The sequence below is a fragment of the Streptomyces sp. NRRL F-6676 genome (assembly GCF_000725625.1).
Lineage (GTDB): Bacteria > Actinomycetota > Actinomycetes > Streptomycetales > Streptomycetaceae > Streptomyces.
This window is the reverse complement of sequence record NZ_JOHS01000017.1, coordinates 1-57671: the sequence shown is the minus strand read 5'-3', so window position 1 is coordinate 57671 and position 57671 is coordinate 1. Positions and strand designations below refer to the sequence as shown.

General features: G+C 72.5%; 48 protein-coding genes and 1 riboswitch (1 of these 49 running past the window's edge). Of the genes, 16 read left to right on the top strand and 32 right to left on the bottom strand.

Going from position 1 to position 57671, the window contains the following annotated elements; genetic code table 11:
* From IO29_RS14205 to IO29_RS14155, 11 genes are all read right to left on the bottom strand, one after another.
* Positions 1-153: the beginning of a thioesterase family protein gene (locus tag IO29_RS14205; RefSeq protein WP_030380168.1), read on the bottom strand. 747 nt of this gene lie to the left of the window's left edge; only the first 153 of its 900 coding nucleotides appear in the window; its start codon is at positions 151-153; its stop codon lies off the left edge, out of view.
* 25 nt (positions 154-178) lie between these two features.
* Positions 179-871 carry a trimeric intracellular cation channel family protein gene (locus tag IO29_RS14200; RefSeq protein ID WP_030380167.1) on the bottom strand — a complete coding sequence of 231 codons (693 nt, stop codon included), beginning with the start codon at positions 869-871 and terminating at the stop codon, positions 179-181.
* Positions 872-950: 79 nt separating this feature from the next.
* Positions 951-2345 carry a M1 family metallopeptidase gene (locus IO29_RS14195; protein ID WP_030380166.1) on the bottom strand — a complete coding sequence of 465 codons (1395 nt, stop codon included), beginning with the start codon at positions 2343-2345 and terminating at the stop codon, positions 951-953.
* Positions 2346-2453: 108 nt separating this feature from the next.
* Positions 2454-3830: an ABC transporter ATP-binding protein gene (locus IO29_RS14190; protein ID WP_051707633.1), complete on the bottom strand. Its 1377-nt coding sequence runs from the start codon at positions 3828-3830 to the stop codon at positions 2454-2456.
* Between the two features lie 14 nt (positions 3831-3844).
* Positions 3845-4948, bottom strand: a complete 1104-nt coding sequence (locus IO29_RS14185) for an ABC transporter ATP-binding protein (RefSeq protein WP_030380164.1) — start codon at positions 4946-4948, stop codon at positions 3845-3847.
* Positions 4945-5943 (bottom strand): ABC transporter permease, encoded by a 999-nt coding sequence (locus IO29_RS14180; RefSeq protein ID WP_030380163.1) that lies wholly within the window; start codon positions 5941-5943, stop codon positions 4945-4947. The genes IO29_RS14185 and IO29_RS14180 overlap by 4 nt, the downstream gene beginning before the upstream one ends.
* Positions 5944-6054: 111 nt before the next feature.
* Entirely contained in the window at positions 6055-7848 is a 1794-nt protein-coding gene (locus IO29_RS14175) for an ABC transporter substrate-binding protein (protein ID WP_030380162.1), read from the bottom strand.
* Between the two features lie 69 nt (positions 7849-7917).
* On the bottom strand, positions 7918-8916 hold the full coding sequence (locus IO29_RS14170) for an ABC transporter permease (protein WP_030380161.1): 999 nt from the start codon (positions 8914-8916) through the stop codon (positions 7918-7920).
* A 346-nt stretch (positions 8917-9262) separates the two neighbouring features.
* Positions 9263-10054: an enhanced serine sensitivity protein SseB C-terminal domain-containing protein gene (locus IO29_RS14165; protein WP_030380160.1), complete on the bottom strand. Its 792-nt coding sequence runs from the start codon at positions 10052-10054 to the stop codon at positions 9263-9265.
* 100 nt (positions 10055-10154) lie between these two features.
* Complete coding sequence (locus IO29_RS14160) at positions 10155-10928, bottom strand: enhanced serine sensitivity protein SseB (RefSeq protein ID WP_030380159.1); 774 nt, start codon at positions 10926-10928, stop codon at positions 10155-10157.
* A 65-nt stretch (positions 10929-10993) separates the two neighbouring features.
* Positions 10994-11659 carry an AAA family ATPase gene (locus IO29_RS14155; protein WP_030380158.1) on the bottom strand — a complete coding sequence of 222 codons (666 nt, stop codon included), beginning with the start codon at positions 11657-11659 and terminating at the stop codon, positions 10994-10996.
* 373 nt (positions 11660-12032) lie between these two features.
* Positions 12033-12134, top strand: a riboswitch (glycine riboswitch).
* 194 nt (positions 12135-12328) lie between these two features.
* Here IO29_RS14155 and gcvT point away from each other — a divergent pair.
* From gcvT to IO29_RS14135, 4 genes are all read left to right on the top strand, one after another.
* A complete protein-coding gene (gene gcvT / locus IO29_RS14150; RefSeq protein WP_030380157.1) occupies positions 12329-13471 on the top strand; it encodes a glycine cleavage system aminomethyltransferase GcvT in 1143 nt (380 codons plus the stop codon).
* A 238-nt stretch (positions 13472-13709) separates the two neighbouring features.
* Positions 13710-14090: a glycine cleavage system protein GcvH gene (gene gcvH, locus IO29_RS14145; protein ID WP_030380156.1), complete on the top strand. Its 381-nt coding sequence runs from the start codon at positions 13710-13712 to the stop codon at positions 14088-14090.
* Between the two features lie 11 nt (positions 14091-14101).
* The gene (glyA, locus tag IO29_RS14140) at positions 14102-15403 is read left to right on the top strand and encodes a serine hydroxymethyltransferase (RefSeq protein ID WP_051707632.1); all 1302 of its coding nucleotides are present in this window, start codon (positions 14102-14104) and stop codon (positions 15401-15403) included.
* Between the two features lie 180 nt (positions 15404-15583).
* Positions 15584-16951 (top strand): L-serine ammonia-lyase, encoded by a 1368-nt coding sequence (locus tag IO29_RS14135; protein WP_030380154.1) that lies wholly within the window; start codon positions 15584-15586, stop codon positions 16949-16951.
* Between the two features lie 117 nt (positions 16952-17068).
* Here IO29_RS14135 and IO29_RS14130 read toward each other — a convergent pair whose 3' ends face one another.
* The 3 genes from IO29_RS14130 to IO29_RS14120 all read right to left on the bottom strand — a co-directional run bounded on the left by IO29_RS14130 (position 17069) and on the right by IO29_RS14120 (position 21057).
* Positions 17069-18007: an NADP-dependent oxidoreductase gene (locus IO29_RS14130; RefSeq protein WP_030380153.1), complete on the bottom strand. Its 939-nt coding sequence runs from the start codon at positions 18005-18007 to the stop codon at positions 17069-17071.
* Between the two features lie 299 nt (positions 18008-18306).
* Positions 18307-18876, bottom strand: a complete 570-nt coding sequence (locus tag IO29_RS14125) for a TetR/AcrR family transcriptional regulator (protein WP_030380152.1) — start codon at positions 18874-18876, stop codon at positions 18307-18309.
* Between the two features lie 207 nt (positions 18877-19083).
* Positions 19084-21057, bottom strand: a complete 1974-nt coding sequence (locus IO29_RS14120) for a heavy metal translocating P-type ATPase (protein WP_030380151.1) — start codon at positions 21055-21057, stop codon at positions 19084-19086.
* Between the two features lie 94 nt (positions 21058-21151).
* Here IO29_RS14120 and IO29_RS14115 point away from each other — a divergent pair, with 94 nt between their 5' ends.
* The 4 genes from IO29_RS14115 (at position 21152) to IO29_RS39430 (ending at position 23621) form a co-directional block, all read left to right on the top strand.
* Entirely contained in the window at positions 21152-21541 is a 390-nt protein-coding gene (locus IO29_RS14115; RefSeq protein WP_030380150.1) for an ArsR/SmtB family transcription factor, read from the top strand.
* A 258-nt stretch (positions 21542-21799) separates the two neighbouring features.
* A complete protein-coding gene (locus tag IO29_RS14110) occupies positions 21800-22357 on the top strand; it encodes a glycoside hydrolase family 25 protein (RefSeq protein ID WP_030380149.1) in 558 nt (185 codons plus the stop codon).
* A gap of 89 nt (positions 22358-22446) precedes the next feature.
* Complete coding sequence (locus tag IO29_RS39435) at positions 22447-22938, top strand: Pycsar system effector family protein (protein ID WP_030380148.1); 492 nt, start codon at positions 22447-22449, stop codon at positions 22936-22938.
* A 5-nt stretch (positions 22939-22943) separates the two neighbouring features.
* Complete coding sequence (locus tag IO29_RS39430; RefSeq protein WP_051707631.1) at positions 22944-23621, top strand: Crp/Fnr family transcriptional regulator; 678 nt, start codon at positions 22944-22946, stop codon at positions 23619-23621.
* 73 nt (positions 23622-23694) lie between these two features.
* Here the strand turns inward: IO29_RS39430 and IO29_RS14095 are convergent, their stop codons facing one another.
* The 8 genes from IO29_RS14095 to IO29_RS14060 all read right to left on the bottom strand — a co-directional run bounded on the left by IO29_RS14095 (position 23695) and on the right by IO29_RS14060 (position 35099).
* Complete coding sequence (locus IO29_RS14095) at positions 23695-25254, bottom strand: protein kinase family protein (RefSeq protein WP_030380146.1); 1560 nt, start codon at positions 25252-25254, stop codon at positions 23695-23697.
* Complete coding sequence (locus IO29_RS14090; RefSeq protein ID WP_030380145.1) at positions 25241-26944, bottom strand: hypothetical protein; 1704 nt, start codon at positions 26942-26944, stop codon at positions 25241-25243. Before IO29_RS14090 ends, IO29_RS14095 begins: the two co-directional genes overlap by 14 nt.
* Before the next feature lie 39 nt (positions 26945-26983).
* On the bottom strand, positions 26984-28156 hold the full coding sequence (locus IO29_RS14085; protein ID WP_030380144.1) for a protein phosphatase 2C domain-containing protein: 1173 nt from the start codon (positions 28154-28156) through the stop codon (positions 26984-26986).
* Position 28157: 1 nt separating this feature from the next.
* On the bottom strand, positions 28158-28838 hold the full coding sequence (locus tag IO29_RS14080) for a vWA domain-containing protein (protein ID WP_030380143.1): 681 nt from the start codon (positions 28836-28838) through the stop codon (positions 28158-28160).
* Positions 28839-28948: 110 nt separating this feature from the next.
* Positions 28949-30802, bottom strand: a complete 1854-nt coding sequence (locus tag IO29_RS14075; RefSeq protein WP_030380142.1) for a hypothetical protein — start codon at positions 30800-30802, stop codon at positions 28949-28951.
* Positions 30803-30846: 44 nt separating this feature from the next.
* Positions 30847-33186 carry a hypothetical protein gene (locus IO29_RS14070; protein ID WP_030380141.1) on the bottom strand — a complete coding sequence of 780 codons (2340 nt, stop codon included), beginning with the start codon at positions 33184-33186 and terminating at the stop codon, positions 30847-30849.
* Positions 33183-34106 (bottom strand): hypothetical protein, encoded by a 924-nt coding sequence (locus tag IO29_RS14065; protein ID WP_030380140.1) that lies wholly within the window; start codon positions 34104-34106, stop codon positions 33183-33185. Before IO29_RS14065 ends, IO29_RS14070 begins: the two co-directional genes overlap by 4 nt.
* A gap of 300 nt (positions 34107-34406) precedes the next feature.
* Complete coding sequence (locus tag IO29_RS14060) at positions 34407-35099, bottom strand: FadR/GntR family transcriptional regulator (protein WP_030380139.1); 693 nt, start codon at positions 35097-35099, stop codon at positions 34407-34409.
* A gap of 222 nt (positions 35100-35321) precedes the next feature.
* On the opposite strand from IO29_RS14060, the gene leuA reads away from it, so the two are divergent.
* Together leuA and IO29_RS14050 are read left to right on the top strand one after the other, a co-directional pair.
* The gene (leuA, locus tag IO29_RS14055) at positions 35322-37073 is read left to right on the top strand and encodes a 2-isopropylmalate synthase (protein ID WP_033225608.1); all 1752 of its coding nucleotides are present in this window, start codon (positions 35322-35324) and stop codon (positions 37071-37073) included.
* Positions 37073-37900, top strand: a complete 828-nt coding sequence (locus IO29_RS14050; protein WP_030380137.1) for an ABC transporter ATP-binding protein — start codon at positions 37073-37075, stop codon at positions 37898-37900. The genes leuA and IO29_RS14050 overlap by 1 nt, the downstream gene beginning before the upstream one ends.
* Positions 37901-37960: 60 nt before the next feature.
* Here IO29_RS14050 and IO29_RS14045 read toward each other — a convergent pair whose 3' ends face one another.
* From IO29_RS14045 to IO29_RS14025, 5 genes are all read right to left on the bottom strand, one after another.
* The gene (locus IO29_RS14045) at positions 37961-38173 is read right to left on the bottom strand and encodes an EF-hand domain-containing protein (protein ID WP_030380136.1); all 213 of its coding nucleotides are present in this window, start codon (positions 38171-38173) and stop codon (positions 37961-37963) included.
* A gap of 86 nt (positions 38174-38259) precedes the next feature.
* A complete protein-coding gene (locus IO29_RS14040) occupies positions 38260-39174 on the bottom strand; it encodes a MerR family transcriptional regulator (protein WP_030380135.1) in 915 nt (304 codons plus the stop codon).
* Between the two features lie 78 nt (positions 39175-39252).
* Positions 39253-40527 carry a YncE family protein gene (locus IO29_RS14035; protein ID WP_051742676.1) on the bottom strand — a complete coding sequence of 425 codons (1275 nt, stop codon included), beginning with the start codon at positions 40525-40527 and terminating at the stop codon, positions 39253-39255.
* Positions 40524-41351: a polysaccharide deacetylase family protein gene (locus tag IO29_RS14030; protein ID WP_037840545.1), complete on the bottom strand. Its 828-nt coding sequence runs from the start codon at positions 41349-41351 to the stop codon at positions 40524-40526. The genes IO29_RS14035 and IO29_RS14030 overlap by 4 nt, the downstream gene beginning before the upstream one ends.
* A 95-nt stretch (positions 41352-41446) precedes the next feature.
* Positions 41447-41944: an ATP-binding protein gene (locus tag IO29_RS14025; protein WP_030383223.1), complete on the bottom strand. Its 498-nt coding sequence runs from the start codon at positions 41942-41944 to the stop codon at positions 41447-41449.
* A 182-nt stretch (positions 41945-42126) separates the two neighbouring features.
* Between IO29_RS14025 and IO29_RS14020 the strand changes: the two genes are divergently transcribed.
* A complete protein-coding gene (locus tag IO29_RS14020; RefSeq protein ID WP_030383224.1) occupies positions 42127-42894 on the top strand; it encodes an enoyl-CoA hydratase/isomerase family protein in 768 nt (255 codons plus the stop codon).
* 166 nt (positions 42895-43060) lie between these two features.
* On the opposite strand, the gene IO29_RS14015 is transcribed toward IO29_RS14020, so the two are convergent.
* Positions 43061-44302: a L,D-transpeptidase gene (locus IO29_RS14015; protein ID WP_030383225.1), complete on the bottom strand. Its 1242-nt coding sequence runs from the start codon at positions 44300-44302 to the stop codon at positions 43061-43063.
* 339 nt (positions 44303-44641) lie between these two features.
* Here IO29_RS14015 and glgX point away from each other — a divergent pair, with 339 nt between their 5' ends.
* Entirely contained in the window at positions 44642-46885 is a 2244-nt protein-coding gene (gene glgX, locus IO29_RS14010) for a glycogen debranching protein GlgX (protein ID WP_030383226.1), read from the top strand.
* 210 nt (positions 46886-47095) lie between these two features.
* On the opposite strand, the gene IO29_RS14005 is transcribed toward glgX, so the two are convergent.
* Genes IO29_RS14005 through IO29_RS13990 form a run of 4 tightly spaced genes read right to left on the bottom strand, consistent with a single transcriptional unit; the run spans position 47096 to position 50724 of the window.
* Positions 47096-47749, bottom strand: coding sequence for a response regulator (locus IO29_RS14005; protein WP_030383227.1), 654 nt, complete (start codon positions 47747-47749; stop codon positions 47096-47098).
* On the bottom strand, positions 47739-48989 hold the full coding sequence (locus tag IO29_RS14000) for a sensor histidine kinase (protein WP_030383228.1): 1251 nt from the start codon (positions 48987-48989) through the stop codon (positions 47739-47741). Before IO29_RS14000 ends, IO29_RS14005 begins: the two co-directional genes overlap by 11 nt.
* Positions 48990-49027: 38 nt before the next feature.
* On the bottom strand, positions 49028-49777 hold the full coding sequence (locus IO29_RS13995) for an ABC transporter permease (RefSeq protein ID WP_030383229.1): 750 nt from the start codon (positions 49775-49777) through the stop codon (positions 49028-49030).
* Entirely contained in the window at positions 49774-50724 is a 951-nt protein-coding gene (locus IO29_RS13990) for an ABC transporter ATP-binding protein (RefSeq protein WP_051708015.1), read from the bottom strand. Before IO29_RS13990 ends, IO29_RS13995 begins: the two co-directional genes overlap by 4 nt.
* A 304-nt stretch (positions 50725-51028) precedes the next feature.
* On the opposite strand from IO29_RS13990, the gene IO29_RS13985 reads away from it, so the two are divergent.
* From IO29_RS13985 to IO29_RS13970, 4 genes are all read left to right on the top strand, one after another.
* The gene (locus tag IO29_RS13985) at positions 51029-52936 is read left to right on the top strand and encodes an ABC transporter ATP-binding protein (RefSeq protein WP_033226875.1); all 1908 of its coding nucleotides are present in this window, start codon (positions 51029-51031) and stop codon (positions 52934-52936) included.
* The gene (locus IO29_RS13980; RefSeq protein ID WP_030383232.1) at positions 52933-54822 is read left to right on the top strand and encodes an ABC transporter ATP-binding protein; all 1890 of its coding nucleotides are present in this window, start codon (positions 52933-52935) and stop codon (positions 54820-54822) included. The genes IO29_RS13985 and IO29_RS13980 overlap by 4 nt, the downstream gene beginning before the upstream one ends.
* 509 nt (positions 54823-55331) lie before the next feature.
* Positions 55332-56987, top strand: coding sequence for a M4 family metallopeptidase (locus IO29_RS13975; RefSeq protein ID WP_030383233.1), 1656 nt, complete (start codon positions 55332-55334; stop codon positions 56985-56987).
* Positions 56988-57057: 70 nt separating this feature from the next.
* A complete protein-coding gene (locus IO29_RS13970) occupies positions 57058-57576 on the top strand; it encodes a DUF1990 domain-containing protein (RefSeq protein ID WP_030383234.1) in 519 nt (172 codons plus the stop codon).
* Positions 57577-57671 lie beyond the last annotated feature (95 nt).

Sequence of the window (57671 nt, the reverse complement as noted above, 5' to 3'; positions counted from 1 at the left end):
CAGGATGGTCCAGCCGGCGGAGAGGTCGATGTCGTAGACACCGGGGACGTCGGGGTCGCGTCGGGTGACCCGGGTGTCCCGGTCGAACTCGCTGTCGCCGATCGTGGCCCGGGCGGCGGGGGCGAGGGGCGGTGCGGTGGGTGCGTCTGACATGGGAGAACCGTACAACAGGCAAATACTAAGCGGTAGCTTTTTCCGGTTCGGCGACCTCGTCCGGCACCTCCCGCACCGTCGAGCGCCGGTTCCACGCCCGCGGGGCCCGCCAGTGGAAGCGCAGGGCGAGCAGCCGCAGGACGAAGGCCGTGGCCACCGCGAACGCCGTGGTGAACGCGGTCAGCACGTCATAGTGGAGGAAGACGGCGACCATGCACGCGCCGACGATCGCCGGCACCGCGTACAGATCGCGGTCCCAGCGCAGCAGCGAGGGCACCTCGTTGGCGAGGACGTCCCGCAGCACTCCCCCGCCCACCGCGGTGGCCAGCCCGAGCGCGGCCGAGGCGGTGAGGTTCAGCCCGTACGCGTACGCCTTCGTCGTGCCGGCGACGCAGAACAGACCGAGGCCGGCCGCGTCGAAGACGTTGACCGCGCCCTGGATCCGCTCCACCTGCGGATGGAGGAAGAACACGAGCAGCGCGGCGCAGAGCGGGGTGACGAAGTACCCCTTGTCGGTGAAGGCGGCCGGCGGCACGGCACCGATGATCAGGTCACGGAAGAGGCCGCCGCCGAGCGCGGTGACCTCCGCGAGCACGGCGATGCCGAAGACGTCGAAGTTCTTGCGCACGGCCAGCAGCGCACCGGAGATCGCGAAGACGAAGATGCCGACGAGGTCCAGCGTGTGCTGGACGGACGGGCTGAACAGTTGCTGGAGCACCCTTCCATTCTTACTCGCCCCCAGCCGTGGGCCTTCCAAAACAAGGCCCACGGCTGGAATCGTCTTACATAGTGGGCGTCTAGGGGAGTTCGGGCCTGCCCGTGGAGTAGAGCCAGGTGTCGAAGAGGTCGCCGAGCCGCTGCCCGGAGATCTTCTCCGCGAGGCGGACGAAGTCGGCCGTGTCCGCGTTGCCGTAGCGGTGCAGCCGGGTCCAGGCGGGCAGCAGCCGGAAGAAGGCCCGGTCGCCGATGCGCTCGCGCAGCACCTGGAGGGTCATCGCGCCCCGGTCGTAGACGGCGGAGGCGAACATGGTGTCGCGCTGCGGGTCGGCCACCTTCACCTGCCAGAACGCGCTGTCCGCCGGGCGGGAGTCGTAGTCGGCGAGGAACGAGTCGTGCGCCGAGCGGGTGCCCTGGTGCTCGGCCCACAGCCACTGGGCGTAGGTGGCGAAGCCCTCGTTGAGCCAGATGTCCTTCCAGTGCTTCACGGAGACGGAGTCGCCGAACCACTGGTGGGCCAGCTCGTGCACGATGGTCGACGCGCTGCGGACGGCGGAGTAGGCGGGCTTGGACTGCACCTCCAGCGAGAAGCCGGCCTGGGGCATGTCGTCGACGATCGCGCCGGTCTCCTCGAAGGGGTACGGGCCGAAGATCTGGGACCAGTAGTCCGTCGCCTCGGCGGTGACGGCGTACACGTCCACGTTGTTGCTGTCCTTCAGCACCGGGTCGACGGCGACGTAGATCGGGGTGCCGCCGGGGGTGCGGCCCGTCCTGACGTCGAACTTCCCGATGGTGGCGGTGGCCAGGTAGGAGGCCATGGGCCGGCTCTCGCGCCAGTGCGTGTAGGTGGAGTCGCCGCGGTCCCGGGTGGAGACCAGCCGTCCGTTGGAGACACCGGTCAGGCCGCGCGGCGCCTTGATGCGGATGTCGTAGGTGGCCTTGTCGGAGGGGTGGTCGCTGGAGGGGAACCAGGTGGAGGCGGCGTTGGGCTCGCAGGCCACGAAGACGCCGTCGTCGGTCTTCATCCACCCGTAGGAGGAGCCGAAGACGATGGGCCCGCCCAGCGGCTCGGGTATGCCGCCGTAGGTGACGGAGACGGTGAAGGTGCGGCCCCGGGAGAGGGGGGAGCGCGGGGTGATGCGGAGCTCGTCCCCTTCGCGGGTGAACGTCGCGCGTCTGCCGTCGACGTCGACGCGGGTGACCTCGAGCTTTTGCAGGTCGAGGTCGAAGGAGGAGAGGTTCTGGGTGGCCCGGGCCGTGAGGGTGGTCCGTCCGTCGAGGCGGTCGGTGTCCGGGTCGTAGGCGACGCTCAGGTCGTAGTGGCGGGCGTCGAAGCCGCCGTTGCCGAGCCGGGGGAAGTAGCTGTCGCCGATGCCGGGGGCGCCGGGGGCGGGGTGCGAACCGGCGGCGACGACGAGGAAGGAGGCCGCCGCGGTGGCGAGGGTCAGCAGACGTGCCGAACGGGAGAGTGCCATGGGTCGTCCCTTTCGCGCGTGGGCCGATCGATCGTTCGATCGGGCGTGCGGGACGACTCTGCGCTCTCCCGTTCAGGCATGTACATGACTTTGCCAACTCGTCATGCGTTACTTCGGAGTTGACTCCTGACCCTCGGCACCGGCCTCGCCCTCGGCGTCACCGTCGGCGGCCGCGTCACCGTCGGCGGCCGCGGTGCCGGAGGCGTCCTCCGTGTCGGCGACCTCCTCCGCGCGGACGTTGTCCAGGGCGGGTGAGAGTTCCTTGCCGGGGGCCGACTTCTCGGAGACCGGCGCGTCCTTCGACACCGGCACCAGTCCCCCGTCCGTCTCGCCCACCTCGGCCGCCACCGCCGCCGACGTGGCCGCGGACTCCGCGAGCGCCTCGTCGGAGACCGTCTCGGCCGCCTTCTTCGCGTCCCGCAGCAGCACGGTGTCCTGCGGCGCCTGGTCGGCGAAGTTCTCCGGGTGGTGACAGGCCACCTGCTGGCCCGGCCGCAGCTGGAGCAGCGGCGGCTCGGTGGTGCGGCAGATCTCCGTCGCCTTCCAGCACCGGGTGTGGAACCGGCAGCCGCTCGGCGGCGCGATCGGCGAGGGCACGTCGCCCTGGAGCAGGATGCGCTCGCTCTTGGCCGACTTGCGCGACGGGTCCGGGATCGGCACCGCCGACATCAGCGCCTTGGTGTACGGGTGCATCGGCGTCTTGTAGAGCAGGTCGCGGTCGGCCAGCTCCACGATCTTGCCGAGGTACATCACGGCGATGCGGTCGGAGACGTGCCGGACGACGGACAGGTCGTGCGCGATGATCACGTACGTCAGGCCCAGCTCCTGCTGGAGGTCGTCGAGCAGGTTGACGACCTGGGCCTGGATCGACACGTCGAGGGCGGAGACCGGCTCGTCCGCCACGACCAGCTTGGGGCTGAGCGCGAGGGCGCGGGCGATGCCGATGCGCTGCCGCTGGCCGCCGGAGAACTCGTGCGGGTAGCGGTTGTAGTGCTCGGGGCTGAGCCCCACGACCGACAGCAGCCGCTGCACTTCCTTCTTGATGCCGCCCTCGGGCGAGACGCCCTGGAGCTTGAAGGGAGCGCCGACGATCGTGCCGATGGTGTGGCGCGGGTTCAGCGACGAGTACGGGTCCTGGAAGATCATCTGCACGTCGCGGCGGAGCGGGCGCATGCCGCCGACACCGAGGTGCGTGATGTCCTTGCCCTCGAACTCGACCTTTCCGGCGGTCGGTTCGAGCAGCCGGGTGATGAGCCGGCCCATCGTGGACTTGCCGCAGCCGGACTCGCCGACGACGCCCAGGGTCTCGCCCCGGCGCACCTCGAAGTCGAGTCCGTCGACCGCCCGGACCGCGCCGACCTGCCGCTGGAGCAGGCCCTTGCGGATCGGGAAGTGCTTTTGCAGACCGGTCACCTTCAGCAGCGTCTCGCCACTGGCGGCGTCCTTGGTGAGGGTCGCGCCTTCGCTCTTGGCGGGAGTGGTCACAGCTTTGTCCTCGCTCACAGCTTCGGGGCGATCTCTTCGGTCCAGATGCGCTCCCGCTGCTCCGTGCTCATGTGGCAGGCGGCCCAGTGCCGGCTGCCCACCTCGGCCAGCTCGGGGCGGACCGTGCGGGTCAGATCGTCCTTGGGGACGTCCGCGTACGGGCAGCGCGGGTTGAAGGCGCAGCCGGACGGCACGTTGATCAGGGAGGGCGGGGAGCCCTTGACCGGGATGAGGCGTTCCTGCTGTTCGCGGTCGAGCCGCGGCATCGAGCCGAGCAGGCCCCAGGTGTAGGGGTGGCGGGGCTCGTAGAACACCTTCTCGGCCGGTCCGCGCTCCACGCAGCGGCCCGCGTACATCACCAGCAGGTCGTCGGCGAGCTCGGCGACGACGCCCAGGTCGTGGGTGATGATGATGACCGCGGAGCCGAACTCCGTCTGGAGGTCGCGGATGAGGTCGAGGATCTGCGCCTGGACGGTGACGTCCAGGGCGGTCGTCGGCTCGTCCGCGATGAGCAGCTCGGGGTTGTTGACCAGCGACATCGCGATCATCGCGCGCTGGCGCATGCCGCCGGAGAACTCGTGCGGGTAGCTGTCGACGCGCTTGTCGGGCTGCGGGATGCCGACCCGGTCGAGCATCTCCACCGCGCGCCGCTTGGCGGTCTTCTTGTCGACGTCGTGGTGGACCCGGTACGCCTCCACGATCTGCTGCCCGATCGTGTAGTACGGGTGCATCGCGGACAGCGGGTCCTGGAAGATCATCGACATCTGCCGGCCGCGCAGCTTGCGCACGTGGTCGGGGTCGGCGGACAGCAGCTCGGTGCCGTCCAGCCAGATCTCGCCGGAGATCTGGGCCTTGCGCTTGCCGTACTGGCCGGCGGTGTGCAGGCCCATGATGCCGAGCGAGGTCACCGACTTGCCGGAACCGGACTCGCCCACGATGCCGAGGGTCTTGCCCTTCTCCAGCTGGAAGCTGAGCCCGTCGACGGACTTGACCAGGCCGTCGTCGGTCGGGAAGTGCACCTTCAGGTCGCGCACTTCCAGGAAGGCGGAGGGCGCCGGCGAGTCCTTGACGGCCCGCGGCTCGCCGACCGCCGCTCCGCTCTTGCCGATGTCGGTCATGCCAGCCTCACTCGGGGGTCGATGACGGCGTACAGGATGTCCACGACGAGGTTGGCGACGAGCACCGCGAGCGAGGTGATCAGGGTGACGCCCAGGATGAAGGGCAGGTCCTGGTTCTTGATCGCGTCGAGCACCTTCTGCCCGAGGCCGGGCAGGCTGAACGTGGTCTCGGTGAGGATCGCGCCGCCGATGAGGGCGCCGAGGTCCATGCCGAGCATGGTGAGGATGGGCGTCATCGTGGAGCGCATGGCGTGCTTGCGGATGACGACGGTCTCGCGCAGGCCCTTGGCGCGGGCGGTGCGGATGTAGTCCTCGCCGAGGATCTCCAGCATGGTGGCGCGGGTGATCCGGGCGTACATCGCCGCGTAGAGGAAGGCGAGGGTGATCCAGGGCAGGATCATGCCGCCGAGCCAGCCGCCGAAGCCGTCCTTGAGGGGCACGTACTGCCCGTCGATCCAGCCCAGTCCGTAGCTGAAGATGGCGAGCGAGAGCAGACCGGTGAAGTAGATGGGGAGCGAGACACCACTGAGCGCGACGACCATCGCGCCGCGGTCCCAGATGCTGCCGCGCTTGAGCGCGGAGAGGACACCCGCCGCGACACCGAAGACCAGCCACAGCACGGCGGCACCGAGCGCCAGGCCCAGGGTCACCGGGAAGCGGTCGGTCAGCACCGGCCAGACGGACTGCTCGCTGCGGAACGAGTAGCCGAAGCAGGGGGCGGCGCAGTTCGTGACGTCGCCACCGCCCGAGTAGGTGCGGCCGACGAAGATGCCCTTGAAGAACTCCCAGACCTGGGAGTAGATCGGGTCGGCCAGGCCGAGCTTCTCCCGTACGGCCTCGACCGCGGCGGGGTCCGCCTGCTTGCCCACGAAGCTCGTGGCGATGTCGACGCCCGCCCATTTGGGGACGAGGAAGAAGATGCTGAAGACCACCACGATGATGACCACCAGCATCACTGCGGCGGCGAGCAGCCGCCTGATGAGGTAAGCGAGCACAGCTTACGGCCCGCCGCGGACCGCGGGCCGCCGGAGGTCTTCCGGCGGCCCGCGGTCACGCCGCGCCGGCCTTCACCTGCCTTTCGTGCCGTTCGGCGGGTGTGCCGGGATTTACTTCGTGGACTTCAGGCCCATGTTGACGAAGTCGTACATACCGCTGTACGCGCCCGTCGTGTACACGTTGGCCACGTTGGAACCGCGCCAGTTGATGAACTTCTCGAAGACGAAGGGCAGGTAGTAGCCGCCCTCCATGACCTTGTGGTTGATCTCCTTGGCGATCTCGGCCTTCTTGGAGTCCTCGAGCGTGTTGTTGTAGTCGTCGAAGAGGCCGTCGATCGCCTTGTCCTTGATCAGCGCGTAGTTGTTGTTACCGCTGTCGAGGATGTAGCTGCTGTCCCACAGGGGCAGACCGAAGCCCTGGACGGACGGGAAGTCCGGGCCCCAGCCCATGATGATGATGCCGTAGCCCTTCTTCTTCACGTTCGAGGGGCTGCCGATGATGCCGGTGGTCTGCGAGCCGTCGTACTGGTCGATGTCGACGGTGATGCCGACCTTCTTCAGCGAGGCCTGCATCGACGTGGCGGTGGCCACCTCGACCGGCTTGTTGTTGCGGACCGCGATGGTGGTCTTGAAGCCGTTCGGCTTGCCGCAGGCCTTCAGCTCTTCCTTGGCCTTCTCGACGTTGCCGTTCTTGTTGTCCGTGGCCAGCTTGTACGGGTCGTACTTCTGGCCCTCGGCGCCCGGCACCGACGGCGGGAGCATGTTGGTGCCGATGTCACCGCCGGCCTGCGGGCCGCCACGCGCGGTCTGGAGGGAGACGTGGTCGGCACCGTAGATCACGGCCTTGCGGCAGTGCTCGTTGTCGAACGGCTTCACGCTCTGCGGGAAGACCGCGTAACGGATGTACCCGGAGACCGGGTTGTCCACGTTGGCCTTGTGCTGCTTCAGGGCGGTGGAGCGGCCCTGCGGGGACAGACCGGTCTGGGCCAGGTCGATGTCGTAGTCGCCGTTGATCAGACGCGAGTCCAGGTCGTTGGCGTTGGTGAAGAACTTGATGCTGACCTTGTCCGGGTAGGCCTTGCGGACCGGGTCCGAGGCGGCCTTCCAGTTGCTGTTGCGCACCAGCATCAGGTTCTTGCCGGGGGCGTAGGACTGGAACTTGTACGGGCCCGAGGAGAACGGGTGCAGACCGTACTTGGACTTGGTGTCCTTGTCCTGGCGGACCGGCGAGGACGAGGTCAGCGCCAGCATCTGGAGGAAGTCCGAGTTGGCCTTCGGCAGGTGGAAGACGATGGTCTTCTCGTCCGGCGTGTCGATCGCCTTCAGACCCAGGTGGTCCTTGGAGCTGTCCTTGTAGGGGCCCTTGTACTCGCCCTTGGGGTCGAGGACGTCCTTCATGTAGACCGGACCGCCGGACAGCACGTCCTGCGCCCACTGGCGCTCGATGCCGTACTTGACGTCCTGGGCGGTGATGGCCTTGCCGTCCTCCCACGTGACGCCGTCACGGAGGGTGAAGGTGTAGGTCTTGCCGTCGTCCGAGACCTTGCCCATGTCGGCGGCGAGGTCCGGGGTCAGCTCGGCGCCCGTGGTGCCCGGCTCCGTCTTGTACGTCAGCAGCTGACGGCTGTAGTAGCGGGAGAAGTTCCACATGAAGCCGTAGTAGCCACGGGTGGTGTCCCACGAGTCGGCGTCCTGGACGCTGGCGAACTTGAGCTCGCCACCCTTCTTGGCCAGCGAGGCCTGGGCGACCTTGTTGTTGGCCGCGTTGAAACCGGCCGCGCCGCTCTTCGAACCGCCGTCGCTGTCGTCGTTGCCGCCGCACGCCGCCGTGCTCAGCAGCGCGGCGACCGCGATCGCGGCGGCCGCCGCCTGCTTGCGCCGCCCTGTGGTGCGTTGGGTAGTCACGATCTCGGATCCTCCGGATGTCAATCGGTCCGCGGACAATTCGCGAACCTCAGTAGGGGGTACGGCAGTTCAGCGGGAGCCCTTCGGGTCGAGCGCGTCACGCACGCCGTCGCCGAAGAGGTTGAAGGCCAGAACGGTGATGAAGATCGCCACGCCGGGGACCACCATGAACATGGGGTCCGACTCGTAGTAGTCGATCGCGGTGGAGAGCATCTGCCCCCAGGAGGAGGTGGGCGGCTTGACGCCCACGCCCAGGAAGCTCAGCGCCGCCTCGGTGAGGATGTTGGTCGGGATCATCATCGTCGTGTACACGATGATGGGCGCGACCAGGTTGGGCAGCAGCTCCTTGAACAGGATGTAGAAGCGGCCGGCGCCCAGCGAGCGGGCCGCCTCGACGTACTCGCGCTCGCGCATGGACAGCGTCTGGCCGCGCACCACACGGCCGATGTACGGCCAGCCGAAGAAGCCGATGACGAGGATCATCACGAAGACGCGCACGCCGGTGCCGGACAGGCCCAGCATGTTGTTCGGCATCACCGAGACCAGGGCGATGATGAACAGCAGCTGCGGGAAGGCGAGCAGACCGTCCATGACGCGGCTGACGACGGCGTCGACCCAGCCGCCGAAGAAGCCGGCGAGGATGCCGAGGACGGTGCCGAGGACCACGGCCACCAGGGCCGACAGGAAGCCGACCAGGAGCGAGATCCGGGAGCCGTAGATGATGCGGGCGAAGATGTCGCGGCCGTTGACGGGCTCGACGCCGAGGAGATGGTCGCCGCTGACGCCGCCCAGGGACCCGGTGGGGGTGCCGAACAGCGGGTCGATCAGGTTCTCGTGGTAGGCGTCGGGGTCCTGCCCGGCCAGGAGCGGAGCGAGGATCGCGACCAGGATCAGCAGGAGTACGACGATGCCGCCCGTCAGGGCGAGCTTGTCCCGCTTCAGGCGCTCCCAGGCGATCCGGCCCAGGGAACGCCCCTGTACGGCCTTCGTACCGGCGCCTTGAACCGCCGCTTCCTCGGCCGCACTCGGAGCCGCTTCCGCGGTCGGCTCGTGCAATGGTGCCGTCATCTGGCAGGGACCCCTCTCAACCGGCGGTAGCCGGCCCGCACTTGCCGCTCGTAGCGGCGTGATCAGTCCGTCGTACACGGGAGCGAACGCTCCCCTGGTGCGGGAGTCTTCAACGCTCCGGCGATCTGTTGCCAGACTTGACGGTGAATGGATGCGCAACCGTGATGCTCTTTGAGGTGTTCCGTTATGCGGACAGTGGGTAACGGGAGCCGGACGAGGGGCAATTGGGGCATGGGGCCCGATAGCCGAACGGAACCGATCCTTCCGTTGCCATCTACGCGCGAAGAAACACGGAGTTAACGTGAAGGTACGATGAGCAGCCTTCACGCGGCAGCGTACGCGTGTCTCAGTATCCGGGCGTGTGCGGGTAGCCGTAGCCGGTGGCGGGCGCGGCGGCCGGGGCGTGGGCCTCGCGGTCGTAGAACGGCCTGGTGCGGGCCCGCAGCCACATCGCGACCGGGTCGTGCGGGTCGGAGAGCGCGACGGTGGAGACGGGCAGTCCGTCCGGCACGGCGACGACCGACTGCCGCATCATCGTGCGTACCGCGTCCACGGCGGGCGGCGAGGCCTCGTAGACGTCCAGGCCGATGGCGAGGTACGGCGCGCCGAGCGCCGGCTGCACCCAGGCGCGGCGCAGCGCGCGCACCGCGGGGGTGCGGTGCGCGTTCTGCGTGAGCAGGGCGTAGAACTGCGGGATCTCGATGGCCGGTTCACTCATCCGCAGCGGTCCGGCCGGCTGTCGGTCCAGACCCGTGGCGATGCGGCGCAGATCCAGCCAGGGGATGCCGACGCCGCCGCCGGGGGCGTGCGGATTGAGCCACAGGCCGTAGTGGTCGGGGTAGAGGGCGCGGGCCGCCTCGAGGCCGTCGACCACCTCGTAGGACCGGTTCCAGCCGCTGGCCGACAGCTCCTGCGCGGAGGTCACACAGGGGGCGTACGGGAAGCCGCCGACCTCCATCGTGCCGTACTGGGCGTCGGGCGAACCGGTGCGGCCCTGCCAGAGCAGCATCCAGAGGGGGCCGGAAGAGGGCGACGCGAGCGCACGGAGCAGCGCCTCGTAGGCGTCGTAACGCCCGGGCGTGACTTGGCGCAGCATGTGCTCGACCTGCCCGGCCGCGGCCGTGCCCGACGCGCTCACCTTCTACCGCCCCTTCGCGAGACATTGGCTGGGGACAGCTTAAGGTCTGCCGACGGCCGGGGGGTGGGCCGGGGAGCGTGGCCCTTCCCGGGGGTCGCCGTCAGTACCCGAGTTGGTAGAAGGGGCGGACGTTCTCCCGCAGCCAGTCGCAGACGGGGTCCTGGGCGGCGTCCAGGAAGACCATGTTGACGGGGGTGGCGAGGGGGGCCTTGGCCAGGGCGCGACCGAGGGCGTCCAGGGGGACCGTGTGCGCCTCGGGGTCGCGGGAGGCGAGTTCGACGCCGACGAACATGACGGGGTCGGCCGTCTCGATCGCGGCGAGGCAGCGGCGGGCGGAGAGCACGAGGCCGGTCGCGGCGAACTCGGCGGAGGCGGCGGCGAGGAGGTCCACCGGGTCGTCCTGCCAGTCCGGTTCGAACAGCCGGACGCGACCGCCGGAGGCGGGGCCGTCCAGCGGCGTACGGCCGCCCCGGCACAGTTCGGCCACGGCGTCGGGCGGCAGCGGGATGCCGAGCACGCCGTCCGGGTTGACGGCGAGGCCCACCTGCGGGGGCAGTCCGCGCGCGAACTCCACGGCCGGAGCGATGGTGAACCCCATGTGCGCGCCGGCGACCTGGCGGAACTGTTCCTCGGAGCTGAAGACGGGGACGTAGACCTGGCCGTCCAGTTCCAGGGTGGGCAGGTCGAGCGGACCGCCGTGCGCGCCGCGGCCGCCCGGGAGCGGGACCCAGAGGAAGCTGCGGGTGAGCACCTCGACGATGCGGGCGCCGGCGGAGGGGACACCGAGGGAGGCGGAGAGCACCTCCTCCAGCTCGTTGCCGGGCCAGCCGCCGTGGGGGTGGGGTTGCGGGTGCGCCTGTGCCGGGATGTCCATGTGTCTCTACCGCCCTGCCCTGCCGGTGTGTGCCGTTCCGGCACGAGACTTTATCGCCCGGTGCGCTACCGGTCGCCCCCGAATTCGATCCTGCGCAGGGCGTCCGCGGCGGGACGGTCCAGGAGCGTGGCGGAGGCGCAGCCCTCGGGGAGGGTGCCGCGCTCGACCGCGCGCAACAGCCGTCGCGTGGCCCTGCGATGCCGGAGGAAGGCGTACGGCGAGACGCCCCGGCCGCGCTCGCGCTGGCCCGCACGGGCCCGGTCGGCGCCGACGTCGAGGATCAGCAGGTGCAGGGCGCCGCCGCGGCGGCGGGCCTCGCGGGCGAGCCAGCCGCGCACCCAGCCCTGCGTGCCGCAGTCGTGCACGACCACGCCGCCGCCGGCGCGGACCGCGCGCCGCAGTCCGGCGTAGTGGGCTAGCCGGACGAGGGGGCGGTAGACGGCGTACGGGAGGAGGCGGGGGGTGCGGGCGTCCCAGCGGTCGCGGGTGTCCTGCGAGTCGACGCGGGGGCCGCGTACGGCGCGGTGCATCAGCGTGGACTTGCCGCTGCCGGGGAGGCCGGTGACGACGACGACGTCGTGGGCGGCGAAGGTCAGGCCGTGGGGGGTGCGGCCGGCGCGGTCGCGGAGGTCGCGGACGACGGGGGCGGTCGGTTGTGGTGGCAGCGCGACCGTTGTCCGGTCGGGCAGTGCGAGGGCCGGTGTCGTGCCGTACGCCGTGGACCTGTCCACCCTGATCGTCTCCCTCCGGGACATGCGAGTCCCTTCCCCGCCGAGCGTAAAGAAAAGGTAATGCACGGTGTCTCTCCAACAGGTCCGCCTCGTGCAACAGGGCTGCTACAGAGCGGGGGTGGGGCGCGGCGAGCTTTCCTGGGGCGCAGCCCCGTCTCAGGGGCGCGGGGAACTGCGCGAGCGGCCACGGACCCAGCCGCACCCGCCCACGCGCCGCACCCACCCGAGTTCTCCCCGCGCCCCTCTCCCACCCAGCCCCGCTCCCCCCCCCGGGGGCCCCGGGGCGGAGGCCCCGGGTGAGGGAGGGGAAGGGCAGGGGCGGTGGGGGCGCGGAGGCATGCGATGATGGCGGCCCAACCGCATACCGGCCGTTTGAATCCGCGCGGGAGAGTCCCCGGCCCTAGGGCTGTGACCGGGGCGCCGAAGGAGCAAGCACTCCCTTGAATCTCTCAGGCCCAGTTACCGCGCGGGCGAGGCACATCTGAAAAGCGGACCGCCGACGACACGACCACGGCGGTCCCACCCAAGGTGCAAGCCACGACCCCGTCACCGGGTCACGGCGAAGCTCTCAGGTTCCGATGACAGAGGGGGAGGACAGGGAATCGCACGCGCACTCCGCGATGCCCGTCCGCACCCGTCTCGCCACCCCTCCACCCGGGAGAACGACCGATGAGCAGCACCACCCCCGGCACCACCCCGGACGCCACCCCCCGCCGCACCGCCCTGGACTCCCTGCACCGCTCCCTCGGCGCCACCATGACCGACTTCGCCGGCTGGGACATGCCCCTGCGCTACGGCTCGGAACGCGAGGAGCATCTCGCCGTCCGCACCCGCGCCGGTCTGTTCGACCTCTCCCACATGGGCGAGATCGCCGTCACCGGCCCGGAGGCCGCCGCCGTCCTGAACCACGCGCTGGTCGGCGACCTCCGCTCGGTCGCCGTCGGCCGTGCCCGCTACACCATGATCTGCCGCGCGGACGGCGGCATCCTCGACGACCTGATCGTCTACCGGCTCGCCGACACGGAGTACCTGGTCGTCGCCAACGCCTCCAACGCCCGGACCGTCCTCGACGCGCTCACCGAGCGGGCGGCCGGCTTCGACGCCGAGGTGCGCGACGACCGGGACGCCTACGCGCTCCTCGCCGTCCAGGGCCCCGCCTCCCCCGGCATCCTCGCCGCCGTGACCGACGCGGACCTGGACGGACTGAAGTACTACGCCGGCCTCCCCGGCACCGTCGCCGGCGTGCCCGCGCTGATCGCCCGCACCGGCTACACCGGCGAGGACGGCTTCGAGCTGTTCGTCGACCCCGCCGACGCCGAGAAGCTGTGGCAGGCGCTGACCGAGGCCGGCGCGTCCGCGGGGCTCGTCCCGTGCGGGCTGTCCTGCCGGGACACGCTGCGCCTGGAGGCCGGCATGCCGCTGTACGGGCACGAGCTGACCACCGGGCTCACCCCCTTCGACGCCGGACTCGGCCGGGTGGTGAAGTTCGGCAAGGAGGGCGACTTCGTCGGCCGCGAGGCGCTGGCCGCCGCCGCCGAGCGGGCCGGACAGAACCCGCCGCGGGTGCTCGTCGGGCTGGTCGCCGAGGGCCGCCGGGTGCCGCGCGCCGGCTACCCGGTCGTCGCGGACGGCACGGTGGTCGGCGAGGTCACCTCCGGCGCGCCCTCCCCCACACTGGGCAAGCCGATCGCCATGGCCTACGTCGACGCCGCGCACGCCGCGCCGGGCGCCCCCGGTGTCGCGGTGGACATCCGCGGCAGCCACGAGCCGTTCGAGGTCGTGGCGCTGCCCTTCTACAAGCGCCGCAAGTAACGACGCGGCCCGGCGGCAGGGCCGCCGGGAGCGCCCCGAGGACACCCGGCACCCCGGCACGGACCGAAACCAACCGAAACGCCCCGGAACGGCCCGGCGCACGATTCTGCGCGCGCCGGGCGCCCGGGACATGGAGACTGGGCGCACGTCCGGGCGCCCCCACCCCCGTACCCTCACCGCACGTCCGCCCCACACCCCCCTTTCCCACCCCATTCCCCGCGTACAGGAGAATCCAGCCATGAGCGACAACCCCCAGCAGCTGCGCTACAGCAAGGAGCACGAGTGGCTGTCGGACGCCGTGGACGGCGTCTCGACGGTCGGCATCACCGAGCACGCGGCCAACGCGCTCGGCGACGTCGTCTTCGTCCAGCTCCCCGACGTCGGCGCCACCGTCACCGCGGGCGAGACCTGCGGCGAACTGGAGTCCACCAAGTCGGTCAGCGACCTGTACTCCCCGGTCACCGGTGAGGTCACCGAGGTCAACGACGACGTGGTCGGCGACCCGTCGCTGGTGAACTCCGCGCCCTTCGAGGGCGGCTGGCTGTTCAAGGTGCGGATCACCGGCACCCCGGACGACCTGCTCTCCGCGGACGAGTACACCGTCTTCATCGCCGGCTGAGGATTCCACCCATGTCACCCTTGTCCCCCCAGTTCCCCCAGTCTTCGGCGTCCCTGCTCAACGTCCCGCTGCACGAGCTGGACCCCGACGTGGCCGCCGCGGTCGACGCCGAGCTGGACCGCCAGCAGTCCACCCTCGAGATGATCGCCTCGGAGAACTTCGCCCCGGTCGCGGTCATGGAGGCCCAGGGCTCGGTCCTCACCAACAAGTACGCCGAGGGCTACCCGGGCCGCCGCTACTACGGCGGCTGCGAGCACGTCGACGTCGTCGAGCAGATCGCGATCGACCGGGTGAAGGCGCTGTTCGGCGCCGAGCACGCCAATGTGCAGCCGCACTCCGGCGCACAGGCCAACGCCGCCGCGATGTTCGCGCTGCTCAAGCCCGGCGACACGATCATGGGCCTCGACCTCGCGCACGGCGGGCACCTGACCCACGGCATGCGGATCAACTTCTCCGGCAAGCTCTACGACGTGGTCGCGTACCACGTCGACGGCGAGACCGGGCAGGTCGACATGGCCGAGGTCGAGCGGCTCGCCAAGGAGTCCCGGCCGAAGCTGATCGTGGCCGGCTGGTCGGCGTACCCCCGGCAGCTGGACTTCGCCGCGTTCCGCCGGATCGCGGACGAGGTCGGCGCGTATCTGATGGTCGACATGGCGCACTTCGCCGGGCTTGTCGCGGCCGGGCTGCACCCCAGCCCCGTCCCGCACGCCCATGTCGTCACCACGACCACGCACAAGACGCTGGGCGGCCCGCGCGGCGGTGTGATCCTCTCCACGGCCGAGCTGGCCAAGAAGATCAACTCGGCTGTCTTCCCCGGTCAGCAGGGTGGTCCGCTGGAGCATGTGATCGCCGCGAAGGCCGTCGCGTTCAAGGTCGCGGCTTCGGAGGAGTTCGCCGACCGCCAGCGTCGTACGCTGGAGGGCGCCCGCGTCCTGGCCGAACGGCTGGTGCGGGACGACGTCCGGGAGCACGGTGTGTCCGTGCTGTCCGGCGGGACCGACGTCCACCTGGTCCTGGTCGACCTGCGCGACTCCGCGCTGGACGGGCAGCAGGCGGAGGACCGGCTGCACGAGATCGGCATCACGGTCAACCGCAACGCCGTCCCCAACGACCCGCGTCCGCCGATGGTCACCTCCGGGCTGCGCATCGGCACGCCCGCGCTCGCCACGCGCGGGTTCGAGGCGCGGGACTTCGCGGAGGTCGCGGACGTCATCGCCGAGGCGCTGAAGCCGTCGTTCGACGCGGAGGCGTTGAAGGCGCGCGTCGCGGCACTCGTGGCGACGCACCCGCTGTACCCGGGCGTGCGCACGTAGTACGTCCGAGGGCGCACGCGCCGTCGTACGCCCTGCGGGGGCGCACGCGCCGCCGTACGCCCCCACCCCCGGGGCGCGCCGCAACCCGCGCGCCCCGGATCCCGGCCGCCGTGCCCGCGCCCACACCGCGCGGGAGCGGCGGCCCCACCTCGCACCACCCCCGCCCAGAGGAGTCCGCCCGTGGCCATCTCGGTCTTCGACCTGTTCTCGATCGGCATCGGCCCGTCCAGCTCCCACACGGTCGGCCCGATGCGCGCGGCCCGTATGTTCGCGCGCCGGCTGCGCAACGAGGGCCTGCTGGACCCCGCCGCCTCGGTCCGCGCCGAGCTGTACGGCTCCCTCGGCGCCACCGGCCACGGCCACGGCACCCCCAAGGCGGTACTGCTCGGTCTGGAGGGCGCCTCCCCACGCACGGTGGACGTGGAGCGCGCCGACGACCGGGTCGAGGCGATCAAGGAGTCCGGACGCCTGAACCTCCTGGGCGACCACGAGATCCCCTTCTCCTACGACGACGACCTCGTCCTGCACCGCCGCAAGGCCCTCCCCTACCACGCCAACGGCATGACCCTGTGGGCGTACGACGCCTCGGGGGCCGAGCTGCTGAGCAGGACGTACTACTCGGTGGGCGGCGGCTTCGTCGTCGACGAGGAGGCGGTGGGCGCCGACCGCATCAAGCTCGACGACACCGTCCTGAAGTACCCCTTCCGCACGGGCGACGAGCTGCTGCGCCTGACGAAGGAGACGGGTCTGTCCATCTCCGCGCTGATGCTGGAGAACGAGCTGTCCTGGCGCACCGAGGAGGAGATCCGCGCCGGGCTCCTTGAGATCTGGCGGGTGATGAAGGCGTGCGTGGCGCGCGGCATGTCCCGCGAGGGCATCCTGCCCGGCGGTCTGAAGGTGCGCCGCCGCGCCGCGAACACCGCGCGCAAGCTGCGCTCGGAGGGCGACCCGGCGACCCTGGCGATGGAGTGGATCACCCTCTACGCGATGGCCGTCAACGAGGAGAACGCGGCCGGCGGCCGGGTGGTGACCGCCCCGACCAACGGCGCGGCCGGCATCATCCCGGCGGTGCTCCACTACTACATGGACTTCGTGCCGGGCGCCGACGAGGAGGGCGTCGTCCGCTTCCTGCTCGCGGCCGGCGCGATCGGCATGCTCTTCAAGGAGAACGCCTCGATCTCCGGCGCCGAGGTCGGCTGCCAGGGCGAGGTCGGCTCCGCCTGCTCGATGGCGGCCGGCGCCCTCGCCGAGGTGCTCGGCGGCTCCCCGGAGCAGGTGGAGAACGCCGCCGAGATCGGCATGGAACACAACCTGGGCCTCACCTGCGACCCGGTCGGCGGTCTCGTCCAGATCCCGTGCATCGAGCGCAACGGCATGGCCGCGGTGAAGGCGGTCACCGCCGCCCGCATGGCGATGCGGGGCGACGGCTCCCACAAGGTCTCCCTGGACAAGGTCATCAAGACGATGAAGGAAACGGGCGCGGACATGTCCGTCAAGTACAAGGAGACGGCCCGGGGCGGGCTCGCGGTGAACATCATCGAGTGCTAGGGAAACGGGCCCCGACCAGCGCGTACGTCTCTTTCCGCGCGGTCAGGGCCTTCCCCGCTCACGCGGCGGAAAGCCCGGCGCCCTCGCCGAGGAAGACGCCATGGGAGCCGTCATGAGTCACGACATCATGGTGAAGACGAGTTTTCCGGTTCCGGGCTTGCGGTTGCGTTCGAGTTCCGTCAGTGCCGGTATCGCCTCGTCGAGCGGTACCGTCTGGCTGATCAGCGGACGCAGCACGCCCTCCCCGGCGAGCCGCGCGATCTCTTCGGTGTCCTGCTGGTTGGACTTGCCCATCACCACCTGGTACGAGCGGCTCAGAGCACTGCGGACGAATTTCGCGGGCGCCGGCACGATGTCGATGATCCGGCCGCCGGACTTCAACAACGTGCGGGACGTCGCGATCGGTAGCTTGCCGGACGTGTCGAAGACGATGTCGAATCGTCCGCGTAGTTCCTGCGCATCGAAGTCGAAGTCGAAGCCGACGACCGGCGAGACACCGAGGTCATACGCGTCCTGCCACGCACTCTCACGGCAGCTGCCGCTCACGGTGGCACCGGCGGCCATGGCGATCTGCGCCACCGACCGGCCGACCGCACCGAGCACGCCGGTGACGAAGACCGCCTGCCCCGATCGCAGCTTGGCCCTCTTCAGGCCCTGATAGGCAGTTCCGCCCGCGATACCGAGCGTGGCGGCGTGCTCCCAGGACACGTTCGCCGGCTTGTGCACGACGTCCGTCTCTTTGGCGACCACCATGTCGGCGAACGCTCCGGCCGCTTTGAGGCTCGTCACCCCCAGCACCTCGTCGCCGGGACGCAGCCGGGTGACGCCGTCGCCGGCCGCCTCGACCACGCCCGAGAAATCGTGTCCCAGCCCGCGCGGGAACTTCCGGCCCGTCAGGGATTTCACCCGGCCGAGGTGTATCCCGATGTCCATCGGGTTCACCCCTGCCGCCCCTACGCGGACCAGAACCTCCCCGGGCCCCGGCCGCGCCGGCTGCACTTCCTCCAGTCGCAGCACTTCGGGGCCGCCGTACCGGTGGTACTGAATGCGCCTCATCAAATCCTCCACGCCGTGATGTCCCTGAGAGCCATCACACTAGCGGGTGATGTCTCTCAGTGCCATCCCTTGGGTGCTGAGGGAGGGCTGAGGGAGAGGGGAGAGGCAACGCACAGACCGTCCTTCTGGCCGGGACTCGGCCGAAGAGCGCTTCCCACGACGGGAGGGGTGCGAACGGAGCCTCGCCGCGAGGAAGCGGCCGCCTCATCGCGAAATGGCCGACCGGCCCGCCGCGACGGGGGTATACGGAGAGCTGATCACGTCACGGCGCACAGACGCCGGCACCGGCACCGGCAAGCTCAGCGACGAACATCCAGCGCACGCAGCTCCGCGAGCACCTCCGCGGCGATGACCGACAACGGTCGCGACTCGCCGTCCGCCAACCACTGCGCGAGCGCGAGGGTGAAGACGACCGAGCCGCATTCGGCCGCCAAGGTCGCCGCGGGCTCGCCGATCCCTCTGCGCCGCAAGGCCGCGCCCATCGCGCGGGCCAGGGCAGCGTATTTTTCACGCTGGCGCTCGAGCAATGTCGCGTCCGAGTCGATGATCGCCTGACGCGCCCGCACCCGGTCCCGCGGCATATCCGCGAAGACGTCACTCGCCCGATCCAGGGCCAACCCGATCAGCGACAGCAGCGAAAGCCCTTCCGGCGCCTCATCGACGGCGTCGGCCAGCGCCCGCTCCAAGGCCGCCTCCCCGGCGAACAACACGTCACGCTTGTCAGGGAAATACCGGAAGAACGTGCGCCGGGTCAGCCCCGCGGCTGCCGCGATCTCCGCCGCCGTCGTCTGGTCGTACCCCTGGCGGGCGAACAGCTCGACCGCGGCCTCCCGGAGCCGCCCGGCCGCTCCAGGTTCCCAGCGCGCCATGTCTCTCCTGCACCTCGGCCGAAACGTCACCCGGAGACATCGTACGTCGATGCTTTGAAGTCAACCGTTTCCGGCCTCCTACGACCGCCGAACGGCAGGGCGGACGCGAGGGGCTACGGCTTCAGGCGGTGACGGTGGGCCATGCCGCCTCCGGCCCCGGCCCCGGCCCAGGGGCGGAGGCGGAGGCGGCACGGCGGGGGCGCCTGCTCACTCGGTGTCCGCCGTCAGGCGCCGCCAAGCGGCTTCGCGCAGCAGGCGCAGGCCGTTGAGGCCGACGATGACGGTGGACCCCTCGTGCCCGGCGACACCGAGCGGCAGCGGCAGATTCCCGATCAGGTCCCAGGCGACGAGCACCGTGATGAACGCCCCGGCGATGACCAGGTTCTGGACGACCAGGCGGCGAGCGGTGCGCGAGAGCCGCACGAGGGAGGGGATGGTGGCGAGTTCGTCGCGTACCACGACGGCGTCGGCGGTCTCCAGGGCGAGGTCGGAGCCGGCCTTGCCCATCGCGATCCCGGAGTGCGCGGCGGCCAGGGCGGGGGCGTCGTTGACGCCGTCGCCGACCACCAGCACCCGGCGCCCTTCCGTTTCCCACGCCTTGACCGCGGCGGCCTTGTCCTGCGGCAGCAGCCCGGCGCGGACGTCGGTGATACCGACCTCGGCGGCCAGACGCACCGCCGCGCGCTCGTTGTCACCGGTCAGCAGGACGGGGGTGCGGCCGGTCAGCTCGGTGAGCGCGGCCACCGTCGCCGCGGCGTCCGGCCGCAGCCGGTCGGCGATCCCGAGGACGCCCAGCACCTGGCCGTCCCGCAGGACGGCGACCGCGGTGCGCCCGGCGTCCTCCAACTCGGCCACCGCCTCGTGAAGCCCCGCGGGGATGTCGGCGGGCAGCCGGGAGGGGGAGCCGACCTGGATCACGTGGCCGTCGATGGTGGCGGTGACGCCCTGGCCGGGCACGGAGGAGAAGTCCGTGGCCTCAGGCAGGGTGAGACCTGCCTCGCGGGCGGCGTCGACGACCGCCCGCGCCAGGGGATGCTCGCTGGGGTGCTCGGCGGCTGCCGCCACGCTGAGCAGCGTGTGCCCGTCCGGTCCGGTCCCGGAAAGGGGGCGGACGTCGGTGACGCGGGGGGTGCCCTCGGTGAGGGTGCCGGTCTTGTCCAGGGCCACGAGGTCGATCTGGCCGAGGCGTTCCATGACGACGGCGGACTTGGCGAGCACGCCGCGCCGTCCGGCGTTCGCGATGGCCGACAGCAGCGGCGGCATGGTGGAGAGCACCACCGCGCACGGGGAAGCGACGATCATGAAGGTCATGGCGCGCAGCAGCGCCGAGCGCAGTCCGTCACCGAGGGCGAACGGGACGAGGAAGACGGCGAGGGTCGCGAGGACCATGCCGAGGGAGTAGCGCTGCTCGATCTTCTCGATGAACAACTGGGTCGGGGCTTTGGTCTCGGAGGCCTCCTCGACCATCTTCACGATCCGGGCGATCACCGAGTCCGACGGGTCCCGCTCCACCCGTACGCGCAGGGCGCCGGTGCCGTTGACGGTGCCGGCGAAGACCTCGTCCCCCACCTGCTTGGCGACCGGGAGGGGTTCGCCGGTGATGGTGGCCTGGTCGACGTCGCTGGTGCCGTCGAGGACCTGGCCGTCGGCGCCGACCCGCTCACCGGGCCGGACCAGGATGGTGTCGCCGATACCGAGCGATGCCGCGTCCACACTCTCTCCGGACCCGTCGGGCAGCAGGCGGGTCGCGGTGGCGGGGGCGAGGTCGAGCAGCCCGCGCACCGAGTCGGCGGTCCGCGCGGTCGCGATCGCTTCCAGGGCGCCGGAGGTGGCGAAGATGACGATCAGCAGCGCCCCGTCGAGGACCTGGCCGATCGCCGCCGCGCCGAGCGCCGCGACGACCATCAGCAGATCCACGTCCAAGGTCTTGTCCTTGAGGGCCTTCAGCCCCTCCCAGCCGGGCTCCCACCCGCCTGTGACGTAGGTCGCGGCGAACAGCGTGCCCCACAGCCACGCCGGGCCGCCCAGCAGGTACACGGGCAGGGCGAGGAGGAACAGCACCAGGGCCGCGAGTGCCCAGCGGGCCTCGGGCAGTGCCAGCAGCCGCGTGCGGCGGCGCGGAGCCACCGAGCGCCGGACGCCGGCGGGCGGCGCGGGCCGCTGATCCAGGACAGAAGACATGACAAAACAACCCTTCACGGGCGATCCGGGTGACGGCACCACCATACAGGAACATGTGAACAAGTCTTCAGGTGTAATCGTTATGATGACGTGCATGGGTCACGGAACCGGCACCGCCAGCAGCGCCACCACCCGCGAGCGCCTCGACGCGGTCGGCACCGCCGACGTCGCCGCCACCCTCCAGGCCCTCGCCACCCCGTCCCGGCTCTACATCCTGGCCCGCCTCCAGGAAGGCCCCTGCTCGGTGAGCGACCTGGCCGAAGCGGTCGGGATGGAGTCCTCCGCCTGCTCCCACCAGCTGCGCCTGCTGCGCAACCTGGGCCTCGTCACCGGCGAACGTCACGGTCGGTCGATCGTCTACGCCCTCTACGACAACCACGTCGCCGAACTTCTCGACCAGGCGCTCTATCACGTCGAGCACCTGCGCCTGGGCGTGCACGACACCCCGGCCCGCGCGGCCGGACCGGACACCGCCGGGCAGTAGCGGATGCCGGGTCGATGACCCGCGGCGGGTGCTCCGTCCTGTCGCGCGCCTCGGGGACCAGCAGTGCGACCACCGAGGTGGGCAGAGGCCCGTCACACACAAGGAGACGGCCCGGGGCGGGCTCGCTGTCAACATCATCGAGTGTTAGTACGGCCACCTCGGCGTGTGAGGGTTCCGCGTACACGGGGCACCACCCTCGTGTCAGGGTGGACGGGCGGCAACTCCCGTACCCCACCGCACACTTCGAGGAGTCCCCCCATGCTGCGAGGCATCGACGTCAGCGCCTACCAGTCCTCTTCCTTCGGCACGGACGGTCTCTCCTTCGCCTTCATCAAGGCGACCGAGGGCCGCTCGTACGTCAACCCCCGGCTGTCCGCCCAGACCAAGCACGCCCGCGACGCCGGACTCGTCGTCGGCTTCTACCACTTCCTCTGGCCGGGCAACCTCACCGCCCAGGCCGAGTACTTCGTCGAACACGCCCCCGAGAAGGGCAGCGACCTCCTCGCCGTCGACTGGGAGACCACCGGCGAGGGCACCCACGCGAGCAACGCGGAGAAGGACAGCTTCATCCGCAAGGTGAAGGCACTGCGGCCGAACCACCGGGTCCTCCTCTACTGCAACCGGCATTTCTGGCTCAACGTCGACACCACCTCCTACGCGGGCGACGGTCTCTGGATCGCCGACTACGTGACGGCCGGCGAACCCCGTATCAAGGCCAAGTGGCGCTTCCACCAGTACACGTCCGACCCGCACGACAAGGACGTCGCCGACTTCGGCAGCAAGGCCGCGCTGAAGAAGTGGGCGGACGACGCCTGAGAAACACGGTCCGCCCAGAGGTTTCACCGCTCGTCCACGGGGCCACACTGACCCCGTCCCGATGCGGTCGACGACGGGGGTTGACGAACATGGCGCAGACGGATCCCGTGGACACCGCCTGGCGGATCCACGCGGCGCTCGCCGACTGGACCGGCAAGGTGGACGCGAAAGCCGGTTTCGCGCTCACTCTGGAGTCCGCGGTCCTCGGAGCCGTCATCGCGGTCTCCGGCTCCCGGCACCGGCCGGAACTCGACGGCACGCTGCCCGTGATCCTCCTCTGGCTGGGAGCCGGCCTTCTCGCACTCGCCGCCCTCGCGTCCGTGTCGGTGGTCGGTCCACGGTTGCGGACCCCGGCCGGGCACGACTGGCGGGAGCACTTCGTCTACTTCGGCGACCTGCGCCACTGGGCTCCCGAGCACCTTGCCGAGAAGCTGGCCGACACCTCCCCGCTGGAGTCGCTGTCACGGCAGATCGTCTCCATGAGCAGGATCGCCTGGACCAAGCACCAGCGGGTACAGCAGTCACTGCTGCTGGCCGTCACCGGGGTGGCGGCCATCGCACTCGCGTGGCTGCTGGGCTGACCGGCGTGGATCACCGTCCGGCACCCTTCTGGGACGCGCTGGAGGACGGCGACCGCGCCGCGCTGCGCGGGGTCGCGACCGCCGTACGGCTGCCCCCGGGCGAGATGTTCCTGGCCCAGGGCGAGGACTCCGACCACCTGATCGTCGTGTTGCGCGGCTGGGTCAAGGTCGTCGCCGAGTCCCCCGCCGGCTACCGGGCGCTGCTGGCGCTGCGCGGTCCCGGTGAACTCCTCGGCGAGCAGGCCGGGGTGGAACGGCGTCGCCGCTCGGCGTCCCTCCTCACGGCCGGCCCGGCCCAGCTGCTGCGGGTGCCCGGCGCCCGCTTCCACGCCCTGGCCCGGACCCGCCCCGGCATCGGCGCGGCGCTTCAGCAGACCCTGTCCCAGCGGCTGCGCGAGGCCGACCTGCAACGCGCCGGCATCACCGAGCCGGTGCCCGCCCGGCTCGCCGCCCTCCTCCTCGACCTCGTCGAACGATGCGGCCGCCCCGAGCCCGACGGCACCGGCCACCGCATCGCCCTCCCGCTCTCCCAGGACGATCTGGCCGGTCTGCTGCTCACCTCCCGCCGTACGGTGAGCCGGGTCCTGACACGGTGGCGCACGGACGGCTGGGTCGTGACGGGCCGCCAGTACCTGCTTGTCCGCTCCGCCGACCAGTTGAAACGGCAGGCCTTCGGCGACTGACCGGGGCACGGATCACGGGCCCGGACCATCGGGACGCGGGGCCGCCCGGCCGGAGAGCCGCCCGGCCGGAGGGTCAGACCTCGTCGACGTCGATCCAGGTGGTGTCCGACTTGCCCTCCCCGGCGGCCCGCTCCAGTTTGGGCAGCCATTCGGACAGGGGCGGCCGGTGCCGCGGCCGGTCCGCGAGACTGCGCTCGGCCATCCACGCCAGCTCGGCCGAACGGCCGCTCAGCGGACCGCTGTCCGTACTTTCCTGGTCCCGATTGAACAACCGCAACGCCATCAGCCCCAGCTTGTACACGTCCGACGCCCGTGTCGCCTTGCGCGGTTCCGGCGCCGCCCACCCCGGCGTCTCCACCTGATCCAGCGCGTCACGGCCCCGCAGCCGCATCGAGTCGCAGTCGATGAGCAGGCAGCTGGGCCACACGTCCACCCGGAACAGGATGTTCTTCGGGGACAAGTCCCCCACCGTGATGCCGTGCCGGTGGAGCGTGGCCACGATCCCAACCAGGTCCTTCAGCAGCAGCAGACGCAGCTCGTCGCCGACCTCCAGCCCGATCCGGCGGAGGTACGCGTCCGGATTCAGCAGGAGGTCGAGGCTGCGTGGCCGGTCGTGCAGGGCCGGACTCCGCAGGACGTAGTCCGCGGAGGCCTGCCGCATCAGGACGCCGCTCGGCACCCCCAGTCGCCGCCCCACCATCAGCGGCCATGCCAGCCGGGAGTCCAGGAAGGCGTGTTCGTCCGGACTGTCGCGGGCGAGGGCCCGGAAGAACCCGACCATGTTCTGCAACACCTCCGGATCGCGCAGCACACCCGGGCGGTACTCCTTGTAGGCGAGCGGACCGCTCAGTCCGGGGACGTCGCGCACCACCGGGTACACCGTGGCCTGGCCGCCTTCTCCCAGCCGGAGGTTCGGATGCAGAAGCGGCCCGGAGATGCCGGGCACCGCCTGTGCGCCGGGTTCGCCGGCCGGCCCGGCGGCGCCGGTGCGCGGCCACTCCGCCTCCGGCGTGTCCACGGGAGCGGCGGGGGCCCACGACGGGGGCCCGGCCCGTCCGGCGACGGACACCCAGCTCTCGCACGGCCCGCCGTCGGCTCCGGCCGGCACCTCGAAGGGCGCGTAGTCGGTCGGCCGGATGCCCGGGTCCGCGGCCATGACGACGAGCTTGTGGAACACGTCCGACAGCACGAGCACCAGCGTGGGAGGGTCGGACGCCGGTCCCGTGGGCGTGAGTTCCATCAGCCGGACCAGGTGGGAGACCGCCCGGGTCGACCAGTGCTCCGCGCCCGGCGCGATCGTGCCCATGTGCAGGCCCAGGCGCACGGACAGCCTGTGGTCGCCACGGCAGCGGTCGTTGTGCCCGGCCAGGTGGTCGTCGAGGGAACGCACGAAGTCCCGCAGCAGCCCGGCCCCCCTGACATCCATGGAGACGCGGACGCCGAGGCCGGCGTCCCGGGCCTGCATCCGGAATTCCTGGGGTCGCACCCGCGCCTCGGTGAGCGCCTGGCGGGTGCATTTCTCCAGGACGTCGCGCAGGAACGCCTGAGCGGTCTCGGCGCGCTCGCCGATACCCGCCACGTGCAGCAGGAGGAACCAGCAGGCGGTCGAGTCCCCCGAGTCAGCAGGCCGCATGGCTCACGCCGCCTTGCGGTGCCTTGTAGATGCGGTAGCCGTCGGTGTGGGTCAGCTGGTAGGTCACCCGCCAGTCCTCGCAGGTGGAGTCCGGGGCGTCACCCGGGCCGAGGCCCGCGGACTGGTGGCTGCGGAAGCTCAGCGTGGCAAGCGTGTAGTCGCCCGAGGTGTCCAGGGAGCGCAGCACCAGGCGGCTGTCCTTCGTGGTGGACATGAGGCGCTTCCACTCCCGGCGGCCTCGGGCGGAGCCGAGGTCGACGGCGGTGGTCGCGGGGTCGTAGTGGCGCAGCGCGGTGTCGTACTTCCCGGCGTTGATGGCGCCGTAGAAGCCGGCGAACATGTCGGCCACCTTCTCGGCCTCCGGTTCGTCGGCGACCCGTGAGTAGTCGACGGCGGTGCCGAAGGCGCGGGCGCGGGCCGGGGCGGACTTCCCGCCCGAGCCGGGGGCGGCGGAGTCGTCGGCGCGGTCGAGGGTGGTGCCGGACGAGCCGCCGGACGTCGCCGCCGGGGAGCCGCCGGAGCCGCCGGAGCCCTCGGAGTCGTGCCCGTGCTCCATGAGGGAGTAGCCGACCGCGGCGCCGAGCACCACCAGGACCAGCACCAGCACGGTGAGCGCCTGCCTCACCCACGACGACGACGTGGCCCGGGGCGGCACCGGTCGCGGCAGGGTGCCGGCGGCGGGTGAGGGTGTCGTACGGGCCAAAGGCGGCTTGGGCCCCGGGGCCGCGGCCGGCCGCGGTTCCGGGGCGGGCTGCGGCGTCGGAGCGGTGGGGTGGGAGGGGCGGCCGGCGGCGGGGCGGCTCTTCAGCCGGTTGTCCGCCATCTCCAGATCGGTCAGCCAGTCGCCGGGCGACGGCCGGCGGTGCGGCTCGCCGCTTCGGCTGCGTGTGGCCAGATTGGCCAACTGCGTCGATATTCCCCGCAGCGGTCCGACATCCGTGTCGTCCTGGCTGCGGTTGAAGACCCGCGCGGCGAGCAGCCCGAACTTCAGGGAGTCGGAGGCGACCGTGGCCTTCTCCGGTTCCGGCACCGTCCAGCCCGGGGTCTCCAGCTGGGGCGTCACGTCCCTGCCCCGGTACCGCATCGAGTCGCAGTCGATCAGCAGGCATCTGCCCTGCCCGGCCAGCGTGAACATGACGTTCTTGGGAGAGAGGTCGCCCACCACCACATGCTGCTCGTGCAGCCGTACCAGGGTTCTGGCCAGGTCGATCAGCAGTCGCAGCCGCTGTCGGTCGTCGACGTGCAGTCCGATCTTCGCCGTGTAGGCGTCCTCGTTGAGCAGGAACTCCAGACCCTGCGCCTTGGTCTGTCCCAGTTGGCTGCTGTACAGCTCGAACTCGCCGGGCACCCGCGGCATCAGGAAGCCGCGCACACGGGTGCCCGGGTTCGCCGACGGCAACGGGGCGGTGGGCGGCCGGCCGTCGTAGACCATGACGGCCGGCCAGGCCAGCCGGGCCCGGAGGAAGGAGCGCTCGCGGAGTGCGAGCGGCTCGAGGAAACAGCACATGTCGTGCAGCACGTCGGCGTTCACGGGCTCCCGGTACTCCTTGTAGACCCAGGAGCTCCCGTCCAGCCGGTCCGGCGGGTCGGGCACGGCGTAGACGACGCCCTGACCGCCGTCGCCCAGCCGGTTCGACCGGTACTCACCCAGCTGGTCGGGGCGGACCCAGCGCACCTTTATCTCCGGCATCCGGCCACCTCTCTCAAGCGCGGCATCCGGCCGCCTTCGTCAGCCGCGGCACTCGCGCACCTCGCTCCGGGGCCACAGGGCCAGCAGGGTCCGGTCGTCGTCGAACGTCTCCCGCGAAAAGTCGAGCAGGTGCGCGAAGCCCAACGGCGGCACGGGGCCCACCAGCGCGTCGGCGAAGAGCCGGGCGACGGCGCCCCGGCCGTCGCCGACGGGGTCCCCGAAGCCGTCGGTGCCGATCAGCAGGACGGTGCCCGGGTCCAGTTCGAAGGCGAACGGGCGGATCTCGGCGGGGAGGTACGGCAGTGGCCGGACCGCCGAGGAGAGCAGCCCGTCGGCTCCCGTCCGCTTGCCGCCGGCCAGCGGGTAGAGCTCTCCGTGCTTGATCGCCCAGACCCCCGAGTCGCCCACCCACACCAGCTCCACCCGCACCCCGCCCGGGCCCGGAGTGGCCACGCCGGCGACCAGGGTGGTGGCCAGCAGGTCGGCCGTGGCCTCGACGCCCGTGTCCGGGGCGCGCAGGAGGCGACGGGCCTGCTCCAGCAGTTGCCAGTGGACCGTGGACAGCAGTTTCCGCCAGTCGGTGGCCCGGCCGGCGCCCGCCCGGACCTGGGCGAGGAGTTCGTCGACCGCGCTGCGGCAGGCCAGTTGCGAACCGATGTGCGGCTGCCGCGCGTCGGACACGCCGTCCGCGACGGCGAACACCACCGCACCGGTCGCCGGGTCCCAGCCCGCTGCCGCGTCGTCCTCGCGCGGACGGCCGTCGTAGCGGTGCTGGTGACCGCGAACGGAGGCGAGCCGCAGGTCGAGGGCGTCGGTGGACCAGCCGTCGCACACCGTGTCGGGGCGGTACGACAGCCCCCCGGTCGGCGGTCGGGGGGCGAACAGCGGACCGGGCGTGCCCACGACGAGCGGGCGCCAGCGGTCACCGGGTGATGCCTCGCCGCCGGCGGCGTGGCCGGACGCCTGGACGAGAGCGCCGGGTGTGCGGTGGGCCGACGGGGCGGGCGCACCCGTTTCCGACCAGTCCTCCCGCTGCCAGTCGTACACCTCGCCGGGGCCGGGCTCCTGCCCTCCGCCCTGGCCCAGCGGCTCCAGGGGCTCCAGGGGCTCCTGCGGTTCCGGCACGTACAGGGCCGGCGCCGGACGGGGCGGGGGCGGGACGGGCCGGTCCGGACCCCACTGCTCCTCGGGGCTCTGGCGGTGCTTGCCCACGTCAGATCACGTCGATGGCGACGGTGAAGCCTTCCGGCTTGTCCACCACCAGTTGCGGCGACTGGGACGTCAGTGACCGCCCCGAGGCGATCACGCTCTTGGTGAGCGAGGTGCAGAACTTGGCGATCGCCGCGCCGACGTCGACGCCCTTGTTGGCGACGAACCCGAACTCGGGGCGGGTGGCGACCTGGTTGATGGTCGGCGCGTCGGCGTCCACGATGCCGCAGGCGATGATGTTCGGCGCGCCCAGGGTGGTGGCGTGGTCGGTGAGCCGGCGGTGCGCGTCCTGCCAGTCCTCCCCGTGGTTGGGCAGGCCGTCGCTGAGGAAGAACACGGCGGGCCGGTGCACCAGGTAGCCCTCGGACTTGAGGGAGCCGACGTCGCCGGGAATGCGGGCGATGAGGTCCTCGAAGGCGGCACGGTAGCTGGTCATGCCGCGCGTCCACAGGCGCGGGAACTCGTTCGCGCTGCGCAGGTCCACCAGGTGGACCCGTTCCACCACGTCGTCCGAGAAGCCCAGCACCGAGAAGCGCACCTTGGCCGCGGCCATCGGTTCGCCGAGCAGGGCCTGGTGCAGTGATCTGAGGCCGTCGTTGAGATCGTCGATGTGCTCGCTCATCGAGCCCGACTCGTCGGCCAGAACGTAGATGGGGAGCAAGTGCCCCCGATTGCTTTCCCTCATTGTCGTTCCGTCTCCGTCGTTCTCGTCCCGTTGGTGTCACATGGGTGGTGGTGCTTCCCGGTCCCCCTTCCGGCGCCGTATGACGGGCCGTCAGATGGCGGGAGAATACGTCAGAGTGCGTCCTGTGCGGGCCGGAAACCGTCCGGTGCGGTGACCGAGAACTGGGGGTCGCCGGCGGCGAGACGCTCCCCGTAGCCGACGACCCCGTCGCGCAGCAGGGCGGCGCAGCTGTGTGCGGCGGAGGCGGTGTCCTGGTGCGGGGCCGCCGTGAAGCCGAACTCCGGCCTGGTCGCCAGGGTGCGCACCGCCCGGGGTTCGGCCCGGCCGATGCCCAGGGCGATCAGATGCGGTGCCGCGGGGTGGGTGGCGGCGTCGGTCAGCTCCCGGTGGGCGGCCTCCCAACCTGTGGCGTCCTCGGGCACGCCGCCGGTGAGGAAGTACACGACGGGCCTGAGCACCTGTACGCCCTCCGCCCTGACGACGGTGACGTCCTGCCCGATCAGCGACTTCAGGGTGCGGAAGGCGTGGGTGTACGACAGTCCCGGCCGCTCGACGAGGATCGGCGTGCGGGTGCCGGGCACCACCTGCTCCAGGTGCAGCCGGGGTTCGGTGGTGGCGGCCATGCCGAGGACGCACAGGCGCAGTGCGGCGGAGACCCGCGGCGCGGCGGAGAGCGCGGAGTGCAGGGCGGCCAGGCCGCGGTTGAGTTCGTCCACGGACGCGCGGTCGAGGGACTCGTCCAGCACCAGATAGATCAGCGCGGCACCGGCGAAGGCGGCGGACGGAGTCCGGAGGGTGTCCGCGCCGGACGGCTCGACCAGGGTGGGGGCGGGCTCCCCGGCCGCCGGAAAGGCGGACCCGGCGGCCGGACGCGTCCCCGGGCCGGGGGCCGGGATGCCGGGCGCCGGCGTGCCGGAAGTCGGCGTGCCGGGAGTCGGGGACCCGGGGGCCGAGGCGCCCGGGACCAGGCTGCCCGGGACCGGCGCAGGCGCGGCCGCCGTGAGCCGGGCCGGGGGCGCGTCCCAGGGCCGGGTGCCGAGCGCCGGCAGGGGCGCGGCGACGGGCGGCAGGGCTCCGTCGCCGCCGGTGGCGCGGCCCACCGTGCCGGTGAGCTGCCGGCGCATCAGGTCCAGGTCGCCGGACTGGATCAGCCCCTTGTCGGCCATCACCTCGAACAGGCCGAGGGCGCGCTGGTTCTGCAACTCGGCGGTGGCGGCCCGGGAGTCCTCCATCTGGCGCAGCATGGCGAAGGCACCGGCCGCGTCGTGCGGGTGGGTCACCAGGTACTGCTTGATCAGGTCCTCGGCGGTCACCAGCATCCCGGCCAGGGCGCGGGCCTGCCGGGCGGTGGCCGCGAGCTCCTGGGCCTGCTTCAGGGCGTCGATCTCGCCCTGGCGCCGTGTCTCGCCGAGGTCCGGCGTGTGCTCGGCGGCCCCCTGTTCCTCCCGCCAGGCGGCCCGGATGAGGGTCTCCTCGTGGGTGCGGGCCGCCTCCGCGGCGGAGACCCACACCCGGCAGCCGTGGAGGCGCAGCCCGGCCGGGAGGGCCGTCGGCCGGGCGCACAGCTGATTGAGGTGGTGCTCCAGGCCGGAGGCGTCGCGGATGTCGAAGCGCCGGCCGGCCCCGTGGAAGAGGGTGATCAGGTGTTGGTGCACCGGCGTCAGGGCGTCTTCCAGACCGGCCCGCACCCAGTTCTTGGCGCCGTCCCAGCCGTCGATGCCGAAGGTGAAGGAGACCGTCACCTCGAAGGTGTGGACGCCGTCCCGGGAGACCAGCGGATTACGTCCGAGGACGGCGGTGCGGGTGTGGGCGCGCAGGTCGACCTCGTACCGGGTGCGGTAGCGGGAGAACACCTGCTGCGAGGGCTTCATCGGGCGGCCCTCGAAGCACTCGACGTCGCCGAACGCGTCGGCGTAGACGACCGCGAGGTGCGGCTGGGTCGCTCTGGTGGGTCCCAGTGCCATGCGCGGCACCGGTGACTGGCTGACTGTCAAAGAGACCGGTTCGGTCACCGGGCACCCCCTGGCTGGGCTGGCGGAACGGGCTGTGCTGTCGGGCGGGGCGTCGGCCGGGTGCCGGAACGGCCCGGAGGCCGCGGCTCCGGGCGCAGGGCGCCGCCGAGGACCGCCGCGGAGCGGGGCAGTGGCCGGAAGCGGTCGCGCTCGGTCCAGCCGCGGGCGTAGCGCCCCAGCAGCAGCCCGACGCGCGGCGAGCGGGCGGCCACGTCGTCGACGAGGAGGCGGACCAGGTCGTCGAGGAGCAGCGGGTCGGACTCGGCCCGGGCGGCCCACCCCTCGAGCACGGTCGCCGCCTCGTCGGCGAAGAGTTCGCCGCCGATCGTCTCCGACCACAGATAGCCGAGCAGCCGGCGCACTTCGCCGCCCGGCGGGGCCTCGGCGGCGAGCCGCAGCAGGGTCGGCCGGTCGCGTGCCGGGGCGTCGGCGCCGTCCGTCCCCTTGGTGACCAGGGAGTCGGCGAGGATGAGGAAGACCAGGTGACCGCAGGCGCGGCTGCGCGGCTCGTGCACCATCTCGGCGACGGCGCGCAGCACCGTCGGTGCGTGCGCGGCCACGTCCTCCTCCACCAGATCGGCGAAGGCGTCACCGATCGCGATCGCCACCGGCATGCGGTCGACGGTGCCGAGCCGGGTGAGGGCCTGTACGGCGCCGGCGAGGTCGCCCCCGCCCAGGCACAGGCCGAAGGCGCGGGCCGCCGCGGCCTGGAAGGGCCATCCGCCGTCGAGGTACCAGCTCTGGACGAGGGCGTGCACGCCGGGCCGCAGTACCGGGTCGCGGGCGCACACCCGCAGCGCGTAGGCGATGGCCTCCCGGCGCAGGGAGCCGGCCGTCTCGTCCTGGATCCACCGGGGGAACACCTGGGTGGCCATGTGGTCGAAGGCCTCGGTGGCGATGACGCCGAGCGCGGTTCCGGCGAAACCGCGCACCTGCTGGGAGGGCGAGTCGACCAGTCCGGCCAGCCAGTCCACGAGTTCGCGCTGGATGCCGTACTCGGACCAGACGTGCCGGATGACGCGGGCCGGGTAGTCGGGGTCGCGGTACTCGGCGACCGTGCACGGCAGCCGGCCGTAGGTGCCCTCGGTGACCGCGGAGACGGTGCGGGCGCGCAGTTGCTCCGCGAACAGGCGGCGGGGCTGGGCGAACGGGTCGCGGCGCAGCGGTACGGGACCGTGCTGGAGGCTGGCGGTGAGGACGCCGCGATCACTGCGGAACCGGTCCAGCAGGGTGGTGGCGGCGTGGGCCACGTCCTCCTGGGGCAGGCCGCCGAGGACGGCGAGCGCGATGGCCTGGGTGCGCAGCGCCGTGTCGCCGAGCCCTTCGAACCAGTCCTCCGGTCCTTCGCCGCCGGTGTGGTCCATGCGGGCGCGGACCCGGTCGGGGTCGAGGTCGCCGCCGTGGTGCTCGTGCGCGAGCACGTCGGCGAGCCGGGCGGCGTCGCGGCAGGCGGCGGAGTCGTCCAGGAGGTCCGCGACGAGTTCGGCGACGCCGTCCCGGGCGAGGACCCGCTCGGCGTCCTCCTCGCCGAGCCGGTGGGCGAGGTGGGCGGCGAGAACGGGGCGCAGGGTGCCGGGGCGGGCGACGCGCTGCACGTACTCGGCGGCGCCGGCACCCGGTCCGCTCCCGGGGCCGGCGATCAGCACCAGGCGGGCGTCGGCCCGCCTCAGCAGGTCCTCCAGGCCCGCGAGCAGGGAGCCGGTGAGTTCGCCCAGGTCGCCGGGGCGGTCGAGCAGCAGGCCCACGCCGGTGCCGAGCCGGAGCGGGCCGGTCAGGCGGGACAGTTCGGCCACCGAGTCCAGCAGGTACCAGGTGCTGACGCCGGCGGACAGCAGCAGTCGCACGGCCGCCGCGGTCTTGCCCGCGCCCGCGGGGCCGCGCAGCACCACGGAGCGGCGCTGCCAGGCGTCGGCCTGGATCTCCTCCCAGCGGGGCGGCGGCTGGAAGGCGTGGCGTACGGCCTCCACCGTGCCGGCGTCCAGGGTGCGCAGCACGACGCCGCGTTCTCCCGCGGCCTGGACGACGATCTTGTCGCCCTGTACCCGGTCGCCGCCGATGTGTGTCCACGCCTCGCGCAGCAGGCCCGCGCGCAGGCTGCCCTGGCCGGTGCGGGCGGTGGCCCGGCTGGCGCTGGTGCCCGTCCCGACGTTGTCGCCCTCCGCCGCCGGCGTCGGCGGGGCAGTGGGCGGTGCCGCTTGCCCGCCGGCGTCCGCGGGCGGTGCCTGGCCACCGCCGGGCGCGGGACCGGCGCCCGGCGGCGGGGCCGGGCGGCCGGGCGGGGCGGCGGGCGGCGGGGCGGGGGCCGGGGCGGGACCGGCAGCCGGAGGAGTGCTCATGATCCGTCCACGGCGGTGGCGCGGCCGTCCACGCCGTGCGGATCGGCCGGTCCGCCGGGCCGCCCCGGCGCGGCGGGAGCGGCCGACGGCGACGTGGCGGTGCGGTCGTGGACGATCTTGTCGCCGTTCACGTAGTCGCCGTTGATCGCGATCGCGCCCTCGCCGACGGCGACCTGGCTGTGCGCCAGGTCGCCGAAGCGGAGTGCGGGCGGCGGGACCGGGCTCCCCCGGTCGGCCCCGCCGCCCGTTCCCGCGGCGTCGCCCGTGCCGGAGGACTCCCCGTCGTGTCCTGCGGCGCGTGGCGGCTCCCCCGAGTCCGCGGGAGGTACGGGCGGCGCCGGATAGCCGGGTACGGTGACCCAGCCGCGGCGCGGCTCGCCGTGTTTGGTGACGAAGTCGACGGCCGCGTAGGCCGCCGGGTCGATGCCCGGGTAGCGCTGCGCCACCACCGACGTGTACATGTGGTCGGAGACCACGAACACCAGGTGGGCGCGGCGCGCCCGGGCGAGCGTCGCCTTGACCGGCCCGGCGTCGACCAGCCGGGCCAGGTCGTTGATGGCGGTGCCCGCCCACCGCTCGCCCCGCCGGATGACCAGGCCCTGGTTGGCACCCACCCGCAGTCGCATGCGGTGGTCCTCGTTGTACTTGCCGTGGTGGTCCGCCAGGGCGTCCTCCAGCCCGCGCACGAGTTCGCGCAGCAGGGTGGTCGGGCTGGTCGCGGCCGGGAGCAGGATCAGCACGCCGTCGCCCCGGTCCTGCACGGAGCACTGGTCGAGGTCCAGCCCCGCCCGGGCCAGCGCGAACTCGACCACCTGGTACATCTCGTCGCTCAAGGTCGCCTGATAGGTCTCGGGACGCAGGCTGAAGTCCTCGATGTCGAGCAGAACGATCCAGTGGTTGATCGGGTCCGGCGCCACCATGAACGACCTCCTGTGCCCGGGGCAACGCTCGCCCCTCGCATACTGAATAGGACCTGTCGCGAGCAGCGTCTACGCCAACTGGCGCACAACGGGGCATGTTCGCCGTTCCCGTCGCGCGCTCCCCCACGGGTCCCCCCGGAGCCGTACAATGCCCCGCGCGGTCGACGGCCAATCCCGTGGACCGGTATGACGTGCCGTCAATTACGGTTAGTCGACGGCGGGTTGCCGGACATGCGCGTGCGGCGGACGTCCGTCCGCCGGGGCCCGACGCCTCCGGGCCGGCTCGCGTCCGCCGGACCGTTACGCCCTGCCCCGCAGCAGCGCGAGCGTCCCTTCCAGTTCCTCGCGCAGGACCGTCGACGCCGCCTCGGCGTCGCCGCGCGTGATCGCCTCGACCAGGGCCTCGTGGGTGTCGTCGCCCGTGTTGGGGTCCGCCGTGCGCAGGCCCACCAGGTCGAGCATCTCGATCAGGCCGCGGCGGAGGGTGGGGGTGAACTCGGTGAAGAGGTCGGCGAGTACGGGGTTGTGCGCGGCGGTGACGACGGCCGCGTGCAGGGCGATGTCGGCGTCGACGAAGGCCGCGTCGTCCCCGGCGGCGGCCGTGCGGCGGCCCGCCAGGGCGGTCCGGAGCGCGGCGGTGTCCTCGGGGGTGCGGCGGGCGGCGGCGAGGGCGGCGGCGTGGACCTCGACGCCGAGGCGGACCTCGTAGACGTCGGTGACGGCGGCGCGGCGCAGCCGGGCGGGCCAGTCCTCGGCGGGCTCGGTGGCGGTGACGAAGACACCGGCGCCCTGCCGGGCCCGAACCAGTCCGGCGCCGGCGAGGGCGCGCAGCGCCTCGCGGACCGTGGAGCGGCCGACGCCGAGCTCCTTGGCCAGCGTGGTCTCCCCGGGGAGCTTGGTGCCGACCGGCCACTGTCCGCCGGTGATCTGTGCGCGCAGCCGGTCCGCGGCCTGTTCGACGAGCGGGCTGGGGCGGACGGCGTCTAGCGGCATGGGGGCACCTTACGTGGACGGACGAGGGGAGGAGGCGGGGGCGGCTCGCGGCGGTAACTTGTCTGAGGAGCTGAGGTGTGGGTAGCGTACCGGCATGGCGTACCGCGGTCTGCTTCTTCTCGGCTGCCGCGGCGGGGTTTGACCACGACCGGCACCCCGCCGCGGGGTTCGGCCGTGCCGCCGGTCGCCGTCCGACCGAGCCGAAGGCAGTCGCAGACCAGCATGAGCAGCACCTACGAGGGCCGTCCGCCCGCCCAGGAGCCCTGGAATTCGCAGCGGCCCAGCCCCATGCCGTACCACCGCTATCGCCCGTTCGAGGAGCGGGTGCGCGTCCCCGTCGAGGAGCGGCGGTGGCCCGCCGCCCGGTTCGCGCGCGCCCCGCTGTGGGTGCCGGTCGATCTGCGCGACGGCAACCAGGCGCTCGCCGAGCCGATGGACACCCCGCGCAAGCGACGCTTCTTCGACCTGCTGACCGGCATGGGCTTCAAGGAGATCGAGGTCGGCTATCCCTCCGCGAGCCGTACCGACTTCGACTTCGTGCGGCACCTGGTGGCGGACGGGGCCGTGCCCGACGACGTCACGCCCGTCGTGTTCACGCCCGCCCGGCCGGAGCTGATCGACACCACCTTCGACGCGATCGAGGGGATGGACCGGGCCGTCGTCCATCTGTACATCGCCACCTCGCCGGTGTGGCGGGAGGTCGTGCTCGGGCGGGACCGGGACGGGGTGCGGCGGACCGTGCGGGAGGCGGCCGAGCGCATGGCCCGCCGCGCGGACGGGCTGCGCGGGCAGGTGCGCTTCCAGTTCTCGCCGGAGACCTTCAACCTGACCGAGCCCGACTATGTGCTGGAACTCTGCGACGAACTGACCGAGTTCTGGGACGCGAGCCCCGACCGCCCGGTCACCCACAACCTCCCCGCCACGGTGGAGATCGCCACGCCCAACGTCTACGCCGACCAGATCGAGTACGTCCACCGCCGGCTGGCCCGCCGGGACTCCGTCATCCTCTCCGTCCATCCGCACAACGACCGCGGTACGGGCGTCGCCTGCGCCGAACTCGCGGTGCTGGCCGGGGCGCAGCGCGTGGAGGGCTGTCTGTTCGGCAACGGGGAGCGCACCGGCAACGTCGATCTGGTGACGCTGGCGCTCAACCTGTTCGCGCAGGGCGTCGACCCCATGGTCGACCTGAGCGACATCGACGCGGTGCGGGCGACGGTGGAGCACTGCAACCGGCTGCCGGTGCACCCGCGCCATCCGTACGCCGGTGAGCTGGTCCACACGGCGTTCTCCGGCACCCATCAGGACGCCATCGACAAGGGGTTCGCCGCGCACGCCAAGCGCGCCGCCGAGCTGGGGGTGCCGGAGCGCGAGGCCCCGTGGGCGGTGCCGTACCTGCCGGTCGACCCGGCGGACCTGGGGCGCTCGTACGAGGCGGTGATCCGCGTCAACTCGCAGTCCGGCAAGGGCGGGATGGCGTATCTGCTGCGGACCGGGCACGGTGTGGACCTGCCGGCCCGGATGCGGCCGGACTTCTCGGCGGTGGTGCAGCGGGCCACCGACGACAGCGGCCGGGAGGCGACGGCGGCGGAGCTGTACGCGCTGTTCGAGGCGGCGTACCTGGCGCCGGGCCGGGAGGGCGCGGTACGGCTGGCCGCCTGGTCGGCGACGCAGGAGCCGTCCGGGGCGCACCGGTTCGTGTGCGCGCTGGAGCGCGACGGCCGGACCGGCGACCACGAGGGCACCGGCAACGGTCCGCTGTCGGCGTTCGCCGACGCGCTGGCCGGGGCCGGCATCGCGGTGGAGGTGCGGGACTTCGCCGAGCACGCGGCGGGCCCCGGCGCGGACGGCGAGGCGGTCGCCTACGCCGAGTGCCGGGTGGACGGTGTCACCGCGTGGGGCGCGGGCCGGGACACCTCGGTGCTGGCGGCGTCCGTGCACGCGGTGCTGTCGGCGGTCAACCGGGCGGGGGCGTGATGGGCGGGAGCGTGAGGGGCGGCGACGGCACGGACACGGTGGTGCTGGACGCCCGGGACGTCCATGTCGTACGGGACGGGCGGCCGCTGCTGCGGGACGTCTCGCTCACCGTGCGCACCGGCGAGCACTGGGCGCTGCTCGGTGCCAACGGGGCAGGCAAGACGACCCTGCTGAGCCTGCTGGGCGCGCTGGTCCACCCCACGCACGGCACGGTGGAGGTGCTGGGCCGCCGGCTGGGCACGGTGGACCTGCGGGAGCTGCGGTCCCTGGTCGGGCACGTCAATCCCCGGCATCCGCTGCGTTCGGCGCTGCGGGTGCGGGACGTCGTCCTGACCGGGCTGACCAACTCGGTGGAGCCGCAGCCGCGGTGGGCGCCGACGGCGGAGCAGGAGGAGCGGGCGGACCGGCTGACCGGCACGCTGGGGCTGGCGGACCGGCGGGAGGCCCGCTGGACGACGCTGTCGCAGGGCGAGCGCGGCCGGGTGCTGATCGCCCGCGCGCTGATGCCCGAGCCGCGGCTGCTGCTGCTCGACGAACCGGCCACCGGGCTCGACCTGCCGGGCCGGGAGCAGCTGATCGAGGCGCTGGACACGCTGCGGGAGGAGCACCCCCGGCTGGCGACGGTCCTGGTCACCCACCACCTGGAGGAGCTGCCGCCGGGCACGGACCACGCGCTGCTGCTGCGCGAGGGCGGGTCGCTGGCGCGCGGCCCGGTGGCGGAGGTGCTCACCGACGATTTGGTGAGCAAGTGCTTCGACCTGCCGCTCGCGCTGGACCGACGGGAGGGCCGCTGGAGCGTGCGGGTGGCGCGGTCGCGCCGCGGCTGACCCGTCGTACGCGTGCGGGGCACCCGGCCGGCAGGCGGCGGGTGCCCCTCGCGCATGACGTCACTTGTTGAGATACGTCCAGAACTCGTCGAACGACAGCACCTTGTCGCCGTTGAGGTCGCGGCTGGCGATGATGGACTCGGCCACCGACTCGGTGACGTTCCAGTCCCCTCCCTGCGCCAGGGCGGACTTGAACTCCGCGGCGGTGATGAGCCCGTCGCCGTCCGTGTCGATCCGCTGGAACTCCTTGCGCGCTGCCTCGATGTCCGCCACCGATCGGCCCCCTTCTGTGGTGCCTTGTCCGCCGCCCGGCACCGGCGGTGCCGCCGTACGGGCGTGTCCTGTTGACGCAGGCCAGGTTAACCGCCCGCGCGGGCGCGCAGTGCGGCGACCACCCAGGCGAACTCCTCGCGGCGGGCGGCGGCGGGGGTGCCGGTCCGCACCGTGACCAGCAGCTCGCGGTAGCGGGCGACCCGGCCGGCCGTCATCAGCTCCAGCCGTTCGAGCACGGCTGCCGGGTCGGCGTCGCCGATCAGTTCGCCGAGGACGGCGTCGGCCTCGGGCGAGGCCGGGTCGATGCCGCGCCGGAGGGCCTCGGCACCCTGCTGGACCAGCCGCCGGGCGAACCACATGGACTGTCCGGCGGGGGTGTCCGCGCCGTGGTCGGCGGCCTGGAGCTCGGCCGCCGTGCGCATCTCGGCCCGGAAGCCGGGGTCCTGGAGCAGTTCGGCCAGCTCCACCCAGGCGTCCACCTGGGCGGGGGTGGGGTCGTCGGGCAGGTCGGCGGTCAGGTGGCTCATGCGCTCCCGGATCGCCGGGTCCGCGGTGTCCAGTCCGTGGAACGTCTCGTCCACGAACTCCTTGAGGATCCTGCCGCGTTCGGCGGCGGACAGCCGGGCCAGTCTGTTCATCAGGGTCGTCTCCTCCGCGGTGGAACCGCGTTTCGCCACGGTCGACAGCACGGCACGGGTCACCCGCAGCGTCCGGATCCGGGCGTCCAGCGCGGCGACGTGGGCGGCCGCCAGCTCGGCGACGCTGCTCTCGCCGGACAGCACCCGGCGCACGTCGGCCAGGCCGAGGCCCAGCTCGCGCAGGGTGCGGATCAGCTCCAGCCGGGCGACGCTCGCGGCGTCGTAGAGCCGGTAGCCGCCGGCGGAGCGGGCCACGGGCGGCAGGACGCCCTCGTCCGACCAGTGGCGGATGGTGCGCACCGGCAGTCCGGTGGCCCGGGCCAGCTCGCCGATGGTGAGCGGTGCGGTGCTGTTCTCGGTCACATCGGCGAGTCTGGACCTTCCGGTGACCGGAGACTCAAGTGCGGTCCTCGCCGAACCCGCCGAGGGGGCGGGCGGAGGTCAGCGGAAGACTCCGGTGTGGCCGAGGGAGTAGCGGCCCGGCTGGGGGTAGACGGCGAGGCCGTGCGGGCCCTTGCCGACCTTGACGCGGGCGAGCTGCTTCCCGGTGCGGGTGTCGATCGCGTAGACCTCGGCGTCGTAGCGGCCGGAGAGCCACAGGACCTTGCCGTCGGCGGAGACGCCGCCCATGTCGGGGCTGCCGCCGTCGGGCAGGTGCCACTTCTCGGTCAGCTCGCCCTTCTCGAAGTCGAAGACGGAGACCGTGCCCTCGCCGCGGTTGGAGATGTACATCTCGCGGGAGTCACGGCTGACGTACAGGCCGTGGCAGCCCTTGCCCGTGGGCAGGAAGGTGGGCCGCGCGAAGGTGTCGCCGTCCAGGACCCACATGCCGTTCGCCTTCATGTCGGCGATGTAGAAGCGGCTGCCGTCGGGCGCGATCTTGACGTCCTGCGGCATGGCTCCGTCGAACGGCAGCTTCTGCTCGGCGACGACCTTCATCTTCTCCGTGTCGACCTTGAGGAGTTCGCCGCTGAACTCGCAGGAGACGATGAAGTAGCGGCCGTCGGGCGAGAAGTCGGCGTGGTTGACGCCGTAGCAGCTCACCGGCTCGGTGTGGACGGTCTTCATGGTGTGGGCGTCCCGGAAGACCAGTTCGCGGTCGAGGGAGGCCATGACGACGGCGTACCTGCCGTTCGGCGTGAAGTAGAGGTTGTAGGGGTCGTGGACGTCGACCGGGGCGCCCGCCCTTCCGGTCTTGGGGTCGATGGGGGTGAGGGTGTTGCCCTTGTCGTTGTTGACCCACAGCGTCTTCAGGTCCCAGGACGGCACGACGTGCTGCGGCTGCCGGCCGACCGGGATCGTGTCGGTCACCTTGTACGTCTTCGGGTCGATGACGGTGACGGTGTCCGACTCGGTGTTGGGGACGTAGACGCGGGAGGGGAAGTCCTTGACGACCGGGGAGAGCATCCCGGGGCGGTCGGCGGCGTAGACGTCCTTGGGGTCGAGGAGCGGCGGCATGCCGGGGAGGCCGTCGGGGGCGGCCTTCGCGTGGGCGGCGGCCCTCGGGGAGGCGCTCGGTGCGGCGGCCCGGCGGGCCGCGGTGCCGGCGGTGTCGTCGCCGCAGCCGGCGAGGGGCGCGAGGGCGAGGAGGAGGGCGGTGGCGAGGAGGACGCGGGTGCGAGGGGCCGGGGTGCGGGTGACGGGAGTGCGAGGGGCCGGGGTGCGAGTGGCGGGGGTGGTCGGGGTGGTCGGGGTGGCGCGGGTGGCGGGGGTCATCGGCTCAGCAGCTCCGTGGTGGTCACCGCGTGCAGGCCGCGGTGGTCGAGTCCGGTCAGGAGGGCGGGAAGGGCGGCGACGGTGTCCGGGTGGCCGAGGTGCAGGCTCACCACGGAACCGGGGCGGACCTCGTCGAGCACCGTGCGGGTGACGGCGTCGGCGCCCGGGTCGGTGTGGTCGAGGGAGTCGACGTCGTACGACAGCACGTGCGGGTAGCCCGCACGGCAGGCCAGGCGCACGACGAGCGGGGAGGCGGTGGGGGCGCGCGAGGGGCGGAACCAGGTGCCGATGGAGCCGGTGAGCCGGCGCAGGCGCCGGGCGCACTCCTCGATCTCGGCGGCGGCGTCCGCCTCGGACAGGGCGTTCACGGCGAGGTGGCGCTGGGTGTGGTTGCCCAGGTCGTGGCCGCCGTCGAGGATGCGGCGGGCGAGCGCGGGGTGCGCGTCGAGCCAGTCGCCGACGGCGAGGACGGTGACACGGGCGCCGGCCTGCTCGGCGGTGCGCAGGAGGGCCTCGGCGAGGGCGGGGTCGCCCTGCCCGTGGAAGGTGAGGGCGACACGGGGGCGGGTGCGGGGGCCGTGGGTGATCTGGGCGGGGAGGGCCGGGTAGGCGCGGGGGGCCGCGGGAGCCGCCGTGGGGGCGGGGGTGCCGGTCGGGGGGCGGGTGGTACCGGTCGGCGGGGACGCGGCGGCGGCCGTCGTGGCGGAGGGGCCGGTGGCCGAGCAGGCGGCGCCCGTGCCGGTGAGGGCGGCGGCCGCGGCGAGTCCGGCGCCGGTGCGGAGGGCCTGGCGGCGGGCGGGGGACGGGGTGTTCACCCGCACCATTTAAGGACTTCTCGTCCTAAAACCTGCCTATTCGCCCGTCCGGCGGATGGGGGTGGGTCGCGGCCGCGGCCACCTGCCGGACCGGCGGTACGCCGTCACGGCGCGCGCATCTCGAACCATGTCGTCTTGCCGCGCGGGAGGAGGTCCACGCCCCAGCGGTCGGAAAGCTCGTTGACGAGGAAGAGCCCGCGGCCACTGACGTCGAGTTCCTGTACCGGCATGAGGCAGGGCAGACCTCGGGAGGGGTCCCGCACCTCCACCCGGATCCGGCCGCGGCGGCGCCGCATCCGCAGCCCGAAGGCGCGGGCGCCGGTGTGCCGTACGGCGTTGCCCACGAGCTCCGAGACGAGCAGGACGGCGTCCTCCGTCAGCTTGGGGCCGAGCCCCCAGTGGCGCAGCAGGACGACCTGGGCGAGCCGGCGGGCGGTGGCGGCGGACTCCGGCAGCGACGGCAGCGGAACCTCCGCCTCCGTGGGGTCGCCGAACAGGTCCAGCGCCTTCAGCGCCCGTTCGTCCTCGACCGCGGGCGTCCAGCGCGCGGCGGTCGCACGCCCTTGCCCCCGCGGCTGATCGATGCCCTCCAGCCCCGCCATACCCTCATCATGACCGTCCGGCGGAAGCTACGGGCCGGTTCACACGGAATCCACCCGCACGACGCCGGATGAGACGCCGTGTCAACTGCAAGAGGGGCGGCATAACGAGCGGGACACGGTGGGGCGGGGACGGGTGGCCGGGGGACGGTGGCGTCGTCGTTAGCGCGCGTTAACCTGCGTGCATGACCGTACATCTCGAAGTCGCCGAAGGCATCGGTACGATCCGGCTGGACCGGCCGCCGATGAACGCGTTGGACGTGGCCACGCAGGACCGGATCAAGGAGCTCGCGGAGGAGGCGGGGGACCGCGCCGACGTACGGGCGGTGATCCTCTACGGCGGGGAGAAGGTGTTCGCGGCCGGCGCGGACATCAAGGAGATGCGGGCCATGGACCACGCCGCGATGGTCCTGCGCGCCCGCGCCCTCCAGGAGTCCTTCACCGCCGTGGCCCGCATCCCCAAGCCGGTCGTGGCCGCCGTGACGGGGTACGCGCTGGGCGGGGGCTGCGAGTTGGCGCTCTGCGCGGACCATCGCATCGCCGCGGACAACGCGAAGCTGGGCCAGCCGGAGATCCTGCTCGGGCTGATCCCGGGTGCGGGTGGCACCCAGCGGCTGTCCCGGCTGATCGGGCCGTCCCGGGCGAAGGACCTGATCTTCACGGGGCGTCAGGTCAAGGCGGACGAGGCCTTGGCGCTGGGGCTCGTGGACCGGGTCGTTCCGGCCGGGGAGGTGTACGAGGCGGCGCATGCGTGGGCGGCGCGGTTGGCGCGGGGGCCGGCGCTCGCGCTGCGGGCGGCCAAGGAGTCGGTCGACGCGGGTCTTGAGACCGACATCGAGACGGGGCTGGCCGTCGAGCGGGGCTGGTTCGCGGGGTTGTTCGCCACGGAGGACCGCGAGCGTGGGATGCGGAGCTTCGTGGAGGAGGGGCCGGGGAAGGCGAAGTTCGTCTGAGGGTGCGGAGGGGGTGGGGGCGGGGAGGCTTTTTTCGCCCCCACCGCCCCTGCCCTTCCCGTCCTCCGGGGGCTGCGCCCCCGGCCCCCCTACGGAGCCTCGCTCCGTTGTGCGCCCACGCGGCGGAGCCGCATATCGGCACAGCCCCGCGCCCCTCAAGGACGGCTCACGCCGTCCAGTCCTCCCAGGACATGTTCCAGCCGTTCAGGCCGTTGTCCGGGGACACCGTCTTGTCGTGGGAGTGCTTGACCACCACCACGTCACCGGTCATCGAGCGGTTGAAGAACCACGCCGCCGAGACGCCGCTGTCGTAGCCGCCCTTGACGTCGCGCAGGCCGATGCAGCCGTGGCTGGAGGCGTAGTTGCCGAAGGTGCCGCCGCCCCAGTAGTTGCCGTGGATGAACGTGCCGGAGGTGGTCAGGCGCATGGCGTGCGGGACGTCCTTGATGTCGTACTCGCCGCCGTAACCGACCGTCTCGCCGTTCATCCGGGTCACCGTGAGGCGCTCGGTGATGACCATCTGGCCGTTCCACGTGTCGTAGCCGGGCTTGCCGGTGGTGACCGGGATGGTCTTGATGACCTTGCCGTCGCGGCGGACGGTCATCTTCTGGGTCTTGACGTCGACCGTGGAGATCTGGCTGCGCCCGATCGTGAAGTCGACCGTCTTGGCCTGCTTGCCGTAGACGCCGGGCCGGCCCTCGACGCCGTCGAGGTTCAGCGTGACGCTGACCTTGGTGCCGGGCTTCCAGTACTCCTTGGGCCGGAAGTCGAGCCGGTCGTTGCCGAACCAGTGGCCGCGGACCTCGACGGCCGGCTCGGTCTTGATGGTGATCGCCTTCTCGACGTCCTCCGGGTGCGTGATGCCCCGGGTGAAGTTGACCGAGAACGGCATCCCGACGCCGACCTTGCTGCCGTCCTCCGGAGTGAAGGCGCCGGTGAAGGTGGCCTTCGGGGTCAGCGTGGTGAAGCTGGACTTCTGGGTGGTGCTGCGGCCGCCGGAGTCCTTGGCGACCGCGCTGACGGTGTAGCGGGTGTGCGTGGCCAGGTGGCCCGAGGGCGTCCAGGTGGCGCCCCCGCCGGTTATCTTTCCGTCGACCTCCCGGCCCTTGGCGTCCTCGACGCTCACCTTCGTCAGTGTGCCCTTGGCCGCGGTGACCTTCAGCGCGCCGGTGGTGGCCACGCCGTCGGCGCCGTTCTTCGGCGCGATCGTCACGACGGCCTGCGGGGAGGCGCTCTTCGCGCTGCCCGCGTCCTTGCCGCCGCTCGCCGAGTCCGCGTCGGACCCGCCGCCCCCGCCGCACGCGGTCACCGCGAGCAGCAGTGAGCCGAGCAGCGCCGCCCGGACCGTCCCCCTGCCGCCGCGTATCCGTGCGCCAACCGACGCCCCCTGGATCGGTCGTCTGTTCACTTGTCGTTCTCCCCTCGCACGGCCTGTCGAGGCCCGCACTCCAGCGCGTCATACGCGCGTACTGCGCAAATGAATCACACGGCCGGGCCCGCCGGGCCCCCGCGATTGTCACTGTTCAGTCCCAATTCGCGCCGAACGCCGGTCCGCCGGGGTGCGCGCGGGGTTCCGGCCCCGCGGGTGCCCCCACCTGTCATGTCTCCGCTTCGGCCACCCCGGGAAACGTGAGTGCGTGCCACGCTCTGGGCAGAACCTTGGGGAGGACGACGCGACGAGGTGCCGCGGCCGGGACGCCGTGCGCCCTTTTCCGCGCCGCCCCACGGAGCCGCGGGAGGCCTACCGGTGTCGAGCGCAGCCGAGCAGGAGGCAGTACAGAGAGCGGCGGGGCACGCGCGCCGCCGGGACGCCGTGCTGAACGGCGCCCCGCGCGAGGCGCCCGCGCCACCGGTGTGGCCGGGGGCGCCGACCCCGCTCGGCGCGCGGTTCCGCACCGGCCCGGACGGCGCCGTGGGCACCAACTTCGCGCTGTGGGCGGGCGGGGCGGAGGCGGTCGAGCTGTGCCTGTTCGATGAACGGGGCGGGGAGACCCGGGTTCCGCTGGCCGAGCTGACGCACGAGATCTGGCACGGGTTCGTGCCCGGCGTCCGCCCCGGGCAGCGCTACGGCTACCGGGTGCACGGCCGCTGGGACCCGTGGACCGGCGCCCGCTGGAACCCGGCCAAGCTGCTCCTCGACCCCTACGCCCGCGCGGTGGACGGGGAGTTCGCGCTGCCGCCGGAGGTCTACGGGCACGTACGGGACTGGCCCGAGCAGCATGTCGCCGACACCGTGCGCGACGAGCGGGACTCCGCGCCGTACGTCCCCAAGGGCGTCGTCGTCCACGACGGCGACGACTGGGCCGACGACCACCGGCCCAAGACCCCCTGGGCGGACACCGTCCTGTACGAGCTGCACGTACGCGGCTTCACCAAGCTGCACCCGGAGATCCCGCCCGAGCTGCGCGGCACGTACGCGGGGCTGGCGCACCCGGCGGCCCTCGCGCACCTCACGCGGCTCGGCGTGACGGCGGTGGAGCTGCTGCCCGTGCACCAGTTCGCGCACGAGGACCATCTGCTGCGCCGGGGCCTGCGCAACCACTGGGGCTACAACTCCATCGGCTACTTCGCCCCGCATGCGGCGTACGCGGCCTCGGGGACGGCGGGGCAGCAGGTCGGCGAGTTCAAGCGGATGGTGCGCGCGCTGCACGCGGCGGGGATCGAGGTCATCCTCGACGTGGTCTACAACCACACCGCCGAGGCGGGCGAGCTGGGCCCGACGCTCTCCCTCAAGGGCATCGACAACCGCGGCTACTACCGCCTCCAGCCGGACGTGCGGCGCTACGCCGACTACACCGGCTGCGGCAACACCCTGCACGTCGTCCAGCCGCATGTGCTGCGCCTGATCACCGACTCGCTGCGCTACTGGGTGACGGAGATGGGCGTCGACGGCTTCCGCTTCGACCTCGCGGCGGCACTGGCCCGCTCGATGCACGACGTCGACATGCTCTCCCCGTTCCTCGCGGTGATCGCCCAGGACCCGGTGCTGCGCCGGGTGAAGCTGATCGCCGAGCCGTGGGACGTCGGCTCGGGCGGCTACCAGGTGGGCGCGTTCCCGCCGCTGTGGACGGAGTGGAACGACCGCTACCGGGACGCCGTGCGCGACTTCTGGCGGCACGCGCTGCCGGACGTGCGGGAGATGGGCTACCGGCTCTCCGGCTCCAGCGACCTGTACGCGTGGGGCGGGCGCCGCCCGTACGCCTCCGTCAACTTCGTCACCGCGCACGACGGTTTCACGCTGCGGGACCTCGTCTCCTACGAGCGCAAGCACAACGAGGCCAACGGGGAGGGCAACCGGGACGGCAACGACGACAACCGCTCCTGGAACTGCGGGGCCGAGGGCGAGACGGACGACGAGGGGGTACGGGCGCTGCGGCGCCGGCAGCTGCGCAACCTGCTGACCACGCTGCTGCTGTCCACGGGTGTGCCGATGCTCGTCGCGGGCGACGAGATGGGGCGGACGCAGGGCGGCAACAACAACGCGTACTGCCAGGACAACGAGACCGGGTGGGTCGACTGGAGCCTGCTGGACGAGCCCGGGTGGCGGGCGCTGTCCGATCTGACCGCGCGTCTGATCGCGCTGCGGCACGCGCACCCGGTGCTCCGGCGCCGGGCGTTCTTCTCCGGGCGGGCGCACTCGGCCGACGGGCTGCGGGATCTGGCGTGGTTCACGGCGCGGGGGGAGGAGATGACGGAGCCGGACTGGTACGCGCCGGCGGCGACGCTGGGGATGTATCTGTCGGGGCGGGACATTCCGGGGCGGGACGCGCGGGGGGAGCCGGTGGTGGACGACAGCTTTCTCGCGGTGCTGCACGCGGGGGGTGAGGGGGTGTCGTTCGTGTTGCCGGGGGTGCCGTGGGGGGAGCGGTACGAGGTGGTCGTCGACACGGGGCGGGAGCCGCAGGATGCGGCTCCCGGGGAGGTGTACGCGGGGGGTACGGCGGTGACGGTGCCGGGGCGGACGGTGCTGCTGCTGCGGGTGGTGGCGTAGGCGCTCTTTCCTCGCCCCCGCCGCCCCTACCCGTCCCATCCCTTCAAGGGGCTCCGCCCCTTGGACCCCGAACGCGCGGGTGGGTGGGGCTTCTCGCGCAGTTCCCCGCGCCCCTATCAGGGGCGCGGGGAACTGCGCGGGCAACCGACCACGACCCGCACCCGCCGACGAACCCACCCACCCGCGCTCTCCCGCGCGCTCTTCCGGGGGTTACCCCAGGATTCCGCGGTCGTACGCCGCGGCTACCGCCGCCGCGCGGTCCTTCACGCCCAGCTTGGCGTACAGGTGCGTCAGGTGCGTCTTCACCGTCGCCTCACTGATGAACAGCGCCCGCGCGATCTCCCGGTTCGACGTGCCCTTGGCGACGAGCGCCAGGACCTCCCGCTCGCGGGAGGACAACGGCTCACCCCCGGGCCCCGGCGCCCGCACCGCCGACACCAACCGCGTCGCCACCGCCGGCGACAGCACCGTCCGCCCGCGCGCGGCGGCCCGTACCGCCGTGAACAGTTCCTCCCGGGGCGCGTCCTTGAGCAGATAGCCCGTGGCCCCGGCCTCGATCGCCGGCAACGTGTCGGAATCCGTGTCGTACGTCGTCAGCACGAGCACCTTCGCCCGCACCCCCCGCCGCCCCAGCTCCCGGATCGCGTCCACCCCCGACCCGCCCGGCATCCGCAGGTCCATCAGCACCACGTCCGGATCGAGCGCGACGGCCCGCTCGACCGCCTCGAGACCGCCCGACGCCTCCCCCAGCACCGTGAACCCGGGCGCGGACTCGAACATGCCGCGCAGCCCGTCCCGTACGACGGGGTGGTCGTCGACGACGAGCAGGGAAATGGGCGTGTCGGAGGCCGGGTCATCGCTCATGGCGTACCAACGGTACGCGAGCCGACACCGCCGTGCCCTGCCCCGGCTCGGACTCGACGGCGACGGAGCCCGCGATCCGCTCGGCGCGGGCCCGCATGCCGTCGAGGCCGAAGCCGCCGCCGCGGGTGCGGGCGGGGACGGCGGCCGGGTCGAACCCGGTGCCGTCGTCGCGGATGTCGAGGCTGACCTCGTCGCCCATGAAGGACAGGGTGACGCCGACCCGGCCGGCGCGGGCGTGCCGGGCGGCGTTGGAGAGGGCCTCCTCGGCGATGCGGAGCAGGGTCGCGGAGACCTCGTCGTGGAGGTGCTCGGCGGTGCCGGTGACGGTGAAGTCGGCGCGCGCCCCGTTGCGCTCGCCCCATTCGGCGACCGTCTTGCGCAGGGCCTCGGGCAGCCCGTCGGCGGCGAGGGCGACGGGGGCGAGGTTGTGCACGGAGCGGCGGGCCTCGCCGAGGCTGTGCCGGGCCAGCGCGGCGGCGCGCTCCACATGGGTGCGGGCGGTGGCCGGGTCGGGAGTGCCGGCGACCACCTGGAGCTGGGCGATGATGCCGGTCAGGCCCTGGGCGAGGGTGTCGTGGATCTCGGCGGCGAGCCGGCGGCGTTCGTCGGCGATGCCCGCCTCGCGGGCCTGGAGGAGCAGCTGGGCGTGGAGCGCCGCGTTCTCGTCGAGGGCCTGTTGCAGCGCGGTGTTGGCGCGTTCGAGGGCGCCGATGGTCTCGGCCTGGGTGGCGGCGCGGGTCTGCTCCTGCTCGGCGTACCGGGTGAACACGCTGACCATGCAGACGTTGACGCCCAGGACGAGGAAGAAGCCGAGCCAGAGGACCAGTCCGTGCGGCGGCCAGCCGCCGATCTCGCTGCCTGCCATGGTGACGGCGGTGAGGACGAGCCCGGGCATCACCAGCCGGCGCGGCAGCTCCCGGGCCGCGGTGTAGTAGCCGATCACGGCGTAGAAGGCGAAGAACGGGTTGGCCCAGGTCAGTACGAAGGCGAGGGCCCAGCGCAGGAAGTAGAGGAGGACACCGGTCCGACTCGGGCCCGGGTGCCTCCGCCTGGCCCGTCCCCAATAGAGCTGTAGCGCGACGCCCAGGGGCACGAGGACGGCGCACAGGAGCGTCGCGGACCGGCTCATTCCGATGGGCGCCGCGGAGAGGGCGGCCGCGACGACGCCCGCGGCCAGCAGCACCCAGGGCCCCCAGACGTCGAAGGAGGCCCGGTACTGCGGGTGCGTGGCGCTCGTCATGGACCCAGTGTCCGGCACGGTCCCGCCCACCCCGCCGCTCATTCCCAGCGGAACCAGCGCGCGGCCCCGGCGGTGAGCAGCACCGTCCAGGCGGCGAGCACGCCCAGGTGGGACCAGCCGGGCCAGTCCCCTGCGGCGGCCTCGTTCAGGGCCTGGGCGGCGGCGCCGAACGGCGTCCACCCGACGATCCGGGCCAGCACGTCCGGCATGTTCTGCACCGGCACCCACAGGCCCGCGCAGAACATCATCGGGAACAGCACCGCGCTGCCCACCGCCCCGGCGATCTTCGTGGTGCGGGACAGCGCGGAGACCAGCGAGCCGAGCGCCAGCGCGACCGCGACGCCGAGCAGCAGCGCGAGCGCGTACCCGAAGCCCTGCGCGGGCAGCCGCACGTCGAAGGCGAGCCGGCCGACGAGGAGCGCGAGCAGCGCGGAGGCGAGGGCCGCGCCCGCGAAGACCACCATGTGCGCGAGGAGCAGCGCGGCGGGCCGGACCGGGGTGGTGGACATCCGGCGCAGGATGCCGCGCTCGCGGTAGCCGGTGAGGACCTGCGGCATGCCCTGCAACCCGCCGAGGATCATGCCGAGCAGCACGGTGACGGGCACATAGGTGTCGACGAGGCGGAGCCCGCCGAGGGAGTCGTCGTGCTGCCGGAAGGAGGGGACGGAGCCGAGGATCGCCAGCAGGAGGGCGGGGAAGCAGACGATCCAGAAGAGGGCGCCGGGTTCGCGGCGGAACAGGCGTATCTCGGTGCGCAGGACGGCGGGGTTGAGCAGCGCGGTGTTCATGCCACGTCCTCCGTGAGGTCGAGGAACGCGTCGTCGAGCGTGGCGTCGGTGACGCGGAGCTGGTGGGCGGTGATGCGGTGGCGGGCCAGGAGGGTGAGGACGGCGTCGACGGTGGCGTCGGTGCCGGACAGGGTGAGCCGGCCGTCCTTGTGCGCGACCGAGGCGAGCTCGGGGAGCGCGGCGAGCAGTTCCTCGTCCAGGGGCGCGGACGGGGTGAAGCTGATGACGGTGGCGCCCGCCGAGCGCCGGATCAGGCCCTGCGGGGTGTCCAGGGCGGCGATCCGGCCCTTGTCGAGGACGGCGATCCGGTCGCAGAGCCGCTGCGCCTCCTCCATGAAGTGGGTGACGAGCAGGACGGTGACGCCGCCCGCGCGGACGTCCTCGATGAGCTGCCAGGTGTCGCGCCGGGCGCGCGGGTCAAGTCCGGTGGTCAGCTCGTCCAGGACGACGACACGGGGGTCGCCGATCAGGGCGAGCGCGATGAACAGCCGCTGCTTCTGGCCGCCGGACAGCTTCGCGAACCGGGTGGTGAGCTTGGCGTCCAGGCCCAGGCGTTCGGCCAGGGGGCGCCAGTTCGCGGGGCGCGGGGCGAAGGAGGCGTACAGCTCCAGGGCCTCGCGGACGGTGAGTTTGGCCTGGAGCTCGGATTGCTGGAGCTGGACGCCGAGGACCCGGGTGACCTGCTCGTGGTCGGCGACGGGGTCGAGCCCGGCGACCCGGACCCGGCCGGCGTCGGGCACCCGCAGGCCCTCGACGCACTCGACGGTGGTGGTCTTGCCGGCGCCGTTCGGGCCGAGGACGCCGAAGATCTCGCCCTCCTCGACGGTGAAGGAGACGCCGTCGACGACGTTCCGGCCGCCGTAGGACTTGCGCAGGCCGCTGACTTCGATGACGGGCTCGGTGGAGGTGGAGGCGGAGGTGAAGGCGGAGACCGGGGTGGCGGGCATGACTCCAGGGTGGCGGCGGGCGGGGTGCCGGCACATCGCCCGTCCCGCTCGGGCCGGCATCGTCCGATCGGTTGATGCGGGGGTACGACCGGACGGGGCGGCCGGGGGCCCCGCGCGATCCGTGCGACGAGGGCCGGCGGGGGCCCCACGCGCCGTGCGACGGGGGCCGGCGGGGGCCCCGCGAGCCCGTGCCACGGGGGCCCCGCCGGGGCGCGGGCCTGGGGGGGCGTAGGTCCTTCGGACCAGGGCGGTCCGGCCGAAACTCGGTGGGCACTGTCAGTGGCGATCCGTACAGTCGCTCCTGATGTCCGAGACCCGTGCCACCCCCACCGACCGCTCCACCGACCGCTCCGCCGTCCGCACCCTGCTGCGCCTGTGGCCGTACGTGCGGCCGGTGCGGGTGCGGCTGTTCACGGCCGCGTTCGTCGCGATAGTCGCCTCGTGCGTGGGGCTGGTGATCCCGCTGGTCCTGAAGTGGATGGTGGACGGCCCGGTCGCGGACCGGGATTCGCGGGGGGTGTGGCTGGGCGCGCTGTATCTGCTGCTGCTCGGGGTCGCCGAGGCGCTGCTGTTCGGGCTGCGGCGGTGGCTGGTGGCCCGCCCGCTGTCGCAGGTGGAGGCGGAGCTGCGGGCCGACCTGTACCGGCACCTCCAGCGGCTGCCGGTGGCCTTCCACGACCGGTGGGCGTCCGGACAGCTGCTGTCCCGGGGGACGACGGACCTGATGCTGCTGCGCCAGTTCCTCGCCTTCCCGCTGACGTTCCTGCTGGTCAACGGCGTGACGATCCTGGTGGGCGTGGTCATCATGCTGGCCCAGGACTGGGCGCTGGGGCTGGTGATCCTGGGGCCGGCGGTGCCGGTGATGATCGTGTGCGCGATGTTCGAGCGGCGGTACTCGCTGGTGGCGCGGCGGGCGCAGGACCAGGTGGGCGATCTGACCACCGTGGTCGAGGAGAGCGTGCTCGGCATCCGCATCGTCAAGGGCTTCGGCCGGCACCGCAGCCAGGCGCGCGCCTTCCGCGAGCTGTCGGGGACGCTGCGCGGGACGGAACTGGCGAAGGCGCGGCTGCTGGCGTCGATCTTCGCGGTGATGGTCACCCTGCCCGAACTGGCGATCGGCGCGGCGCTCGTCCTCGGGACGGTGCGGGTGGCGGACGGCACCCTGTCCGCGGGCACGCTGGTCGCCTTCCTGTCGACGGCGCTGGCGCTGCGCTGGCCGGTGGACTCCATCGGCTTCCTGCTGGCGATGAGCCAGGAGGCGGCGACGGCGACAGCACGGTACTTCGAGGTGATGGCGGAGGACGAGGAGAGCGGGGCGGACGACGCGGCCGGACGGGCGGACGGGGCCGTGGGGGTTCCCGACCCGCCCGACGGCGTGCTGTTCGACGGGGTGCGGTTCCGGTATCCGGACGCCCCGGCCGACTCGCCGCCCGTCCTGGACCGCATCGACCTGCACATCCGGCCCGGCGAGACGATGGCCCTGGTCGGGGCGACGGGCAGCGGCAAGACCACGCTGACGGCGCTCGTCCCCCGGCTGCACGAGGCGACGGAGGGGCGGATCACGCTCGACGGGCGGGACATCACCGCGATGCCGAGACAGGAGCTGCGCACGCTGGTGGCCATGGCGTTCGAGGAGCCCACGCTGTTCTCGGCGTCCGCGGGCGAGAACGTCCTGATGGGCGCCCCGGACACGGCGGGCGAACCCGAGCTGGAGCGGGCGCTCGCGGTGGCGCAGGCGGACTTCGTGCACGCGTTGCCGCAGGGCACCGGGACACAGGTGGGCGAGCAGGGCCTGAGCCTGTCCGGCGGTCAGCGCCAGCGGCTGGCGCTGGCCCGCGCGGTCGTCGGCCGGCCCCGCTTCCTCGTCCTGGACGACCCGCTGTCCGCGCTGGACGTCCACACGGAGGCCGCGGTCGAGGCGGCGCTGCGCCGGGTACTGGCCGGCACGACGGCACTGGTCGTGGCCCACCGCCCCTCCACGGTCCTCCTCGCCGACCGGGTCGCGCTGCTCTCCGCCGGCCGTATCACCGCCGTCGGCACCCACCACGAACTCCTCCGCGACAACGCGGAGTACGCCCATCTGATGTCGGGCGCGGAGGCGGAGCCGGGGCAGGGGCCGGCGCCGGCCCCTGCCGACGCCGCCCCGTCCGCGACACCTGCCGCACCTGCCGCACCCGCCGCCCCGGCAACGGAACCGGAGGTCCGCCGATGACCGCGCCCACGACCGCCGCCGGACCGAACGACGAGGAGGCCGCGGCGGGCGGGGCCGCCGTGACCCCCGACGCCCCGTCCGGGCCGGCGGGCTCCGGCGACCCGTTCGACCGGGACGCCCTCCCCGCCCCGCCCGGCGCGACCGGCACCCTCCTGCGCTCCCTGCTCGCACCGATGCGCCCCCGCGTGGTGCTCACCGTCGCCCTGCTCCTGGTCCAGCAGGCGGCCGCGCAGGTCGGTCCGCTGCTCGTGGCGTACGCCATCGACCGCGCCGTACCCGCGTTCCGGGACGGCCGGCACGGGCCGCTGATCGCGGTGGCCGTCGGCTATCTGGTCGCGGCGGCCGCCTCCGGCGCGTTGCAGTACGCCTTCATCGCCTCCTCCGCCCGGGTCAGCCAGGACGTGCTGCTCGATCTGCGCGGCCGGATCTTCCGGCACGCCCAGGCGCTGAGCATCGACTTCCACGAGCGCTACACCTCGGGACGGCTGATCTCCCGCTCCACGACCGACGTCGAGTCCCTGCGCGAGCTCCTCAACGAGGGGTTGCAGGAGCTGGTCATGGTGATCCTCTCCTTCGTCTACATCTCGGCGATGCTGCTCTGGCTGGACCTCGGCCTGGGCGCGGTCGCGGTGGCCTCGTTCGTGCCGCTGTACGGGCTGGTCCGGATGTACCGGCGCCGGGTGGGCCGGGTGTTCCGGCTGCGGTCGACGGCGATCGCGGCGGTGATCGTGAAGTTCGCGGAGACGATGAACGGCATCCGCCCGGTCCGCGCGTTCCGCCGCGAGGCCGTCAACGACGCCGACTTCCGCGTACTGAACCAGCGCCACGCCCGCGCCAACGGCGACGGCATGCTGGAGATGGCCCGCTATGTGATCGGCTCCCGGCTGGTGGCGAACACGGCGGTGGCCGGGATGGTGCTGTGGGGCGCCCACCGGGTGGCGGACGGCACGCTGGCGCTGGGTGTGCTGGCGGCGGCCGTGCTGTATCTGCGGCGGCTGTACGACCCGATCGACCGGCTCGGCATGTTCCTCAACTCCTATCACTCGGCGGCGGCCTCGCTGGAGAAGATCGCGGGGCTGCTGGCGCAGCGCCCCTCGGTGCCGGAGCCCGCCGAACCGCTGCCGCTGCCGCCGGCCCCGTCGGAACTGCCGGGGCGCGAGGTGGTGTTCGACGGCGTGCGGTTCGCGTACCGCACGGGCGGCGAGGTGCTGCCCCGCTTCTCACTGACGCTGCCGGCCGGGCAGACGGTGGCGGTGGTCGGTTCCACGGGTGCGGGCAAGTCGACGCTGGCGAAGCTGCTGGCCCGCTTCTACGACCCGACCGAGGGCCGGGTACTGCTCGACGGCGTCGATCTGCGCGCGCTGAGCACGGCGGAGCTGCGGCGGGGCGTGGTGATGGTGACGCAGGAGGCGTTCCTGTTCTCCGGCTCGGTCGCGGAGAACATCGCGCTCGGGCGCCCGGACGCGACCCGGGAGGAGATCGAGCGGGCCGCGAAGGCGATCGGCGCGCACGACTTCATCGCCGCGCTGCCCGACGGCTACGACACGGACGTCCGCAAACGGGGCGGCCGCATCTCGGCGGGCCAGCGCCAACTGGTCGCGTTCGCCCGCGCGTTGCTCGCCGACCCCGGGGTGCTGATCCTCGACGAGGCGACCAGCTCCCTGGACGTACCGGGCGAGCGGGCGGTGCAGCGGGCGATGGAGACGGTGCTGCGGGGCCGTACGGCGGTGGTCATCGCCCACCGCCTGTCGACGGTGGAGATCGCGGACCGGGTCCTGGTGATGGAACACGGCCGCGTGGTGGAGGACGGCACCCCGTCCACCCTGATCACCGGCACGGGCCGCTTCGCGGACCTGCACCGGGCATGGCGGGAGAGCCTGGCGTAGGAACCGCCGGGCGACTGCCGGGGAACCGCCGTCGGAGGAAGGCGGTGCGTATGCGGCGCTGTGGCGCTCCTGGCACGGCGAGGGAAAGGTTTCGGCCAGCGGGGCCGATTCGGCCGGTGTGACGGAACGGGCGGAGGGTGCGGGAGAGGCAGCCGGCGCACGGCCGGGGCGCGCCGGCTGAGCGCCGGTGAGGACAACCGGCGTCCGGGACTGACGCACGGTCAAGTCCTTGCACGCAGGCCGTCCTTCGCGCTACCGGCCGCCACACGCCCGCCGGCGCCACTCCGCCCGCCGCCGGCCGGCGGTCCCCGCAGCCCGACAGAAGATCCGTTCCGCATTGCGTACACCGATCTTCACTTGCCGGACGATTTTCGGCCAACGTCTCGACAGGGTCCTGACATGCACACGTCTTCAATGTCACTCTTCCAGCGCACGGCTCACCGCACCGCAACTTCACTCGTCCGCGAGGTCCCCCACGCCTCACGGGCACCCCCACACAAGGAGCTTGCGTGACTCCCCTCTACGCGCGTCACAAGCGCACCACTCTGGCCATCGCCACCGCCGTCGCGGCCGGAGCCCTGCTGACCACCGGTCTGACCACCGGGGCAGCCGCACAGACCCCCGCCGACCAGGGCGGTTCCACCCTCGCCGCGGCACCGCTGAAGCTGTCGGCGAGCGCACGCACGAGCCTCGTCCGGCAGGCCGAGGCCGCCGCGCCCGACACGGCGCGGCAGATAGGTCTCGGTGCCAAGGAGAAGCTGGTCGTCAGAGACGTCGTCAAGGACGCCGACGGCGCCGTCCACACCCGCTACGAGCGCACCTACGCCGGCCTGCCGGTGCTCGGCGGCGACCTGGTCGTGCACGAGTCCGCCTCCGGCGCGACGAAGAGCGTGACCAGGGCGACGAAGGCCACCATCAAGGTCGCCTCGGTGACCCCGAAGGTCGCCGCGTCCAAGGCCGAGAAGCAGGCCCTGACCGCCGCGAAGGACGCCGGCTCCGCGCAGACCGACGCCGACCGCGCCCCCCGCAAGGTGATCTGGGCGGCGAGCGGCACCCCCGTGCTGGCGTACGAGACGGTCGTCGGCGGCCTCCAGGACGACGGCACCCCCAACGAGCTGCACGTCATCACGGACGCCGCCACCGGCAAGAAGCTCTACGAGTACCAGGGCATCGAGACCGGCACCGGCAAGACCCTGTACTCGGGGACCGTCACCCTGAGCACCACCAAGTCCGGCTCGACGTACCAGCTGTACGACACCACGCGCGGCGGCCACAAGACGTACAACCTGGCCCACCGCACCTCCGGCACCGGCACGCTGTTCACCGACGCGGACGACGTGTGGGGCACCGGCGCGGCCTCCAGCTCCTCGACCGACCAGACGGCCGCCGCCGACGCGGCCTACGGCGCGCAGGAGACCTGGGACTTCTACAAGAGCACGTTCAACCGCAACGGCATCAAGAACAACGGCGTGGGCGCGTACTCCCGGGTCCACTACGGCAGCAACTACGTCAACGCGTTCTGGGACGACAGCTGCTTCTGCATGACGTACGGCGACGGCTCCGGGAACAACCACCCGCTGACCGCGCTGGACGTCGCCGGCCACGAGATGAGCCACGGCGTCACCTCGGCCACGGCGGGCCTCAACTACAGCGGTGAGTCCGGCGGCCTGAACGAGGCCACCTCGGACATCTTCGGCACCGGCGTGGAGTTCTACGCGAACAACTCCTCCGACAAGGGCGACTACCTCATCGGCGAGGAGATCGACATCAACGGCGACGGCTCGCCGCTGCGCTACATGGACAAGCCCAGCAAGGACGGCGGCTCCGCCGACTACTGGTCCTCCTCCGTGGGCAACAAGGACGTGCACTACTCGTCCGGCGTCGCCAACCACTTCTTCTACCTGCTGTCCGAGGGCAGCGGCGCGAAGACGATCAACGGCGTCAGCTACAACTCGCCGACGTCCAACGGCTCCACGGTCACCGGCATCGGCCGCGCCAAGGCGCTTCAGATCTGGTACAAGGCGCTGACGACGTACATGACGTCGACCACCAAGTACTCCGGCGCCCGCACGGCGACGCTGAGCGCGGCGTCGGCCCTGTACGGCTCGGGCAGCACCGAGTACAACGCGGTGGCGGCGGCTTGGAGTGGCGTCAACGTGAACTAGTGGCGACACTCGTCCAGGTGGGCCGCCCCCGGCGCGACGTGCGCCGGGGGCGGCTCTACCCTTGGGCCCCATGTCGTTCACGTACGAGGATGTCGGCGCGACGCGGGAGCCCGAGCACTGCCCGCCCGGGTACCACCGCCTGCACGTGCGCTCGCGCGTCGGCGAGGGCGAGGGGGTGTTCCGCCGCGCCACCGAGGCGCTGTTCGGCTGGGAGATGCACCGCGCGGTGGGCGTCGGCATCAGCGACGGAACACCGGCGGCGGCACCGGGTGTCGACGTCACCGTCGTACTGGGCGGGCTGATCAAGGCCCCGTGCCGGGTGGTGTGGACGCTGGACGAGCCGCGCCGCCGGGGCTGGGCGTACGGCACGCTGCAAGGGCATCCGGAGCAGGGCGAGGAGTCGTTCGTGCTCGACCGCACCGGGGACGGCACGGTGTGGCTGACGGTGACGGCGTTCAGCCGGCCGGCGAAGTGGTACGCGCGGGCGGGCGGCCCGGCGGTACGGGGCCTGCAACACGCCTACGCCCGCCGCTGCGGCGCGGTGCTGCGCCGGCTGACGGCGGCCGAGAACGAGGCGGGGCTGCTCTAGTAGTGCTTCGTTACGTTGGGTGATCTCGCCTGGTGTTGGGCATCTTCTCGGTATGAGGTTGGGGGAGGTGGAACGGCTCCGGGGTGAGTTGGCGG

Excerpts from the sequence above, each read along its gene's own strand:
- IO29_RS14195 (WP_030380166.1), bottom strand. The coding sequence starts at position 2,345 with ATGGCACTCTCCCGTTCGGCACGTCTGCTGACCCTCGCCACCGCGGCG.
- IO29_RS14185 (WP_030380164.1), bottom strand. The coding sequence starts at position 4,948 with ATGACCGACATCGGCAAGAGCGGAGCGGCGGTCGGCGAGCCGCGGGCC.
- IO29_RS14170 (WP_030380161.1), bottom strand. The coding sequence starts at position 8,916 with ATGACGGCACCATTGCACGAGCCGACCGCGGAAGCGGCTCCGAGTGCG.
- IO29_RS14160 (WP_030380159.1), bottom strand. The coding sequence starts at position 10,928 with ATGGACATCCCGGCACAGGCGCACCCGCAACCCCACCCCCACGGCGGC.
- gcvT (WP_030380157.1), top strand. The coding sequence starts at position 12,329 with ATGAGCAGCACCACCCCCGGCACCACCCCGGACGCCACCCCCCGCCGC.
- gcvH (WP_030380156.1), top strand. The coding sequence starts at position 13,710 with ATGAGCGACAACCCCCAGCAGCTGCGCTACAGCAAGGAGCACGAGTGG.
- glyA (WP_051707632.1), top strand. The coding sequence starts at position 14,102 with ATGTCACCCTTGTCCCCCCAGTTCCCCCAGTCTTCGGCGTCCCTGCTC.
- IO29_RS14130 (WP_030380153.1), bottom strand. The coding sequence starts at position 18,007 with ATGAGGCGCATTCAGTACCACCGGTACGGCGGCCCCGAAGTGCTGCGA.
- IO29_RS14125 (WP_030380152.1), bottom strand. The coding sequence starts at position 18,876 with ATGGCGCGCTGGGAACCTGGAGCGGCCGGGCGGCTCCGGGAGGCCGCG.
- IO29_RS14120 (WP_030380151.1), bottom strand. The coding sequence starts at position 21,057 with ATGTCTTCTGTCCTGGATCAGCGGCCCGCGCCGCCCGCCGGCGTCCGG.
- IO29_RS14115 (WP_030380150.1), top strand. The coding sequence starts at position 21,152 with ATGGGTCACGGAACCGGCACCGCCAGCAGCGCCACCACCCGCGAGCGC.
- IO29_RS14110 (WP_030380149.1), top strand. The coding sequence starts at position 21,800 with ATGCTGCGAGGCATCGACGTCAGCGCCTACCAGTCCTCTTCCTTCGGC.
- IO29_RS39435 (WP_030380148.1), top strand. The coding sequence starts at position 22,447 with ATGGCGCAGACGGATCCCGTGGACACCGCCTGGCGGATCCACGCGGCG.
- IO29_RS14095 (WP_030380146.1), bottom strand. The coding sequence starts at position 25,254 with ATGCGGCCTGCTGACTCGGGGGACTCGACCGCCTGCTGGTTCCTCCTG.
- IO29_RS14090 (WP_030380145.1), bottom strand. The coding sequence starts at position 26,944 with ATGCCGGAGATAAAGGTGCGCTGGGTCCGCCCCGACCAGCTGGGTGAG.
- IO29_RS14080 (WP_030380143.1), bottom strand. The coding sequence starts at position 28,838 with ATGAGGGAAAGCAATCGGGGGCACTTGCTCCCCATCTACGTTCTGGCC.
- IO29_RS14075 (WP_030380142.1), bottom strand. The coding sequence starts at position 30,802 with ATGGCACTGGGACCCACCAGAGCGACCCAGCCGCACCTCGCGGTCGTC.
- IO29_RS14070 (WP_030380141.1), bottom strand. The coding sequence starts at position 33,186 with ATGAGCACTCCTCCGGCTGCCGGTCCCGCCCCGGCCCCCGCCCCGCCG.
- IO29_RS14065 (WP_030380140.1), bottom strand. The coding sequence starts at position 34,106 with ATGGTGGCGCCGGACCCGATCAACCACTGGATCGTTCTGCTCGACATC.
- IO29_RS14060 (WP_030380139.1), bottom strand. The coding sequence starts at position 35,099 with ATGCCGCTAGACGCCGTCCGCCCCAGCCCGCTCGTCGAACAGGCCGCG.
- leuA (WP_033225608.1), top strand. The coding sequence starts at position 35,322 with ATGAGCAGCACCTACGAGGGCCGTCCGCCCGCCCAGGAGCCCTGGAAT.
- IO29_RS14050 (WP_030380137.1), top strand. The coding sequence starts at position 37,073 with ATGGGCGGGAGCGTGAGGGGCGGCGACGGCACGGACACGGTGGTGCTG.
- IO29_RS14035 (WP_051742676.1), bottom strand. The coding sequence starts at position 40,527 with ATGACCCCCGCCACCCGCGCCACCCCGACCACCCCGACCACCCCCGCC.
- IO29_RS14030 (WP_037840545.1), bottom strand. The coding sequence starts at position 41,351 with ATGGTGCGGGTGAACACCCCGTCCCCCGCCCGCCGCCAGGCCCTCCGC.
- IO29_RS14025 (WP_030383223.1), bottom strand. The coding sequence starts at position 41,944 with ATGGCGGGGCTGGAGGGCATCGATCAGCCGCGGGGGCAAGGGCGTGCG.
- IO29_RS14020 (WP_030383224.1), top strand. The coding sequence starts at position 42,127 with ATGACCGTACATCTCGAAGTCGCCGAAGGCATCGGTACGATCCGGCTG.
- IO29_RS14005 (WP_030383227.1), bottom strand. The coding sequence starts at position 47,749 with ATGAGCGATGACCCGGCCTCCGACACGCCCATTTCCCTGCTCGTCGTC.
- IO29_RS14000 (WP_030383228.1), bottom strand. The coding sequence starts at position 48,989 with ATGACGAGCGCCACGCACCCGCAGTACCGGGCCTCCTTCGACGTCTGG.
- IO29_RS13995 (WP_030383229.1), bottom strand. The coding sequence starts at position 49,777 with ATGAACACCGCGCTGCTCAACCCCGCCGTCCTGCGCACCGAGATACGC.
- IO29_RS13990 (WP_051708015.1), bottom strand. The coding sequence starts at position 50,724 with ATGCCCGCCACCCCGGTCTCCGCCTTCACCTCCGCCTCCACCTCCACC.
- IO29_RS13985 (WP_033226875.1), top strand. The coding sequence starts at position 51,029 with ATGTCCGAGACCCGTGCCACCCCCACCGACCGCTCCACCGACCGCTCC.
- IO29_RS13980 (WP_030383232.1), top strand. The coding sequence starts at position 52,933 with ATGACCGCGCCCACGACCGCCGCCGGACCGAACGACGAGGAGGCCGCG.
- IO29_RS13970 (WP_030383234.1), top strand. The coding sequence starts at position 57,058 with ATGTCGTTCACGTACGAGGATGTCGGCGCGACGCGGGAGCCCGAGCAC.